Raw genomic sequence first — 57,671 nt, 5'->3', positions numbered from 1 at the left:
TCATATTCCAGAATTTCAATTTTATTTTCATTCAGTACCCTTGTTATATCAGAAGGTATCTTGTTCCTGTTTATAAATAAAACTGCCCCGGTCATTGATATCAAGGCGTAGCAAATAGTAACAGATACATACGGAACATCATCGCCTCTGATATTGAAAAGCCATGCGATATCATCAAGACTGCTTATTACATAATAACCTGCCCCTGCTTTCTTCATTTCTTCACGCACTTTATCGATTTTTTCCCCTGCCGATAAACCGGTAAAACAAATTTCATGCGTAAAAATTTTTGCAGAAGGAATTTCCGGCCGGTCCTGCCAGATTTCATCAATTAAATCATGATGGGAATTGATTGTTATTCCTTTTTTTGAAAAGGTTTCTTCCATTTCCCTGTATGTAAGCTGTGAAATCATTTTTCCTGAAAAACCCACACATTCCCCCTTCTCCAGAACACTTCCGAGCCATTCGGTATAAGTGGGCACACCTGTATTTCCCATTTTAAACAGCTTGATCTCCGAACCTTCCAGCTGCTTTTCAGCCTGTATAAAATATCTTCCGTCTGTCCACAACCCGCTTTCATTCCTTGTTGCGACGAAAGTGCCGGCCGAGCCTGTAAAGCCTGATATCCAGCTCCTTGCCTTCCAGTGGTCGGCCACATATTCACTCATATGCGGATCGGGACTTGGAATAATATATGCATCCAAACCATAGCGGTCCATATGTTTTCGCAGTTCAAATAATTTTTCATTTACATTCATTGTACACATCCAGTACACATCCCTTCGGAAAATAATATTAGAAATAATCAGTATTTATTTAATATTACTAAATATAATTTTAGCATACATAATATTGCAGTCAATGTTATCTTTCATGGTAAGTATTCATTTATATTAAAATTTGATATAATATATGTTAAAATGCATCCAGCATAAAAACGGAGGATAATTATGTTTTCTGAAATTGGTTCAAAAATAAACAGACTGCGTTTGGATAAAAAACTTACTTTAAAAGAGTTAAGCCAGCTTACCAATCTATCTGTAGGATTTCTGTCCCAACTGGAAAGAGGTCTGACCACAGTTGCAATCGATTCTCTTGATAATATTTCAAAGGCTCTGGGTGTGGACATCAATTATTTTTTCACTCTTGCAAAGGAACAGAGCAGATTTATCCAGAAAAGTTATGAGCGCGAAATAGTTTTTATGGATAAGGATAATTTTATACAATTTCATTTATCAAACAGCCTGGGCGACAAAAACATGTTTCCCCGCCTGGTAGAGGTTTATCCCAAGAGAGATAATGAGACCGTATTGACATACACTCATGAAGGAGAAGAATTTATTTATATCCTCGAAGGTATATTGACCTATTATTATGACGGCGAAAAAACCGAACTGTATCCCGGTGATTCGGTCCATATCCGCTCAACCCTGTCCCACAACTGGGAAAATAATACCAATAAAATAGTGAAGCTGCTGATGGTAAGCACGCCTAACCGGTTCCACGAAAGCCAGCAGGATGCTCCGGCCCAAAAAATATGAATTTTTTAACCAAATCAGATGGATACATGTGTTCATCCTCCGATCTCATCTGATGCCGCTCCCTGCTTTACAGATAGATAGTATGTATAAATGCATCTGGCAGCGACAACAAGCAATACAAAACCTCCGCCTATCATGGAATAAATCCCCGGAAATTCATGTACCACCAGGGCTACCCAAATAGGGTTTAAAACCGGCTCAATAAAAGGAATCAGGACGGCCTCAAGAGCAGTTACATTTTTTATTGCTATTGAGAACAATATATAGGAAAGGCCAAGCTGAAAAATACCCAGCAGGCTTATGCCCAATAAACTTCTGGTATCAGGCATGGACTGAAACATGAATGGCAGGGCAACCACAGCGGTCATAATATTTCCCCAGAAAATTCTATCCAGCGGAGAATCATCCTTTTGAAGCCTCAGAAGCAATGCAAGAAATGCAAATGCAATTCCGCTGATTATGGCTAAAATATTTCCCAGCAATCCTCCGGGGGATAATTTATCAATAAAAAAGAGCAGCATCCCGCCAAATACCGCTGCAATAGTGATGATATCGTACCATCTCACCTTTTCCTTGAGAAAAAGTGCTCCGAATACTGCAACATATATTGGAGCCGTATACTGAAGAGTTATTGCATTTGCAGCTGTGGTAAGTTTTGTGGCGTATACGAACAAAATTACCTGGGCGGCATACACAAATGCTGATGCAAACTTCAAAAATGAAAATTTAAAACTGGGTTTCTTAATAAAAAACAAAATCAGCAATGCGGCTATTAAACTGCGGGCACCTGCAATAGCTATGGGATTCCAGTCCACCAGTTTTACAAGAAGTCCTCCGAGACTCCAGAAAACAGCTGTTACCGCAAGTAAGGACAATGCCAGGCTTTTCCTTGGTGTTATGTCTGTTATATTCATATCATATATCACCCTTCAACTTAACCTTTGTAATTTTTAATAAATAATCATAAGCTTTAATTTTGCCGGACACGCCGGTATACTTGCCGCGATTTCACTCCTATGAATTTATAATCTTTAGAACTTAATTTAAATCACTGAATAATTCGTATACATCATCACTCAAATTCTTTATTCCAGGTAACTGTCAAACGTTTTGAAATTGCAATCCAAATTTAAGCAAGCAGCATTAAGTTTACTATTACTTAAATCAATTTTATCACAGCAAGATTACAAGTCAATACAATATAAGAATGTTCCACTAATTCTACGTTTTTTTACACTGGTGTTTTGTATGAAACTTGATAATATAGAATAATACAAATGCCAAGGAGGTATTTTTTGATGGTTGAAAGAATTCTTGAGTATCTTCAAAAGAAGGGATATCCTGCCCGCAGCATATCAGTAGAGCATTTGAAAGAGCTTCAAAAGGAAATTGAAAAACTCAATGAAGCCAAATATCTGGATGCAGGCATTTATAAACTACTTAATGATTTTCATAATTACAATATTCCGGCTTCCGCAAATCCGGTAAAATCAATTTTTATAGTTGCTTCACCCAGCCCTATTGTAAAAATTAATTTCAACTATAATGGAATAAGATTCCCGGCATTGATACCGCCCACCTACACAGAGTACTATAAAAAGCCGGAGGAAATCAAGCAGCACTTAAATAAAATGTGGAAAGCTGCGGGTATAATGCCGTAAGAGTGGCAAGACTGCCTGAAAAGCTTATTGCCGTAAGAAGCGGCCTGGCAAAATATGGTGCCAACAACATCACATATATACCTGAATTCGGAAGCTTTTTTCTGTTGTCAGCCTTTTATTCCGATCTTCCCTGCACCGGTACAGATGAAACCTGGAGTGATATCCGGGTTATGGATATGTGTAAAAACTGTCATGCTTGTATATCCAAATGTCCCACAGCTGCCATTACCGGAGATAGGTTTCTTATTAAAGCCGAACGCTGCCTTACTTATTACAATGAATTTAAAGGTACGCCGGAATTTCCCGATTGGATTGCACCTGATTCCCACAATTGCCTGGTGGGCTGCCTCAGATGCCAGCTGCAGTGTCCGCTTAACAGGGAACAGTTGGAAAAGGTTGAAGTGCTTGCAGAAATGGATGAAGCCGAAACTTCATTAATTCTTGAAAACAGGGGATTTGAGGAACTCCCTCCAGCTCTTGCAGCTAAACTGGAAGAGCTGAATATATCCATGTATTATCACCACCTTTCAAGTAACCTGAAAGCTCTTATAAACCCAAAATACAGGCTGCCTTAAAATAATACAATGTGAAGAAATACACGTGAAAAATCAACAGTGCTTCATTAAACATTGGATGCTCTCTTTTTTATATCTCTAATAAAGGACAGTTTTGTTTCTGAAATTATAACTGCAGCAAATATGAGTACAAAGCCTATGAGCAGCCTTAAAGTGAGCTGCTCACCATAGAACATCACTGAGAACATTACCCCGAATACCGACTCCAGACTGAGAATTATTGCTGCGGCCGAAGGGTGGGTCCACTTCTGGCCTATGTTCTGAAACAGCAATGCAACTGCAGTTGCAAATACGGCAAGATAAAGCAGCCCTATAATGTTACCTGTTTCCCACCGGGTTGGGAATTTCTCAAAAGTCAGGCCCATTCCCCAGGAGAGCAGGGCTGCAAAGCCAAATTGCAGTATAGTGATGATTATGGGGTCCTTTCCCTTGCCCAATTTTGCAACTGCCACCAAATGTCCTGCGTACAGAAAGCCTCCCAGCAATGTGAAGGCATCTCCAAAGCCTATGGAAAAATCCCCCTTCAGGGACACAAGGCCTATTCCCGAGATGCATACTATGGCAGCCATAAAGTTGTAGATATCCGGCCTTGACCTGTCCACCGCCCAGAATAAAAAAGGCACGATTACACAATAAATTGCTGTCAGAAATGCATTCTTACCCGGAGTAGTCTCGGTAATTCCTATGGTTTGAGTGCTGTAGCCAAGAAATAAAAAAAGACCAATAACTCCGCTTTTCCAGATATAGTCAAGGTTTATCTGTCTCAGTTTTTTAAAAAACACTACACTTAACAGAATACTTGCGATGGTGAATCTGAAACCCAGTAATATGTAAGGCGGAAATACATCCACAGTATCTTTCATAATAAAAAAGGAGCTTCCCCATATAAACGCAGCCATAAACAGTGCCAGTTTGGGAAGCACTTTTCCGGAATACAATGCTTTAATCTTTGATCAATCCTTTCAATAATATATTTATATTTTAAATCCATTCTCCTGTATATCCAGATATTTTAAATTTTCCAGAGTGCCTACGGTGATGTCGGCTAAAGTCAGATCCTGATTACCCGAGTTTGGATTTTTAAATGCAATACATTTCATACCTGCTGCTTTAGCCGCTTTTACCCCATTTCCCGAATCCTCCAGCACAATGCACTCTGCCGGAGCAACTTTTAAAACTTCGGCAGCTTTTAAGAATATATCAGGTGCAGGCTTGCTGTTTTCAACCTCTTCACCGCTGATAACAACATCAAAATTATGATATATATGTAAACCCTTTAAAACCATTTCGATAAATTCCCTTGAGGATGAGGAAGCAAGTCCAATATAAATACCCCTGCCTTTTAAATCGTCAATCAGTTCCGGTATACCGCTTATCGCCTGTAATTCCCCCTGACCGAACAGCTCGTTTTTATATTTGGATTGAAGCTCCAGAAGTTCTTCCACTGTTGAATCAAGTTTATACCTTTTTATGAGTTCGGCCCACATATTAGGATTTGTGACCCCGACGAAACTGGACAGCTCACCGTCTGCAATATCATGTCCCAAATCCCTTAAGACCATTTTGTCTGTTTGAAAATGCAATGGCTCACTGTCAATAATTACACCGTCCATATCAAAAATAAATGCTTTTATCATGCCATCCTCCTACAAAATTTATAAATCCCCCGTCATATAAATGCTGAACCGAGTTGTATTTCAGCCGGGTATGATGCATATAAAGTACATTATACTATATTTATCAAGAAATGATAGCTATTTTAAACAACACAAATATAAAAAGTGTATACCGGGTTTGCACGGTATACACTTAAGTAAATTACCAAAATTATTTTTCTGAATATTATATAAATGTTTTTAACGCAATTACATTTGCATCATGAACAATGACGGATCCAGCATACCGAATATCATGGCTATATGTGCTACTACAAGGAATATACCGATAAAGGTTGCATGCAGCTTGAGTCTTGCCAATTCCGTTCTTTTCCTCCCTATTACGCCCATGTCCAGCAGGGCCATCCCAAGAAGAGGAACTATCCCCGAGAGATAGAAACCAACAGCAACAACATCTGCAAAGCCCCTCCACTCACCGTTCATGGTTAAGGGTATAACGGCATTAATGAACAAATAAACAAATACTCCCGAAAAATAAAGTCCGACGATTATACTTGCAATCTTGTTAAGCTTTCTTAACCCGCCTGTTAAATTTCTTGTAAATAGTATTGCCAGTTCGGTTATTGCTATAGTCTCTGCCAGTATAACCGGAATAGCCATGAATAAAATCAGATTCCAGGGCTGATTTGTAGCTAACAGCTCCATGTAATGGGTCATCATTTTTTCCATAATCTTATCTCCCTATTTTGAGTTTTACAGAATAATTTTCAGATATCACTCATTTATATTACTAAAAAGTTATGAAGATTTTATGGAGAATTTCCACGATGACAAAGTATTTTTTAAATTTAAAGGAACTCTGCTCTTGGCAGCATTGGTTCTATTATTTATAATATTCCGGGGCACCCTGAAGCCAAGCCGGGAAAGCAGTTCATTTGTCAGAGTCCCGGCTTGGGCAGCAACACCTTCGGCGCTGATAAATTCGTTCCCGTCATGGCCGATAAGTGTTGCGATGTCACCCTGCTTTGTTCCGTGAATATCCGTTATATCCACCATGAGCTGATCCATGCATATCCTTCCAACAATCCCCGCTTTCCTCCCGTTGATAATAACCTGCCCTTTTCCGCAGGAGAGATTCGACGGTATACCGTCCGCATATCCGACAGATATGACTGCCAGTCTGGTTTTTTTACCGGAAATGAACTGGTGTCCATACCCTATCCGTTCATTTTCACCTATATCTTTTGTCAAAATAACTCTGGCCTTCATGGAAAGTACCGGCTGAAGCGAAACAGGCACTCTGGTTTCATGCTCCCGGCTGCTCAGTACGCCGTACATTGCTATACCTATTCTGGCATAGTCGCATTTGAGGTATGGGTAGTTAAGTACGCCATAACTGCTTTGAAGGTGTATTTTCCCCGGATTAAAACCGGCTTCCTTCAGTCTGTCCAGCGTTTTATAAAACCTTTCTATCTGAAAATGTGTAAATTCCACATCCTCGGTTGCAAGGCTGTCGGCAGCACTCAAATGTGAAAAAGTACCTCTAATAAGGAGATTCCCGCATTGGAAAATACCGGCCAAGTTGTCCATATTATCAAAGCTCTCACCCAGTCTGTGCATTCCCGTATCTATTTTTACATGAACCTTTATTTTCTTGTTCCGGGAGTTTAACATCCTTGCATAGCTGAGATCAACCACAGTCTGGGTCAAATCATATTGCCTGAGCAGTGAGACTTCATCGGGCAGTGTATATCCCAGAATAAGAATTTCTCCCCTTATACCGTTTTTTCTAAGCCTTATACCCTCTTTGACGGTTGCAACCGCAAAGGCATTCACTCCCATATTGTTCAGTTCCCGGGAGACTTCAACATCCCCGTGTCCATAGGCGTTTGCCTTGACAACAGCCATGATGCCGCAGTTTTCAGGCAATATCCTTCTGAACTGACCGATATTATTCTCAAGGCCTTCTAGGTCGATTTCAGCCCATGCCCTGTCCGCCTTCCGGCCTTTATCCTTCTTTTCCAAAAAGGTCATGACAATAACCGAGCACAAAATTGACATTGACAGGACGGCGATAAAATGAAGCATACTGTTGTCAATAAGTAATGATGTCAGGTTAACAGCTTTTGCAAAGCCCCTCACGACTATAATACACATGGGATGTACTATATATATAAGCATTGACAGTGTTCTTAACTTTTTTTCGGCTTTGCCCCTACAGTTCAGCAGCAGGTGAAACAGAAAAAACATGACCGGCAGGAGCATTATATACATGCTGTCATGACGCTGCATTCCCTGCCGGTTCAGGAAGCTTCCCTCTGCAAGCAGGAGCACTGTGGCAACTGACAGTCCCGTCAGGCATATTTTATTCGAATACTGCCTGCCTGCAGCGGCTATAGCTCCTCCCAAAGCTATAAAAACAGGTGTCATCAGCAGTCCGTTACGGGTATGGTCAAAAAACATGAAAAGCACATTATAAAATCTATTTAAAAAAGCAAACTGTTCCGAAATGCCGTAGTAGCTGTCTCCTAACAGGGCGAGCAGGTAAAGGAGCATTGTAACACCCAGTACCGCCCTTGGATTTAATTTGCTGTATAGTCCGCAAACAACTATCACTCCCAGTATACTCGCCGGTAAATACCACAGATGATAAAATGTACCCTCAAAAACAAGTCCTTTGAATATTCCCGCCGGTGAGAGCTGCTCTTTTATTGCTCCTGTATATATATTTACAGGCAGATATAACAAGATAGCTGCTCCATAAAGGAGAGCCGTCTTTTTTATAAAACCGTTCAATGTAGTTTTTCCCGGCACTAGAAAGAATCCTGTCGTCATTAGAAAAAAGGGAACTGCAACCCTGGCCAGAACATGGGTCAGAAAGAAGTTTGCCCCGGGGCTTATGGAAAGCAGCGGAAAAGTATGGATTGAAACTATCAGCAGTGCGGCTATTAATCTAAAATAATCCAGACCGGCATATCTCTTTTCATCCATTTCCATTCCTCCATACTGTTATAATAAAACCGTCCACATTGTTCCCCGAGATCTGGTAAGGAGTAAAATCCTCAATGCAGATCCCGGTTTGCTGTGTCGAAGCTTCCAGATAATATATCTCTATGATTTGCTCTCCATTCCTAAAAATCAGATGTTCTCCTTCACAGGGATACCCCTTCAGAAAATCAATATATTCTTCCAGGGTAAAACCTTTTGTGTGGATTATCAGGGAGTGTGGGTAACCGACATAGCGGAAATGCCAGGGTTCATGTGAAATACCCGTTATGCCTTCCCTCCCTTTCTGGTAACGTTCGATAAATCCGTATTTGGGAGCCAGCTCTCTGAAACTCTGACAGATACCTTCATAGGGAAAGGACGGGCATATAAAATCGATGTTTTCCTTATTTTCTGCCATATCTATTGCCAAGCCTGTCTGGTGCTCACTGTGATTGGGAAAAGCAACATACTTGAAAGTGAATTCCTCACCGTTTTCCCCGAGAGAGTCCATAAACAGCTTTTGCTGTTCCACTGTGGAGCGGAAGCCGCTTACAGGTATTATACCGTCTCCGGCCCTGCAGGCCGTCATTAGCCGGCTTAGCATATTAGCCGCCGTTTTTTTAAGCAAAATGCCCTCATACCTGTCATCGGCCGGAATCAGCCGGGTATTGTATTCATCCGGCTGTATATCCTGAAGGGGATTCTGCCTGTTTACCAGAATGAGGTCACCTTTATAGATCTCCCGGCGTTCCAGAACCAATTTTTTTAAATTGTTATCTATATCTGTTTTCATTTTTTCTCCAAACCGCCCGGAGATCATTAAATTATCTCCTGTTGACTATGATTACTTTTAATTATGATTACTTTTTAATCCTTTTGGGCCAATGAAATAAGCCTCTCCAGAATTTCACCGAAGGACATGCCTATGCCGCCCAGCATTTTGGGATATCTGCTGTGAGCCGTAAAGCCCGGGATGGTATTAATTTCATTAAATACTATATTGCCGGCGGGTGTCAGGAACATGTCAACTCTTGCAAAACCCCTGCAGCATAATGCCTTATAGAGTTTCAGTGCCGTTTCCCTGATTCTTTCTGCAGTCCTTAAGTCTATTCGTGCAGGCATATGAATTTTGGAGGAAGCAAGGGTATATTTTTCATTATAATCAAAGAAACCCTGCTGGAGCTCTATTTCATCAACTTCGCCTATTATAAGCTCATCATTTCCCAGTATCGCACAGCCCACTTCAAAGCCTTCAATCCCTTCTTCTATTACAATTTTCGAATCATGTTTGAATGCTTCCCTTACCGCCTCATACAGTTCTTCCTGCCTACCTGCCCTGGTAATCCCAAAGGAGGAGCCTGCTCTGGCAGGTTTTACAAACAATGGATATCTCAGAGTTTCTGTTTTTTTAATAATTTCTTCAATACCTGCGTATTTCATTGCAGTTATTGAGGGAGGGACCCTGACACCGGCAATTTGGGCTATTTTGTGAGCGATGTCCTTATCCATGCACAAGGAAGAACTTAGTGTATCGCAGCCGACAAAGGGAATGCCTGCAAGCTCAAGTAAACCTTGAACCGTTCCATCTTCACCGTTCTTTCCGTGCAAGACAGGAAAAACCACATCAATTTGCGTTGTTACAAATCTGTCCTCACAAAATTCAATAAGTGCAGAACTGTTTCTGTCAGGAGAAAAGACAGCAGGTCTGCAATCCTTATCCAAATGCCATGTGTCATTTTTAATACCTTCGGTCCCTCCGAAATATCTGAACCAATTCCCTTCTCTGGTAATACCCACCAATACAACTTCATATAAATCCCTGTTAAGGTTTTCCACAACTGAAACTGCTGAATTTAAAGAAACTTCATATTCCGGGGAACATCCTCCGAAAATAACAGCTATTTTTTTCTTTAACATATATTTATCTCCCTGTTTATTGTCCTGAAAAGCTTTAATAAAAAAACAACCTGTCCAACTGACAACTTTATTGTAGTCAATTTTAACAGGTTGTTTTTTAATTTCGGCTTATCAAATCCTTAAGATTTTATTACAATATTATTTAGATTTATTGAACGCCTACGTTTTTTTGACAGGCAGAGATACTGTAAATTGAGTATAAACTTCATTGCTCTCGGCAGAAATGGTTCCGCCGTGCAAAACCACGATTTCTTTTGCAATTGCCAGGCCCAGCCCTGTACCCCCGGTATTGCTGGATCTTGCCGAATCCAGGCGGTAGAATTTTTCAAAAATAGAATCCAGCTTATCAGGAGGTATCATTTTTCCTTTATTCCTGAATCTGATTATAATATTTTCTCCCTCTGAAATTGCAGATATGTTTATTGAACTGTCATCATAGCTGTAGGCGGCGGCATTCTTAAGTATATTGTTAAAAACACGTCCCAGCTTGTCGGAATCCGCATAAATCATAATATTCTCTCCTGCCTCAACCACTGCCTCCTTATTCCGGGGAGCAAGGATGGGATAGAATTCATCGGCCATCTGTTCCAGCATCATTGTAAGATTTACATCTTCTTTTATAAGATTTATAGTCTGGAGATTGAATCTTGTTATTTCAAAGAATTCATTGATCAGCTGCTCAAGACGGTATGCCTTTTCAAGTGTTATTCCGGTATACTTTATCCTCTGTTCCAGGGGCATATCCGGAGCTTCGTTCAGGAGGCTCAGATACCCGATAACAGATGTAAGAGGTGTTTTTATATCATGCGCCAGATAAACCACAAGATCATTCTTCCTTCTTTCACTCTCAAGAGCGGCGTCTCTTCTTTTTTCCAGGGTACTTTTAACCGTGTTGAGCTTTGTCTCGATAAATTCCAGCTCAGACGGCAAAGTAATAGGTTCCTCTGATTCATTTACAAGCTGGTCAATGCCTCCGCTTATTTTTTTGAAATAACGTGTAAACCCTGACATGGCTACATATATAAAGATCAATAATAAAAAGACAAAACCGATTCCAAGAAGCAGTCCCTTGTTGTTTCTGAATATGATTGCATAAACACCGGCCGCATTCCAATAGTCTATGTGAAAAAGTCTTTGCAGCAGGGATACAAAGCCTTCTGCAAAAGGTTTCTGCAAGGCGTCATCTATTAAAAAGTGAAGAATGAATAAACCAACAACAACTGTAATCAAGCCCGTCAGGAGAATTTGAAGCATTATTTTGGTTTTAACACGTCTAAAATCACTTTTCAATTTTGTATCCAACTCCCCATACGGTTTTTATAAACCTTGGATTTCCCGGAGGTTCCTTCATTTTTTCCCGGAGATGCCTGATATGTACCATCACAGTATTATTGCTGCCGGCGAAGTATTTCTCCCCCCAAACCTCCTGGAACAATTTTTCCGAATTGATAACCTGTCCCCTGTTTTCACAAAGCAGCCAGAGAATCGAGAACTCAATGGGAGTAAGCATGAGAGGTGTTTCGTTTAAAGTGCAGTGATGGGTTGTCCTGTTCATAACCAGTCCCGAAACCTCAAGAATATCATTACTCTGCTGGGCACCCTCATTATACCTTGTAAATCTTCTGAGCTGTGCCTTTACCCTGGCAACCATCTCCAGAGGACTGAAAGGTTTTGTGATATAATCATCGGCGCCAAGTGTAAGACCTGTTATCTTGTCCAATTCCTCAACCTTTGCAGTCAGCATGATAACCGGAAAATTATACTTCTCCCTTATTTTCTTGCAAAGGGTAAACCCGTCCATTTCAGGCATCATAACATCAAGCAGTGCCAGATCATATTTGTTGTTATCAATGCTGTGCATAGCTTCTGAAGGACTGTAAAACTTATCCACACTGTAATTTTCATTTCTCAGATACAGTTCTACCAGGTCGGCTATTTCTTTTTCATCGTCAACAACAAGTATACTAATACCCATTTTTCTACCACCTTATATTCATGATTGAAAATTTTTTGACTAATACGCTATAAAAATTATAGCATATTATTTTCTTCAATTATTCAATCCAAATATTAAGATTTGCTTAATTTTTTAAGGCTCTTAATTTAACACGTTGTGCTTTCCAGGTTAATCAACGGAATAATTTAAGCCTTCTGCTTTGGCAGAGTAACGGTAAATTCAGTCCCTGTATCCGGACTGCTTTGAACCCCGATGGATCCCCCGTGTGCTGCCACAATGGCCTTACTTATTGTCAAACCTATTCCCGAGCCCCCTGTAAGCCTGTTTCTGGATTTGTCCGCCCTGTAAAACCTTTCGAATATATAGGGCAGGTCCTCTCCCGGTATACCGGGGCCATTATCCTTTATTGCAAGTATAACAGCATTTGGATCGGATTTGATTACAACCTGTACCAGCCCTCCCTCGGGCGTATATTTCAGTGCATTGGAAAGAAGGTTTATGATCACCTGGCTTATTTTATCCCTGTCTGCATTTATTTCGGTGCTGTCTCCTATAAATTCAATATTTAACCCCTTATTTAAAAACTGACTTTCAAAATTTTGAATCAGCCTTTTAGCAAGCTCTGCAATATCAAACAATTCTTTATCCAGAACCGGCTTATCACCTTCATATTTTGTCAGTTTCTCCAGGTCCCCCACCATTTTGCTTATTCGTACGATTTCTTCATGGCAGCTCTTTAACCTTTCGGCATCGGCTTCCCAGATGCCGTCAATCATTGCTTCCATGTGACTTTGAAGGGTTGCAAGCGGAGTCCGGAGCTCATGAGCGACATCTCCCGTCAGTCTTTTGCGTAAAGCCTCCTGTTTTTCCAGTGATTCGGCAAGCTGGTTGACTGTAGAGGTCAATTCGTTTATCTCAGTAGTATTTGATCTCCGGCTGATTCTTTCCGAGTAATAACCCTTTGAAATTGATTTTGCAGCCGAAATGACCCTGGAAATAGGTGAACTCAGCCACCGTGACATAATCCAGCCCAAAATCAGGGCAAATACCAGGGAAAACAGTCCAACACCTATGAGTACATTGTTAAAGGCATCTATAAATGCCTTATCATGTTCATTGAGGTAATTGGGGCCATAAGTGCCTATTTCCACAACTCCGACTTTATTCAGATTGTTGTACAGGGAATAAGGAACCTCTGTGTATTTTGCTTCCTTTGATCCGGCAATTCCATTGGAATTGGCAGCCATATGCTCGATTATCTGCTGGCACATTCCATTGTTATGCTCTTTTGCATCCCAGAGTGTCTTCCCGTTTATGTCTTTTACTTTAATAATGATGCCGTTTATTAGATAACTTTCACCTATTGAGGCAACCGAATCGATATTCCAGTTGTCATTACCTTTATACTGGGCCGCAAGAGTTGCAACTATTTCTTTATTCCTGAGCTGCTGATTCTCATTGACATACTCTCTGAAATGTTCCACAACAAATAAATTTGTCAGTGCGTTAATCAGAAATACAATTATGACGGCAGCAATAACATAGGACATGGATAGCTTTGTCCGCAAGCTGTTTACCATTTCATACCAACCTTCTTTAATATTAATCTTCCCTGAACAACCTGTACCCTATACCGTGTACGGTTTGCAGATACCTGGGGTCCCTGGGGTCGTCTTCTATTTTTTGTCTCAAATTCTTTATATGTGTGTCAACAGTTCTGTCAAATCCTTCAAAATCATCACCCAGGGCCATGGTGATCAATTCTTCGCGGGTAAAGGTTTTATTAGGATACTTTAACATTGTAAAGAAGATTTTATATTCATTAGGTGTAAGATTTATAATCTCTTCCTTCTTTTTTACCTCATGTTTCATATCATCTACCACAATATCTTCAAGTTCAATGACATTCACAACAGGGGCAGGGATTTCATGAGCTCTCCGTAATACGGCTGCCACTCTTGCCACAAGCTGCCTTGGGCTGAAAGGTTTTAATATATAATCATCGGCACCTATTTCAAGGCCCTTTAATATATCCTCCTCATCTGCCCTGGCTGTGAGCATTATAATTGGAACCCCGGACTTTTTCCTGATATTTTTGCAGATTTCCTCACCTGAGATATCGGGAAGCATCAGGTCCAAAATAATCAGGGCAGGCTCTGTTTTTTCAAATACCGCCATGGCCTGATTCCCGTTAAGAGCTGTATATACTTCATATCCGCTGTGTTCAAGATAGGATTTTACAACGTCTACTATTTTCTGCTCGTCATCAACTACAAGTATTTTTTTTGGTAAACTCATAATAGAAACTCCTGTTAAACTGTTGTTATGCAAAGATACCCCGCTTCATTCCATGAAGCGAGGTGTCTTCTGAATAAATTATGTTTTATTTGATCACGTCATAGCCCTGGTCTTCAATTGCATCCATTATTGCTTTTCCGGATACCTTTTCAGGGTCAAATTCAACGGTAACCTTTTTATTGGCCAGATCGACCGAAACCTTGTCGACTCCGTCAAGAGCTCCAACGGCTTTTTTTACGCTGTTTTCACAATGGCTGCAGGACATTCCTTCAACAGCTATATCAGTAATTTCTTTTGCCATATAAAATCCCTCCAAATATATTATTATCTAATTAAATCAACCGGTTTACAGCTGACTAATTTCTACTTTTTAAACGGTTTAAAGCGTTTCAGGCTGAGCGAATTTGTTACAACGGATACTGAACTGAAGGCCATTGCTCCGCCTGCTATGATCGGACTCAATAAACCAGAAGCCGCGAAAGGTATTCCGATTATATTATATATAAATGCCCAAAACAGGTTCTGCTTAATCTTGTTCATGGTCCGCTTGGACAATTTGATTGCAGTAGGTATTGAACGTAAATCCCCGCTCATAAGGGTAATATCGGCAGCCTCAATGGCAACATCCGTACCTGTTCCTATTGCCATGCCTATATCTGCCGTTGCAAGCGCGGGAGCGTCATTTATTCCGTCTCCCACCATTCCTACTATCCTGCCCTGCTTTTTAAGTTTCTCCACCTCTTCTGCCTTGTTCTCGGGGAGAACTTCAGCCAGAACGTTTTCAATGCCCACTTGTTTTGCAATTGCAGCAGCGGTTCTTTTATTGTCGCCTGTAATCATATAGACTGCAATTCCCATATCCAGCAGTTCCCGGATTGCTTCCCTGGAGTTTTCCTTTACGGTATCGGCAACTGCCAGTATAGCTTCGATTCTGGTGTTTACAGACATGAGCATGGCAGTTTTACCTTCATCCTCCAGACCTGTAATTGTATTTTCTATAGCATCAATATCAATGCCTTTTTCCTTCAACAGTTTTCTTGTACCAAGGAAAATTTCACTGTCACCCACAACTGCTCTGATACCTCTGCCGGGTATGGCTTCAAACTCATCAGGATCAGGTATGCTGCCAAAATCCGCCTTGCCTTTTTCATAAATGGCAGCGCCTAAAGGATGTTCCGAGCTTTTTTCCGAAATTGCAGCCAGCTTGAGAAGTTCGGAGTTCTCATACCCGTTCAGGGAAATTATATCTGTAACCTCAGGCCTGCCTTTGGTAATTGTTCCGGTTTTGTCCAGAACAATGCTGTTCAGCTTATAGGCTCTTTCCAGATGTTCACCGCCCTTGATAAGGATACCGTTTTCGGCACCTTTTCCGGTGCCCACCATAATGGCGGTAGGAGTGGCCAGGCCCAGTGCACAGGGACACGCAATAACAAGAACCGATACAGCACTGACTATTGCTCCCGTAAGGTCACCTGCCGCCAGGTACCGGATGAGGAACGTAACCAGAGCTATTCCAATGACAACAGGTACAAAAATACCCGATACCCTGTCGGCTATTTTCTGAATAGGGGCTTTTGAGCCCTGGGCATCTTCAACCATCTTTATTATTTGTGACAAAGCCGTATCTTTCCCGATCTTTGTAGCTTCAAATTTAAAAGTACCGAACTTGTTGATGGTGGCACCGATGACCATATCACCGGGCTTCTTTTCAACCGGAAGGCTTTCACCGGTCAACATGGATTCATCAATTGATGAATTGCCTTCAATGATTTTTCCGTCCACGGGTATCTTCTCTCCGGGTCTGACAACAACAGTATAACCAACCTCAACCTCTTCAACAGGGATATCCTTTTCAACCCCGTCCAGTATGACCCTGGCCGTCTTTGCCTGAAGTCCCATGAGCTTCTTAATGGCTTCCGAGGTCTTTCCCTTTGCAACAGCTTCAAAGTACTTTCCAAGAAGTATCAGTGTAATAATTACAGCAGAGGCTTCAAAATAAAGTTCCTTCATCATTACTCCGGGTTGGGCAGGTACAAAAAATGCATTGTAAATACTGAAAAAATATGCCGCCGATGTGCCCATGGCTATGAGCACATCCATATTTGCGCTTTTTGCCTTCAGTGCATGGTATGCATTTTTGTAGAATCTGAAACCTATTATAAACTGCACCGGTGTGGCTATAATAAGCTGAAAATACTCATTGTGAAGAAAAGCCACATCTATTTTAATCAGTGAGAGCAGCATTGCCAGTATTAACGGCGAACTCAAAACCGCAGAAGTTATCAGTTCGATTTTCAGTTTCCTGATTTCCTTTTCACGTTGGGCTTTTTCACTGTCCTGTGAGACATCTTCAACCTTTTCGGCCTTATAGCCAAGATTTCCAATGACATTTATTATATCGGAAACTTTTATGACAGCGGGATCAAACTCAACAGCAGCTTTTTCTGTTGCCAGGTTAACGGCGGCAGTTGAAATCCCCTCCATTTTTCCAAGTTTTCTCTCAATTTTGGCTGAACATGCGGCACAGCTCATGCCTGTTATTTTCAGTTCCACCTTGTTATTACTTTCCGGAGTGTTCTGTAAAACATCATAACCGAGTTTTCTGACAGCTTCACTTATTTTATCTGAATCCACCTGAGTATCATCATACTCCACTGTCGCTCTTTCTATTGCAAAGTTAACATTTGCCTGTTTCACACCCTCCAGTTTGTTCAGTCCCTTTTCAATTCTTGCAGCACAGGCGGCACACGACATTCCCGTTATATTAAAATTTTCCTTCTTATCCATTAAAAATTATTCCTTTCTGCTGCAAGTATAAAGAATCCGGAGCAATTATGAAAATTTCCTTATCCAAACAGCTGCTATTTTAAAAAGCCGATTATACCTGATATATGATTATGGAAAGCTCAGGCAGATGTCAATCTCCGCAGCAGCTTCCGTCCTCTTCCCCGATCCCGCCGTTTTCATCCTTTTCACCATCTTCACCGTTTCCTCCGTAACCAGAAGCCGGATCGATATTTTCAACTTCTTTTTTTACTGAATCAAGATCGAAATTGTTTATATCATCCACTACCTTTATATACCCATTTATCATACCCATCCAACAACCAAAACTAAAATCTTCTTCAGGAACAAACTCAATTTTGTTTTCTCCTTCTGTCAAATCAATACCGGCCCCATAATTGGAGAGAATAATTCTGTTATTACAGCTGTTTATTTTCTCACCATTAAAATTTACAACTGTTTCCACACCTTTCTGGACAACAGCAACTGCCGGTGAAATCCCATAATCATTTACATTTATTGTCACAGTCTGAGTGCCGTTAACAATGGTTCCAACAGCCACCTCGTCAGTGGGAATACTGCCGTTGTGAAATTTAGCCGCTTTTGAGCCTGCGGCACCGGAGTCTCCCGGTATAGCTGCAGCCCCTGCCTGGCCATTGCTGCCATTGTCACCGGCACTTGTGTCCGGTAAATCTTCGGCAGAAAGATTTGATATATCGGATACCACCTTTATATTACTGCTTATCATACCCATCCAGCAAGTATAAACAAAATTTCCCTCTTTTTCAGGGGTGAATTCAATAATATTATCACCAACAGACAGCTTTTTCTGCAGCCTGTACTCAGGAATGGTCACAGAGTTATTGCAGCCGTTCAGTTCTCCGGCTTCAACCCTGATATTCCACTTTACAGGGATTCCTTTCCGGACAGTTATCGGCGCATATCTGCCGGATTCCAACTTTGTAGTTACAAGCTGTATACCGTTTTCTATTTTGGCCCCATCCGGGTTATCAGTTGACGCGTTTGCAATTGAACCCATAAAAGCTGAGAAATTGAAACCTCTGATCATCATTATAATAACAAGTGCTATTACAAGTACCGCACTTGCTTTTATAATTTTTTTTGTGATTCTTCCGATTCCATTCATTCTTTCATCTGCCTCCTGTCAGTCCCGTAACAATTTTAACCGAATTCTACGAGGCTGAATGTAAAGCTGTATTATTTTGTCTTCCAGTTATCTGTGAAGAGTTCCTTATTCTGCTCTATAAAGTCCTTGGAAATAGTAATGTTTGTACCGTCATCGGTTTTATCCTCTTTAAGTATCGGTATGGGATTACACCCGCCTCTTTGCTGTTCTACCATATCCATGGAAAACCTGTTTCCGCAGTTCTGGCAGACAAGCGTATCACCTTCCTGCTTGTAATAGGCTCTGGGCGAACCATTGCACACCTGACAGGTATTAAAGGCCGTTCTTATTGTTCCGTCACTTGCTTTTACGGCCAGTATCTCCATGTTTTTATTACCTATTTTTACAGGATAAAATTTAACTGTTTCTGAAACGTCACTTTTATTGATAACAAGGTCTGTTCCTTCAGCGGCAGGACTATCCGAATTTCCGCCTGCCGCCAGTTTTGAAACAAAAATTACCGCAACAAGTATAACAGCTATTCCGATAATAATTGCAATATGTTTATTTTTAAAGTTCATACGCTCCTCCGTATTCTGTATTTTATGCCAGCATTTTAACAAATAAATATGTAGATTTTATGAAGATTATAATACAGACCCTGCCATATCATTCTAAAATATCAATTTATCCTAGCATATATTTACATTCAGCAAAATCTAAAGTAATATTGTTTTATGTATTAAATATTTTACCAGGGGTGCGAATATGAAATCTGTAAAAATTACCTGTTTAGCCTGCTTGATATGCGGAATAATCCTTTTTGCCTCAGGGATTACTCTTCTCTTTAATATAAAGACTGCCCCGCCCAGTCCTGTTGTTACAGAAAACAGTACACCTTCCACCGAAACAAAGTCATTTGATATAATAAATAACTATACAGGAAATATGAATCCTATAAATTTTCTCGTATTAATAAAAGAAGCTTCCGGAAGTAATACCGATACCATAATCATAGCCAATTATTCTCCGCAAACCAAGCAAATCAACCTTTTGACTGTTCCCAGAGATACAAAGGGAACCAACAGGTCCGACATTAAAATAAATTCTTTTTATGACATGGGCTACAGGCAAAAAATGCCCAAAGGCACATCTGAGTTGGAACGCAAGCATAATGCATTAAAATATACAGCCCAGACAATAAGTAACCTTACAAATATAAAAATCAATTATTATATTTACCTGGAAATTGACACAATAAAGTCAATAGTGGACAAGCTCGGAGGAATTTACTTTGATGTCCCTGCCAAACTGAAATATAACGATCCGGTACAGAATCTCCATATAGATCTGCAAAAAGGCTATCAGCTCCTGGACGGGGACAAAACGGAACAGCTGCTGCGCTTCAGGAAACCTCAGACCCGTTATTATACACGTGAGGAATTAAAAGAGGTTAACAAATACTATAATGGTTCCGATTTAAAAAGAACAGAGATGCAGATAAACTTTGTCAATGCCATTATCCAGCAAAAGGTCAGTTTACTTGAACTCCCCAGACTTATTCCCATAGTTAACTACGCTTTTGACAATGTAATTACAAATACCGAGCTCAATGACGTTCTTTCACTGTTAGGTGCATTTACCCAGGGCTCCAGGCCTGAAATGAATACCTTCAAATTATACGGTATTGATAAAAGAATTGCAGGTGCCGACTTCTTTATATACAACGAAACTGTGGAAGACACAAAAAGCAGAGAACTGCTGAGGGCCGATAAAGTCATTGAACAGTACTTTACCATTCCCTCCGGAAATTTTATTCCCGACCCGGCTTCCATATATGATTTTAAAATAGCCAACAGGGATAATCCCTCAAACAGCGATACCGATTCTGTGGGCGATAATAAAGACAAACCGTAAAAGGCGATCAAAAAGGCCTGGTTCACAGAACCAGGCCTTCGAATTATTTCAGAGTAAAGGACTGCCAAACATCATTTAATATCTTACTGTTTTTGGTCCCATAGAATAAATTATCGGCTATCAAATCTATTGTCATAATTTTATTTCCCTTTTGGAATATGTATACTTCATCTCTATATTCAATATCATTTCTTGTATAATAGACAATGTATTTTTTGCATGTAACACCTTTTTCGCTGACTGTTGTATTGGTATTGACCTTATAACCCAAATCCGTCATATTCTCCTCAAGAAATTTAATAAATTCAGTAAATGAATTATCTCCTTTATCAATTACCGTAACTGTCACTGACAATGAATCATTGCCATAATTTTTTAACATATCGGTATCTATATTCTTTTTCCAATTAATAGGGACATCCATGGAAAATATATCACCCGAAACAGTTCTTTTTTTATCCGACAGAACAACTTTATCCGGATCCAATAGTTTACCGACAGTTTTTGCATCAATTTCCCTGATGGTAAAAGAATTGACCATTCCTTCAATTTTCTTCATCAGGTTTGCATTTCTGTAATCCTCCTCGGATACTTCATACCATAACAGATATTTATAATTTTTATCTACAAGAAATATGTCACATCCGTAATGGGTTTCATTCTTATATTTCATTGAATAATAAACTTTATTGCACTTTACTCCATTAATTACCACATTTTCTTTTTTCAGTATTTTATATAATTCAGGATTAAAATAATCGGAATCTTCCTTTTCATAATTTTCTGTTAATGACTCCAGGGTCTCACCCTTATCAAGTGAATATATCTTAACAGAAAAGGAAAAGTCATTTTTACCATAGAAATAAACCCTGTTTTGAATATTATTATCCTTTGATTCTCTCAAATCAGGCAAAAGATCAATTGACCAGTTTAATCCGGTCTCCTGGTATTTTCTGAAACCATCTGCATTAACATCTGATAAGTCCTCGGTGCTTCCATCCTTGCTGAATGTAAGTTTAAAAGACTCAAGGATATTCCCGTACTTTTCATCCGAATAGGATACATTATTTTTGGTTCCGATAACCATGTCATAAATTTTTGTATTGGTAAGGAATACTCTCTCCTGATATGTGTTATAACTGTTCCTATACACAAAATCAAGAAACTCTGTGCCGTTCTTTCTCTTAATCTCATAATCTATAAGAGTGTAATCATACATTTCGTCTAAAATATCATTGGCGATGCTATCCATATCATTTTCTTTATTACGGTCATATATGGAAATTGAAATGAAATATGATTCGTCGGCAGCCACAAATTCATTAGTTGTTCCGTTAAAATTCCGGTATTCCAGTCTCAGGTCATCCGGCAGCTGCATTGACCATTTGTAATAGCTGTCTCCGACTTTGGACTTGTTGGTATCCTTAATAAGTGCACTAAAATCCTTGATACTGTTCGGGTTGGCTATTTCCTTCAGAAAAGTGATTTTTCCGTCTGAGGTTTTTACATCAGCGCCCAAAATATCTGCCAAAGAAGAAATGGATGCCATAAAAGAATTATTTTTTATGTAGGGAGCTGCATCGATAGTTACCTTTTTTCCGGAAATTATGGCTTCCTTTTTCTTTTCAGTAAGTGTAATATCAACGCTGTTATAGGTGATTACTGCGATTTTGGTCTTTAGATCCACTTTAAGAGAGGCTCCAAGAGCATCTGTTATTACCTTTACAGGCAAAAAGGTCTTACCGCCTGTCTGAGTACTGGGTTCGGCTTTAACATTTTTGCCGTTTACCAGATAAGTATCCGAACCGGCTTTGAATGAAACCGATATTTCTGTGGAGCTCTTATCCTCACTTGGCGTATCCGAAGCAAATGCACCAAACTGTGCTAACAAAAAACACAAAATAAAGCTGAAAATTGCAACTGACTTTTTCATTGTGACCTCCCGTAGTTATAAAACTTAGATTATTAACTTAGATTATTAGATTTGGAGTTCATCCAAAACAACAATGATACTTTGTTCGTTTCCATCTCTGCGGATATTGATATTTACCTTGTTACCCGGAAGCAGTCCTTTTAAGGCCTCATTCAAATCCACTGTGGTATTTACCGCTTTGCCGTTCACATTATAAATATAGTCATTTTTTTTCAGCCCGTATTTTTCGGCACATGAGCCGGCTTTAATACTGATGACCTTCAAACCCTTTTTACTGGGCAATCCGTACAAGGCAACATTATCCTCATCATATTCGGCGCCAAGTGTGACCCTTTTTACCATGCCGTATTTATAAAAATGATCGAGTACAAATTGAATTGTATCTATTGGAATTGCATAATTCAAACCCTGGGCATTCAGCGTGGTAATTGAATTAATTCCTATCACCTCTCCCGCCATGTTGACCAGCGGACCACCGCTGTTGCCCGGATTTATGGCAACATCTGTCTGAATGAGCTTATATTCGTAAAAACCGTCGATACTTCTGTTGAGTCCGCTGATTACGCCAACCGAAGCACTGTTCCTATTCTGGAAGGACAAAGGTGTACCGATTGCAATTGCCGTTTTCCCTATAATAATATCCGAAGCCTCTCCGAACTTTGCCGGAAACAGACCGATTTTATCAATCTTGATCACAGCAAGGTCAGCTTTCTTATCAATATACTTGATCCTGGCATCATAACCGCTGCCGTCGGACAATACAACGACAATCCTTGTCATGTCCACTACAACATGAGCATTGGTCAGTATTTCGCCACCTGACTTTATGACGACACCCGTACCCAGGGCAAGACCTTCTGCAGAGCCTTCCTTTGCTTTTGTATTACCTATGATTCCAACAACAGAAGGACTGATTTCCTTAATAATCTCAGGAATAACATCTTCATTTTTATTGGAAATATTAATTGAATTATTGTTTTGAGTTACATTCAGATTCAGGATTTGAGACAGGGCGGCTATATCAACATAAACCGTTTTGCCGACAGTAGCTGTTCCGATATCCTCCGCTTTACCATTGACAGTTACTTTCAGGCTTGATGCACCCGAAACAGTCAAATTTGAAAGTACAAATAAAATCAGAAAAGCAGTAAAAACAATTGATTTAGTTATGGACTTTTTCATATTTACCCCTGTGAAATGTTTTTATCCTAATATATTAACATTTATTCACAGATATTACAATAAGTTTCGCTAAAATGTGTTAAAAAACTGCATTTTTTGTATATTTAGCCAAAAACGCAGTTTCATTTTCAAAATATTTTTATAAAATTCCTTATGACAAAATATATGATGAAGAAGGCTGTTATAGCTGCCCAGAACCGCTTGCTCCTTGGCACAAGCTTCACATGTTTTTTAAAGGTTCCGCACAACAGTTCAATATATGCCAGCAATAAGAGAATAATACCGAATATCGGTACAGGATTATATCTTATAGATCCGGTTATATCCCCCGTCAGAAGATGCTGGACACTCCTGGTGTTCCCGCAGCCGGGACAGTATACATGGAGATAGGTATAGCTGGGACATGCCGGAAATTTTGTTCCCAAAAAAATCAAAGAATCTCTGAAAAAGTATATGAGAAAAACAGCTATAACCGGTAAAAGAATAACCATTATTTTAAAGAATGTGGAATTAAGCTTATTCAGTCTGTTTAGCAAGTTTGCCTCCAATATTACAAAATCCAGATAATTAACGCGTTGTGCCAATTTGTTTAAATTTCGCTTTACCTGTATGATTTTTTTATAACAAATGGTAACTTCCGTACTAACTTCATGAAATAAGAAGCCACCCAAAACAATTGCGAAAATTGCATCGCCTCATTTAAAGCGCTTTTGCCGTCGCTCAAACTCGACATCCTGTCTCGATTTGAAGCTCAAAGCAGCGTCCTGCTGCTTTGCCGGCAAAATCGCTTTACCTTTGGCGAAAATTTTTTGCAATTGTTTTTAACCGTGCTTCTTATTTCATGAAGTTGTCCTCGCGTACCATTTGATTTCAATTAAATCTACCTGTAAAGCTAAACAAAATTTTAACTAGCCCAACGGGTTAATTTACGCTGCCTATGTAATATTATACTTATACAAAATCAAAATGACTGATAATTTTGCTATTCTATTGACATAGTACTGGTTTTTATCAAAAAATTTATACTTTCCCGGACAATAAAAAAGCCGCGCAACCTTTTGACTGTTACCCGGCCTTTTGCCGTCTAGTTTTTCAAGCTGTGCAGCGGAGCAGGAATCCTTCCTCCCCTGTTGATAAACTCACTGCTGCTGAAGGAATTCACCTTCATAACAGGACCCGAGCCAAGCAGACCTCCAAATTCCACCCTGTCACCGATTTTTCTACCCGGGGCGGGAATGATTCTTACCGCCGTGGTTTTCTGGTTCACAACGCCAATTGCAGCCTCATCTGCAATTATAGCAGCAATTGTTTCGGCCGAAGTGTCGCCGGGAACGACAATCATGTCAAGACCCACCGAGCAGACACAAGTCATGGCCTCAAGCTTTTCAAGGGAAAGAGCACCTGAAATCACAGCATCAATCATTCCGGCGTCTTCACTGACAGGAATAAATGCGCCGCTGAGGCCTCCAACATAAGAGGATGCCATCACTCCGCCCTTTTTGACCGCGTCATTTAGCAGTGCCAGCGCAGCAGTAGTACCATGGGTTCCGCACTTTTCGAGCCCCATTTCCTCGAGTATGTGTGCAACGCTGTCACCAATTGCAGGTGTAGGAGCAAGTGACAGGTCAACAATTCCAAAGGGCACATTCAGTCTTCGTGAGGCCTCCTGTGCAACCAGCTGACCCATTCTGGTTATTTTGAAAGCAGTCTTTTTAATTGTCTCTGCCACAACACCAAAATCCTCTCCCTTAACTTTTTCAAGAGCACATTTGACAACGCCGGGACCGCTTACTCCAACATTTATAACACATTCCGGCTCACCAATTCCATGGAAGGCTCCCGCCATGAACGGGTTATCTTCAACTGCGTTGGCAAAAACTACCAGCTTGGCACAGGCCAGAGCTCCGCTGTCGGCGGTGAGCTGTGCCGCATTCTTCACAACCCTTCCCATCTCTGCAACAGCATCCATGTTAATGCCTGCTTTTGTTGAAGCTACATTAACCGACGAACATACCAGTTTTGTTTCGCTCAGAGCTTCAGGTATGGAGGCTATCAGCCTCTTGTCCCCGGTTGTATAACCTTTGTGCACCAGTGAGGAGTAACCTCCTATAAAGTTTACGCCAACAGTCTGGGCAGCTCTGTCCATTGCTTTTGCAAACTTTGTATAATCGGCACTTTCACAGCTTTCGGCTATCAGTGCTATTGGAGTCACCGAGATTCTTTTGTTAATAATGGGAATGCCGTACTCCCTCTCAATATTCTCTCCGGTAATTACAAGCTTTTCCGCATACCTTGTAATTTTGTCATAAACCTTCCTGCAGGAAATATCTATATCGGGATGCGAACAATCTCTGAGTGAAATACCCATGGTTATTGTTCTGATATCCAGATTTTCTTTTTGTATCATTTTTATTGTTTCAAATACTTCAAAAGGACCTAACATAAGCATTCACCTCATATTCTATGCATGGAGTTAAAAATATCTTCGTGCTGTATCTGGATTTTCAATCCAAGTTCGATTCCCTTATTTTCCAGCTTCTCGGAAAGCTCATGGAAGTGAATATTACATTTTGATATATCTACAAGCATAATCATGGTAAATACATCCTGTAAAATTGTCTGAGTGATATCGAGTATATTGACATTGCTGTCTGCTAAAATATTGCTGACTCCCGCAATTATTCCTACCCTGTCCTTCCCAATAACAGTTATAACTGCTCTCATACCTTATCTCCTTTTCCGGCAATTCAAGATACACTAAATTATACTGCTGATATTTTTGCAAAAGTAAATGTACTTATCCCTGCCATTTATAAATTAATTTAAATTAATATTAACCGAAACAACTGTGAGTAAGCTCTGAAAAAAGCCTAATAAATTGTATTATATATCTTTGTTATATAAATATCAATTCCGAACATATGTTTGATTTTTTCTTTTAACTGTGTTATAATTTAATTGAATGGTAAAACTGTTAAGAAACGTTTATTTCTTTTTTTAATGACGTATTAACAGCAAATATTAAAATACACGGAAGAGAATTTTTTATGGATTTACTGGAAAAACTCGGTGTTTTGGCCGATGCGGCCAAGTACGACGTCTCCTGCTCCTCCAGCGGAGGGACAAGGAATAATAAAAATGGAGTTGGGAACAGCCATGCTGCCGGTATTTGTCATACCTGGTCCGATGACGGCAGGTGTGTTTCACTGCTGAAAATTCTTTTATCAAATGAATGCATGTATGACTGCGTATACTGCGTGAACAGAGCCTCGAATGACATTCCGAGAGCCAGCTTTACCGCTGATGAAGTAATAGATCTCACCATGAATTTCTACAGGAGAAATTACATCGAAGGTCTTTTTCTCAGTTCTGCTGTGCTTAAAAATCCCAGCCACACCATGGAACTAATGCTTGAAATTGTCCGCAGGCTCCGGAACGAGCAAGGTTTTTTCGGTTATATCCATATAAAGGCAATACCGGGAGCCGATGAACGGCTTATTCATGAAGCAGGTACGTATGTTGACCGCATGAGTGTGAATATAGAACTGCCTTCCGACAGAGGTCTCGAGGTGCTTGCGCCTCAGAAACCCGTCAAGGCACTGCTGAAACCCATGCAGCAGATCAGCCGGGGTATCATGGAACACAGGGAACCCGGGTTGGGCCGTCAAAAAAATGCTATGGAAAAATCTTCTGATCTTTTTTCCGGTTTCAAAGGTAATTTTCCCGATGACCTTCCCGACAGGGACTTCTCACCAAACAAGCTTTCACGCAGAAATTCCGGCAAGTACTTTGTACCGGCCGGCCAGAGCACTCAGCTTATAGTGGGTGCAACCCCCGACAGGGATTTGAGTATCCTCAAGCTCTCTGAAGCCCTGTACAATAAATTTTCTCTCAAAAGGGTGTATTACTCCGCCTATGTGCCCACTCTGGCAGATCCCAGGCTGCCGGCCATAATCAGGCCTCCCCTGCTCCGTGAGCACAGGTTGTACCAGGCCGACTGGCTGCTGCGATATTACGGTTTCGGAGCCGATGAATTGCTCAGCAAGGCAAATCCGGATTTTGACGTGGAGCTTGATCCAAAAGCAAACTGGGCATTGCACAATCTTCACATGTTTCCCATGGAAGTAAACACAGTTGATTACGAGATGCTTCTGAGAGTCCCGGGCATCGGAGTAAAATCGGCCCAGAGGATTATCACCGCCAGGAGGGTCGGAAGACTTAATTTTGACAACCTGAAAAAAATGGGTGTTGTGCTTAAGCGGGCAGCTCATTTTATCACCTGCCAGGGTAAAACCTATGAAAGCTTCAGCCAAAATGAATATATTGTCAAGGAAGCTCTTGTGTCGGCCAGGCTCCTGCCCCAGGGCAAAAAGGCGGTACCTGGACAGATGTCGCTGTTTTCGACTTTAAACGAAAGCGGGCTGGGAGAAAATATGTCGGACCTGTATTTGTTCAGTTCACCGGAAAATACCAGGGAGTGGCTCAGCTATTACGATCAGCCGCAGGATGGGAGGCTGCTTTTAAGTGATATACATTTATGACGGGACCTGGGATTGTTTTCTTACTGCAATCCATCACTATTATTACGACAGGCAGGCTGTGACAAATATTGAGTCGGCTCTGAGCTACAATCAAAACCTGATTGATGAATATAGGATTATACCGGCCGACAAAACAAAGGCCAAGGCTGTTGAACAGGCAATCTACAATAAAATATCCCTGGAGAGTCTTGATAATATTCAGCGGTGCTTTTTTTCCGAGTTGCAAGGCCGTGAAATGTGGATTTTGAAATATATCAGGCTGGGCTTCAAAATCGGTTTGAAAATTGATTCCATGCTGGGTGACCAGACTGTACTGAATGTACTGGTGCCTGCCAGAAAAGTCGGGATTGAATGCCACAGGCTGTTAGGCCTGCTGCGTTTTGAACTGCTTGAAAACAATATTTATTATGCAAAAATCCATCCCGACCATAACATCATCACCTTTATCTCTCCCCATTTCAAGGAGCGTTTTGCAGACCAGAACTGGATTATTCACGACACTAAAAGGAACCTGGCATCCCTTTACAACACCAAAAGAATGATTATTTCATATATGGATCTGACCAGTATTCCGGAGCTTCATTCAGAAGAAATGAGGTTTCAGGACCTGTGGAAGAATTACTTCAAGCATATTGCCATTAAAAGCAGATATAATCCCAAACTTCAAAAGTCCTTCATACCCAAACGCTACTGGAAAAACCTTACCGAGAAAAAACCGGATAACTGATATTACTTAAATATCATGGCTTTCAAAGGACAGCACTGTAAAAGTGCTTACTGAAATTTGCATCAAAAATCCTTGTTGTAAACCGCACTATTTCAAGTAAGCGCTTTGTGTGCAATCCAGTGATTGTCAAATTTATTTCAGCCTGCTGACCAGTTCCTTGAACACATTTCCCCGCTGCTCAAAGTTCTTGAACATATCAAAACTGGTACTTGCAGGAGATAGGATTACACAATCTCCCGGCACGGCTTCGCTGTATGCTCTGGATACGATTTCCTCATAAGTGCCGCAGTGAATTATCTTCACTTCGCTCTCAATGTCGGTCTGGTGGACATAATTGTTATATGCTTCTTCTATTCTTGGAGCAGTAGCACCTATAAGCAGCAGAACCTTCACCTTTTCGGCTATAATCTGTCCAATCGGATCATAAGGTATTCCCTTATCCTTTCCTCCCGCAATCAATATAACCCTGTTTTTGAAGGTACTGAGGGCAGCTATTGTTCTTGATGGGCTGCTGTCTATTGAGCTGTTGTAGAACTTGACACCGTTTATTTCTCTCACCAGCTCTATTCTATGCTCTACACCTGCAAAACCAGCCGCCACCTTTGCAATGGTTTCAGGCTTTACATAATCAATTGCTGCCGCGGTTGCAGCCATATAGTTTTCAATGTTGTGGACTCCGGGTATTACTATGTCATCGGCATCAACTATTTCAACCTCCCTGCCCTGATCCTTAAAAATTATCTTGTTGTCTCTGAATATTACACCTTTTTCGAGGCCCGCCGCCCTTGAAAAATAAACACATTCTCCTATGGCTTCATCTGAAAAGGACTTTGTTATATCATTGTCGTAATTCAGCACAAGTTTGTCTCCCGCCTGTTGATACAGAAAAATGTTTTTCTTGGCATCTATATACTCCTGCAGTGATTTATGCACGTCCAGATGATTTGGGGATAAATTTGTTATGACAGCGACCGAGGGACTCTCCTTTATGGTCATAAGCTGAAAACTGCTCAATTCAAGGATGACTTTATCGCTTTCCCTGACTTCGTCTATTTTGCTTAACAGAGGAGTTCCGATATTACCTCCCAGCCAGCAGTTATATCCCTCTGCAGATAATATTTTATATATCAGTGTGGTAGTAGTTGTTTTCCCGTCGCTGCCTGTTACTGCAAAAACCTGTGCAGGACACAAATTGAGGAATACTTCCATTTCTGATGTAAGCTCTGCACCTTTGGCAATGGCTTCGGCCAGTTCAGGTACATCCGGCCTCATACCCGGAGTTCTGAAGATCAGGTCAAAACCCTCCAATCTTGATAAATATTCGTTACCCAGGCTATACTTGACAGGAAGCCCCTGGAGTTCAGCGTATGCGTCTTTTAGATTTTCCGAAGTATTTTTATCGAAAGCCGTCACATCCACACCCAAATTTACGAGATATTTAATTAAAGGAATATTGCTGATTCCAATACCCAGCACAGCTACCTTTTTGTCTTTTATGCCATGCTTAAACTGCTCAAGTTTGCCATTCATAAAATTCCTCCTTAAAAAATATTTATTTTCCTATTGATTTACGTAAACATTTATAGTAAAATACATATGCGGTTCAAGTTCACGCGGATATGGCGGAATTGGCAGACGCGCATGATTCAGGTTCATGTGAGAGAAATTTCATGCAGGTTCAACTCCTGTTATCCGCACCAAAAGAGTTTGAAAATTATATTTTCAAACTCTTTTTATTTTAGTAATATAACTAAATCAAAAGTAATTTGACTTTGATACTTTATAATAATTTTATTTTACGTCTGTCAGCCAAAATTAAAGCTGTCGGCGTCCTTTACATAGAAAAACGTCTTTACCGACTTGAAATTGTATTTATTGGCCATAATCATCTGTTCTGTACTGCCAACAAACAGAATTCCCTGTGGGTTCAGAGACATGTTAAATTTCTTGTAGATATCGTTTTTGGCTTCTTCAGTGAAGTATATTAAAACATTCCTGCAAACGATCAGATCCATACCTGTTGGATATGGGTCCCTTAACAGGTTAAACTGCCTGAATTCCACACAATTTTTTACTTCATCCTTAACCCTGTAATTGTCACCCACCATGGTAAAATATTTTTCCTTCATTTCCTTTGGAAGGTTTTCAAGGCTTTTAGAGGTATATATTCCGGTTTTTGCTTTTTCCAGGGCACCCATGTCTATATCGGTGGCAAGTATTTTTATTGAGCTGAGGGGTAACATTTTATTTAAAACCATGACCAGCGTGTATGGTTCATCTCCGGTGGAACACGCCGAACTCCATATGTTTAGCTTTTTATTCCTGCCCAGCAGCAGCGGGAATATTTCCTTTTCAAGCACAGCCCACTGGTCCGGGTTACGGTAAAATTCCGATACATTTATTGTCAGATAATTTATAAACTCTTTAAATAAATCCTTGTTGTCCTTTAATGCCTGAACGTATTCTTTATATGTATCGAAGTTATTTTTCTTTATCAAGGCATCTATTCTTCTCTTCATCTGTTTTTCTTTATAAAGAGTAAGATTTATTTTGGTCATTTTAAGGATTTCCTCTTTAAAACCCTCATAATCCATAATATATCCTCCTAATATTAGTATATTATAAGTATGTATCCATTCATGTTTTTAATGCTGCACTCATTACAATAATAGAACAATATATATTACATTTATTTCCAATACTTAAATAAAAGGATGTACCGAGGTACATCCTTTTATTATGAACAGATTAATAATTATTTATTATCTTCATCTGTTAAGCTTTCACCGATGGTATTGGTCATTTCCTCTTTATGCTCGGTTGGAATTTCTTCACCGGGCTCAACAGCTGCTTCTTCCTTTTTTGCACCAACAGGATCGATAGGATTCACTTCTTTAATGCTTAGGCTGATTTTTTTAGCTTCTATGTCAAGCTCGGTAATTTTTGCTTCAACCATTTGTCCAACCTTCAGAACATCTCCCGGTTTGCCCAAACGTACATTGGAAATTTGTGATATGTGAACCAAACCGTCAACGCCCTGTTCTATTTCCACAAAAGCACCGAATGGTACAAGTCTTACAACTTTTCCGGTTATAACATTACCAACCTCGTATTTTTCAGCAGCCTTGTTCCATGGATTGTCAGCCTGTTTCTTGTAGCCGAGGGAAATTCTCTTCTTATCCCTGTCAAATTCAAGAACCGAAACCACTACCTCGTCTCCAACCTTTACAACTTCTGACGGATGCTTTATTTTATTCCAGGAAAGCTCTGACAAATGGACAAGTCCGTCAACTCCTCCTATATCAACAAAGGCACCAAAATCCATGAGGCTCTTTACAACACCGTTATAGGTCTTTCCTACTTCAATGCTGTTCCAGATTTCGTTTGAAGCCGCTTCCTTGTTCTTTTCAATCAATACCCTTGAAGAACCAACTACTTTTCTCTTCTGCTTGTTTACTTCAATGATCTGTACCTGTAATACCTGTTTTACAAATTCGGAAAGGTCCTTAACAAATCTGTCGCTGATTTGCGATGCAGGAATGAATATCTTCACTCCGCTGGAAATGCCTATTACTCCGCCGTTTACCTTCTCGGTAATTTTAACGGCAACAGGTTTCTTGGTTTCAAATGCACTTTCTATTGTATCCCAGCCTTTGACAGCGTCAACCTTGGTTTTGCTTAAAACAACATTACCTTCTCCGTCGTTAACTCTTACAACAAAAACGTCAATTTCATCGCCAACCTTAAGTGATTTTTCAGGATTAAAGTCCGGATCGTTTGAAAATTCCTGAATCGGAATTATTCCATCTGATTTGAAGCCCAAATCAACAAATACTTCACTTTGATTATATCCGATAATTTTTCCTTTAGTAATCTGACCTGTTGTCAAAGTCACAAGTGAGCTCTCGAACGCATCCGCGAAACTCATTTCAAAATCCTGTTTATCTAATTCACTCATTTTATGAATAACCTCCTTGATTACCCAGTCAGGTGTTGACGCCCCTGCAGTAATACCAATTTTTTTAAATTTTTTTATATCAACCGGTGGAATGTCACTGGCTGTTTGTATTTTGTAAGTTCTTTCACAATTTGATCTGCAGATTTCATAAAGTTTATTGGTATTTGAACTGTTCAGGCCTCCTATGACCAACATCATATCAACTTCTTTTGAAATTTTCTCTGCTTCAACTTGTCTTTTGTCTGTCGCATTACATATTGTATCAAATTTTATAACATTTTCAAACCTTTTATTTAAACTCTTTATAATTTTTTCCCATTTTTCTCGAATAAATGTAGTCTGAGCCACAACACAAATATTTTTTTCCATGTGGGGCAGGCTGTTAACCTGTTCCTCTGTCTCTATTATATACGCAGTATTATCACACCATCCGTTAATGCCAATTATTTCAGGATGTTTTTTATCCCCTATTATTATGATCTGATAACCGTCTTTATATTTCTCACTTACAAGTTTTTGAATCTTTACAACATAGGGACATGATGCATTAACTACTTCCAGGCCTCTTTCCTGCAGTTGTTTTATCGTACCGGGACCTACGCCGTGTGCTCTGATTATTACCTTGGCAGGTCCTTCTGCTTCACCGGGGTTATCTATTGCAACAACCCCATGCTCAGCCAGTTTGTCCACCACCTGTTCATTATGAATTATTGGCCCCAGGGTGTATATTCTCTCATTTGTCTCAGCTGCCAGATCAAAAACAATTTTAACCGCATTATTGACACCAAAGCAAAAACCTGCGGAATCCGCTATAATCAACTCCATAAACTCAACCTCTAAATAATTTATTCCCTTAGTAGTCTGTAACATCTAAATTCATATATTGCCGACGGCTAAATTTCCCCAGGACTGCGTTGTCGAAAAGCACTGCTTCGCAGTACTTCGTTGTAATAAAGCGATTATTCCGCCCTCCTCCGCCTTGTCCTGAAAAAATTTTTCACGCCGGACAATATAAGTTTTAGATGTTACAGACTGCTATTTATATTGGCATAATTCTTATAAAAATATAAGATTTTTTCTACTACTTCATCTATTGTAAGTATGGTAGAATCAATTTCAATTGCATCAGCCGCTTTTACAAGGGGAGCCAATGCCCTGGAACTGTCATTTTTATCCCTGAATATAATGTCATCCCTGACGGCCTCCAGATTTGCCGGCTGACCTTTTTGTACAAGCTCTTCATACCTTCTTCTGGCTCTTTCATCAACCGATGCCGTCAGAAATATTTTAAGCTCGGCAGCAGGCAGCACGTATGAGCCTATATCCCTTCCGTCCATGACCACGTCAATACCCGAGGCTATTTTACGCTGCAAATCAACCATCTTCAGCCTTACCTCCGGAAATACGGCAACATTGGATGCCCCTACCGACACCTGGGGTGTTCTGATTGCCTCGGATACATCTTCTCCATCCAGAAAAATTTTTTGCAGGTTGTTTTCATGGGAAATGGATATGTCCAGTTTATCCATCATAATTGCCAGCTCCTGGTGATTTTTTGTATCTATTCCGGTTTTTATTGCCTTTAAAGCAACTGTCCTGTACATTGCGCCGGTATCAAGATAAATAAACCCCAATTTTTGTGAAACCTTTTTTGCTATGGTACTTTTGCCGGCACCTGCCGGACCGTCTATTGCTATACTTCTTGGCATCAATTTCTCCTCGTGAATATCATTTATATACATCCCCTGATATATGGCACAGTATTATTTTGCCAAATCCGGCCTTAATACGGCCGCACCTTTTAAATAGATGTGTTTTATTTCACTGCCCGCTTTATCAGTATTAATGTGTATCAAAACCCGCACACAGCTTCTCAGGCTTCCCGGAACATCAATTTCATTGGAGCACATAAGCGGGACATCGTTCAAGCCCATTTCCCTTGCTGCCACAGCTGGGAAAACAGCATTTAAGTCGCTGGTCATTGTAAATATTATACTTATTAAATCAGATGTTTTTATTTCATTGTTATTTATTATCTCAGCCAACAGATCCCTGGTCCCTTCCAAAATTGCCTCTTTTGTGTTTTCAGGAACAGTTATTGCCCCCCTGATTGCGCGTACAAGCATTACATTGTCCTCCAGTATTAACAAGTAAAATAAAAGATAAAATCAAATTTATTAAATTTTTTAGAATTATACTACCCTGTGGCCAAGACCTATGGCAACCTCGTTGAGGTTCAGCAAACCTATTCCGAAGAAAACAGCTACACTGATATGATCCTTGTAACGTGCTATGCCGATTTTTCCGCCTACATTCAACCCGATGGCCTTTGGCATTATCTGCGATATTGCTTCCCTGGTAGCGCCTGCAACAGCACCCTGTTCTGCATGGCTTTCGGTTATTACACCTTCCCTTTTTGAAGAGACAACAGCACGTTCAACAATCTTCATTACCGAAGAAATGAATTCCCCGCCGTAGTCGACCGCTGCCGATTGTATCCCTATCTGCATGAATTCAGCCTGCAATTTCTTTTCAGATGCCCTGTCATTTGTCAGAGCGATTTTAATCGCAGCACTTGCTATATCTTTACTTCCATATTCCGTCATATTAGCCTCCATGAGCCGCATTGCGGCCACAAAATGTAATGAAAACCTATATCCTTTATCGCAATGTGGCGAATAAAGGAGGTTAATTGGCCATGTGCGCTTTCAAAGTATTGCAAATACTTTGAATATTTCGCACGGCCATAAATTCACAGGTTAGTTTGGAAGACGAACGCAAGTGAAGTCTTTCAAGCTAACCTCCATGAGCCACAATAACGGCCACAAAACTGTAATGAAATCTCTTGACTCCTCATCCGCTATAAGGCGAATAAAGGAGGTCCGTTGCGCCATACAGTTGCAGATATGGTACCGCCAAGGAAAAAACCTATACAAAATATTATATAGGTTTTTAATTTATAAAACAATCAATACTTTTTTATTATATTAACTTGTTGAGTTTATTTTATCCGTACCTTTACCAGCGTTTTTATATTTTTTTCAATGTTTACCAGCGCATTTTTACACTTGCCGTCTATATTTGTAGTTGTGGATTCCACTCTGACAATATGTCCGGCAAAACTCTGACTCCCGTCAATCTCCACAACGTCTCCATCTCTGACGTTCAGTGTCATTTCGGTATTATCAAACTGGGTAACATTATCACCATTTATAAGAACACGCACAGATGGATCAGGTTCCTCTCCCATCATTTTAATTGTTATTTGTCCCTGATCGTACAGATATTCATCTCCGTTCAAAGGCAGTCCTATACTCTTGTCTGTTATATTTAAAGCACTCCTGAACGAGGGAACCACTAAAACCACCTGTACGATTATCAGTACTACAAAACATAAAATGCAGGTACTGAACAATATATTTTCAAAAACCGTATTCTTGTCACTGTTCTCAGAAGCATTTTTAAACCTGAAAACCTTAATTTTCATATTCATCCCCCAATCGAGCAATTCAATTCCCATATAACCATAGTTATTGATAATATGCTCAATTTTGGAGCGAAATAGTCATCATTTCCTGAAGAAGAATATGGTTTGGCTGCTAATTTAATGCGGGATGCCGGTTAATTTAAATATGCTTTCCAGCTCAAAAATGTTACCAACCTTTGTAAGAAATTCAGTTTTGCTTTACAAAATGGCTTATTTGAATCAACTGGTGCGCCAGGACAACTTCATGAAATGGCTGCACGGTTAAAAACAATTGCGATAAATTGTCGACGAAGGTAAAGCGGTTTTGCCGGCAAAGCAGCAGGAGGCTGCTTTGAGCTTCAAATCGAGACAGGATGTCGAGTTTGAGCGACGGAAAAAACGTTTTAAATGAGGCGATACAATTACCGCAATTGTTTTGGGTGCAGCTTCATTTTATGAAGTTAGTGCGGGAGTTACCAGTTGGTCCCCAATCTATCCGTAAATCAAACAAGATTTTAATTAGCACGATAAATTAATTTAGCCTCAAACATTAATATTGCACTAGGCTGATATCCATCAATGGGAAGCCCGATTAGAAGAACTTGCTTGAAATTTGTAGGTTTACCCCAAGTACATCCTGCCGGCAAATTGACAGGATGTCAATTTGATGCAACATACCGAGCCCACGATGGGCGAGTTGTTGCGACGGCTGAGATGTGCTTGAGGTAAACCATACTGTTTCAGGCAAGCACTTCGGGGGCACTCCATTGATGGATACCGGCCGGGAGCAATATTGGTTAATTTAGCTGCAAATTCTGTTAACAGTTCATGCCTGCCAGATATCCCGTCGAAAAGGCAATGGTAAGGTTAAAGCCTCCGGTATAAGCATCTACATCAATAATCTCTCCTGCAAAATAAAGACCTTTGATCTTCCTGGATTCCATTGTAGACGGGTTTATTTCATTAGTCTTTATGCCTCCTGCCGTTACAATAGCTTCTTTTATGGGTCTGGCAGCCGCTATTGTGACTTCCAGGCGCTTTAAAAGCGCAACCAGCCTTTTGCGCTCCTCCTTCGTTATCTGATGTACCGGCTTATACGGGTCTATTGCCGAAAGCTCTATTACAACCGGAATAAGTTTCTGGGGCAGCAATTCATCAAGTGAATTCTTGTATTGTTTCCTGCTGTACTTTTCAAAATCCCGCTGTACACGTTCATCCAGCTTTTCTTCTGAAAGGGCAGGCTTTAAATCAACCGACAGTGTTATGTCCTTGAAATCATATGCGAGCAGATGCCTGCTGGCACTGAGGATAACCGGTCCCGAAACACCGAAATGGGTAAATATCATTTCGCCGAAATCACTATAAATTTCTTTTCCTCTGTTATTTTTAAAGCTTACGGATATATTCTTAAGGGACAAGCCCTGTAAATCTTTGACCCATTCCTCCCCTGTAACCAGAGGTACAAGAGATGGTTTTAAGGGCGTAACGGTATGTCCCAGTTTTTTTGCTATTTCATAGCCGTCACCTGTGGAACCTGTGCCGGGATAGGACATGCCGCCCACCGCAAGCACCACACTGTCGGCTTCCAGCACGGTGCCGTCCGTGAGCACCACACCGCTGACTTTATCATTTTGGTAAATTATATTTCTTACCGGAGAACCGGTCATTATTTTTACATTATTTTTATTTAAAAACCGCATCAGTGCCGAAACAACATCCCTGGCCGAATCCGAGACCGGAAACACTCTTCCTCCCCGTTCAACCTTTGTTTCAAGCCCCAGTTCATTTATAAAGCTTATAAGATCCTGATTGGAAAATGTATAAAAAGCGGAATATAAAAAATTCCCGTTGCCGGGAGTGTTTTCTATGAGTCCCTCAATATCGGTATCATTTGTGATATTGCAGCGGCCTTTTCCCGATATCAGCAGTTTCTTTCCCAGACGGTCGTTTTTTTCCAGCAGTACGACCTTATTTCCTCTATGCGCAGCAATGCCTGCAGCCATTATGCCTGCAGGCCCTCCTCCGACAACAATCACGTTTTTGGTATTCATATTATTCCTTCCGGTTGGTTAATTAAAGCTTTTCGCCATTATAGCCGTCATCTTTTTCATATACCTGATATTCGTCCCATATTTTTTCAAGCTTTTCAAATGTATTATATACTTCATTTTTACGTCTCATCCCTATTGCTACGATAAGAGCGTTAATAAGACTGAGGGGCGCGACAAGAGAGTCTACGAATGATGCCATATCACTTCTTGCCAGAAGGGACATATCAGCCGACTTTGCCACCGGCGATTCGGCGCTGTCAGTCAGTGCAATGGTCTTGACTCCCTGCTTTTTGGCAAACTGCATGGCATTAATTGTTCTTTTGGAGTAACGCGGGAAGCTGACGCCTATAACAACATCGCCTGCCCGGGCCCTGATGATCTGCTCAAACATTTCACTGACACTTGTTGTATGAACAAGCCTTACATTGTCGAAAATCAAATTGAAATAAAAACCCAAAAAACTTGCAAGAGGCGCTGAACTTCTGACTCCCAGTATGAATATGCGTTTTGCACCGAGAATGGTTTCGACTATATTATTAAAGTCGGAATTATCAATCTGTTCAAGTGTTATTTTTATTTTGTCCATATCTGACTGCATCACACTCTTTAAGATGTTATCCTCATTTATTCTGTTTGAAGATACCTCTATCCTTTGAACTGCGGTCAGCTTGCTTTTAATAAGCTCCTGGAGCACCTTCTGGAGTTTTGGATAGCCGTCGAAGCCTAATTCTATTGCAAACCTCACAACGGTTGATTCGCTGACGCCAACTATCTCACCAAGCTTTGCCGCCGTCACATAGGCTGCCTTGTCATAATGGTTTACAATATAGTTTGCAATGAGCTTCTGGCCTTTACTGAAATCATCATATTTTTGCTGAATGATATTAATGAGATCATTGTTTTTCTGAATACTGTTCATATTTCCTCCAAGTCATAGTCGTTAAATCCCTATGTATAAATTGTAAAGCTTTTCTGTAAATTTCATACTATAATATTACCTTCTTACAGTTTAAAAATCAAGTAACCGCATTCTCCCGCAAACCGGCCGGACAACCGCCAAAAACTCTTAAATATCCCGCTTTTTTTGTACCGTAACTTATTTTTTCTCCGGTAAACATATTAATCTGAAACTTACCAATACTATAATAACAATAGAAACTTACAAACATGGGGTACTTATGATCCAGATCGATGACGCAGGCAGCGGAAGTTTTGTGGGAGGAACCTGTATCGGGTTTTACCGTCCTGAAACCAATGAATATTATTTTGACATTATACCTGTTGAATTATATGCCATAGACAACTTTAAAAAAAAGCTTTACCTGGATAATGTTGTTGAAATAGCCAAAAAGGCTTTTAATGCACTGAAGGTCAATCAGCATGAAACAATTGAGATCTGCCGCGGCTATATGTTTGAAAAGCTGAAGCCCTGGCTTACGGATAATGGTTTTTGCTGGTATGTTACCCAGATAACCGGAAGGATTCAGGAGGTGGTTGAAAAAAATTTTGAGCTCTACACCATTAAGCTTGGATTGCCCGAAGAATATATCAAATACACCCGCTATCCCTTCCATTTCCACAAGCTGCTCAGATGGGTGCTGTCCGATTACAGCAACAGGATACCTTTGTGCAAGGTTGGCTGGAAGAGCTGGCAGAAGCTTAAGGACATAACTCCTTCCATTTCATACGCCAAAATGGAGCATGTAAATTATTACTGTCTGAAATGCGGCAAACGTATCAGGAAGGGTTCAAACGTAGCAGTTCTGAAATTTTACAGCAATCAGCTGAACTATATTTATTTGCACAAAGGCTGTGAGATTCAGCATCTGAAAGCCGGCGACGCGGATACGCCGGCCACAACCCTGCGGTAATTGTTCTTCCGGGTATACAATCCCATATATTATACCTGTCCGGCCGAACACCAAAACCGCCGTCATGCTTTTTTGCAATGACGGCAGTTTTGGTGTTTGGGATATATTTGTTTGGGATATATTTATGAAATAATATTGCAAATTTTTCGTTTTATAGTTTGGTTCTGAATCTTTCCAGCATACCGTACAGGCCCCACCTGTTCTGATTATCCAGTCTGGAAATATTTCCTACTGCATACTGTCTCCCGTCTCTGGCACCCATATCGGCCACAACTGCGGATATGGCGGCAGCAACCACCTCAGGGTTTATTCCTTCAGCCTTTTGAGCAGGAGCAGCAGCCGTCTGACGGTCCTCTAGCCTCTGTTTGAAGAACTTCTCGGCAACCTGCGGCAGCATTGCGTATGAGAGAATATCCTCTTCCTGCTCCATATATTCATGAGCGGTATCCTTTATCTTTTCCAGCTCGGGCTCAATAAGATCGGCAGGTCTGCAGGTTATGGGCTGTTCATCCCCAAGGATTTTTTTACGGATTTCTTCACTGACAGGCGCGGGCGTTTTGCCGTATTCGCCTTTAACAATACCTTTTGATTCCTTTGGAACCATCTTGTATCTTTCACCGGTTATAACATTGAGCACAGCCTGTGTTCCAACGATCTGGCTGGTTGGAGTTACAAGGGGAGGATACCCGAAGTCCTCTCTCACCCGCGGTACTTCCTTGAGCACCTCTTCATATTTATCAAGCGCATTTGACTGCTTCAGCTGTGAAACCAGGTTTGAAAGCATTCCGCCCGGAACCTGATAAATAAGCGCATTGACATCAACTCCCATAACTTTAACGTCAAGGAGTCCGCTTTCAATATATTTCTCCTTCAAAGGTCTGAAGTAATCTGCTATTTCACTTAATTTGGCAAGATCCAACCCGGTGTCGAAAGGTGTGTCCTTAAGGGTTGCTACCAAAGGTTCGGTGGGTGGCTGTGAAGTTCCCATAGCCATAGGCGATATGGCACAATCCACAATATCCACCCCTGCTTCAATTGCCTTAATACAGGTCATTGAAGCCACACCGCTGGTATAGTGCGTGTGCAGCTGAATAGGAATTTTCACATTGTCCTTTAAAGCCTTAACCAGCTCATATGCCTGATATGGAACCAAAAGTCCGGCCATGTCCTTTATACATATTGAGTCGGCTCCCATGCCTTCTATCCTCTTTGCATCCTTTACAAAGAGTTCCAGACTGTGCACAGGGCTTACGGTATAGCATATACATCCCTGGGCATGGCCGCCTTCCTTTTTGCATGCCTTTATGGCTGTTTCTATGTTTCTGGGATCGTTCAGGGCATCAAATATTCTCATTATATCCATGCCGTTGGCAATGGCCTTTTGTATGAAATATTCAACGACATCATCTGCATAATGCTTGTATCCGAGAAGGTTCTGACCTCTCAGCAGCATCTGCAGCGGTGTTTTCCTCGCTACTGCTTTTATTCTTCTGAGTCTCTCCCATGGATCTTCATTCAAGAATCTCATAGATGCATCAAAAGTAGCTCCGCCCCATGCTTCCAGTGAATGATAGCCGATATCATCAAGTTTTTCGACAATGGGAAGCATATCTTCGGTTCTCATCCTGGTAGCTATAAGTGACTGATGTGCATCTCTTAATACTGTTTCAGTAATTCTTACTCCCATACCTATCTCCTCTTCTATTATTCAAGTTGGCCCCGGTCAAGCTATAGTTACCATTATTTCACCGGCAGTGACAGACTTGCCTGCTTCAACATTCAGCGCAGCAACCTTGCCGTCGGCAGGGGAAACTATTTCATTTTCCATTTTCATAGCTTCCAGTATCAATAATACCTGGCCCTTTTTAACAGTATCTCCGGCAGCAACTTTTACTTTAAGCACAGTTCCGGGCATTGGAGCAGCCACATCTCCCGCGCTTGCCACGGCAGGTTGTGCTGTCTTTACAGCTTGACGTCCTGCTGTTCCCTTGGCCCTGGGCTTTACGGCTGCCGGAGCCATGGGAGCGCTTGGACCGCCTATCTCCTGTACTTCCACTTCATATGGGTTTCCGTTTACCTTGATTATATATTTACTCATAGTAGTAAATCCCTCCATACAGATTTCATAATTTACACATATTTATTGTCAAACTGTCGTTGCAGTTAAAAGCTTATTTTAAAGAGGAATATTCCCGTGCTTCTTTGCAGGCCTGTTTTCCCTCTTTGTATTCAACATTTCCAGAGCCATTACAATCTTTGCTCTGGTTTCAGACGGTTCTATAACATCATCAATATAGCCTCTTGCAGCAGCAACATATGGATTTGAGAATTTATCCCTGTACTCGGCAATTTTTTCCTTCCTTGTTTCGGCAGGGTTTTCAGATGCGGTTATATCCTTTTTGAATATGATATTTGCAGCACCGTCAGGTCCCATAACGGCTATTTCTGCCGAAGGCCATGCAAATACCATGTCGGCGCCGATTGTTTTGCTGTTCATTGCTATATATGCACCGCCGTATGCTTTTCTCAATATTACATTTACCTTTGGAACAGTTGCCTCCGAGAAAGCATAAAGCAGCTTTGCACCATGCCTTATGATACCGTTGTGCTCCTGAGCCACACCAGGCAGGAAGGCCGGTACGTCGGTTAAAGTTACCAGCGGAATATTGAAGGCATCACAGAAGCGCACAAATCTGGCCGCCTTATCGGCTGCATTCATGTCCAGCGAACCTGCCATGATCTTTGGCTGGTTTGCAATAATGCCGACGGATTTTCCGTTCAATCTTCCGAAACCTATTATTATATTCTGTGCAAAAGCACCGTGAATTTCCATGAAATCGCCGTCATCAACTATTTCTTCAATAATTCCGTACATATCATAGGGCTTGTTGGATTCTTCCGGAATTATTTCATTCAGACTTTCAATTATTCTGCCGGCGCTGTCGGCAGTACCGTAGTACAGAGTGTCTGAAACATTATTGTCGGGAATAAAGCTCAGCAGCCTCTTGATATCTTCAATGCATTCTTCCTCATTTGCAGACTTGAAGTGAGCCACACCGCTTACAGCAGTGTGAACATCGGCGCCGCCCAGCTTTTCCACAGATACGTCTTCTCCTGTAACGGATTTGATTACCTGCGGGCCTGTGATGAACATCTGGCTTGTGTTTTCAACCATGAATATGAAGTCGGTAATTGCGGGCGAATATACGGCACCGCCGGCACAGGGTCCCATTATAACCGATATTTGCGGGATTACACCTGATGCAAGAGTATTTCTATAGAAAATATCACCATAACCTGAAAGAGCATCCAGACCTTCCTCAATCCTGGCTCCGCCCGAATCGTTTATTGCGATGAATGGAGCTCCCATTTTTACAGCCATATCCATTACTTTTGTTATTTTCCTTGCATGCATTTCACCCAGTGAACCCCCGATTACGGTAAAATCCTGGGATGCGGCAAATACCTTTCTTCCATTTACAGTACCGTAGCCTGTAACAACTCCGTCGCCGGCAAGTTTTTTCTTTTGCATTCCGAAATCAAAGCACCTTGATTCAATAAAAGCATCTATTTCAACAAAGCTGCCTTCATCGAACAACATGTCAATTCTCTCTCTTGCAGAGTATTTACCTTCGGTATGTCTTTTTTCGATCTTATCCTGTCCACCACCCAAAGCGATAGATGTTTTCATACTTTTCAAGCTTTCAATCTTTTCTTTCTGTGACATATAAACCTCCTTTATGATGTCCATCATAAGAATAAAACGAAATTATTTCATCAACCGGACGGTCGATTTATTACCTTAAAATATTATTAGTTATTATTACCTAGTAATAATTATATATTACCAAAAAAAGTGTGTCAATAGAATTGCTTCTTATTACCCGCTTTTTACCAATTTGAAATGACTTTATTATTATAAATAAACGGTCTATACTTTATGTATACCAGATGCAGATTTTTCTTTAACGCAATCTTTTTTTACCCACTTAAAATTGCTGCAGGGCTACGAATATTATTACAAGGAGTGAAGTGTTGTTGACTATTTTACATATATTTAATAAATCACGACAAAAACCCGAACCCCTTGGAGAAATTATTAAAACTATCAAAAATGGTGATCAGGAATTAAGGAACAAGTTTATTAATGATTACAACCCTTTCATTATAAAGGTAGTTTCCAAGAACCTCGGCAAGTATGTAGATCTGGAGAATAGTGAAGAATACAGCGTCGGACTTCTTGCTTTCAACGAGGCAATAGATTGCTTTGACGAGAGCAAAAATGCCGGCTTCTTAAGTTTTGCCGAAACAGTCATTAAGAGGCGTCTTATAGATTATCAAAGAAAAAATTCAAAGTATGGCAAAACCTTTCCACTTTCATATTTTGAGAGATATGACGAAGAAGAAAACGTGTTTTACGAAAACAAGTTTTTTACCGTTGATGCTTCCTCCCAGTTTAATAATATTGAAACAAAAGAAGAACTTGCAGCATTCGCCAAACGGCTTGCATCCTTTAACATCGAACTTAAGGAGCTTGTCAGGCTTGCTCCCAAGCACATGGATTCCAAACGGCTGGCCATTAAGATAGCAAGAATACTTGCTCAGAGCAGGGAGCTTTCGGATAAACTTGAAAGAAAAAAAACAATTCCAATGGTGGAGCTTATGAAATTACTGGATGTAAATCATAAAACCGTAGAACGGAACAGAAAATTTATAATTTCGGTTTATATTATTCTTTGCAGCAGGCTTGAAACCCTGCAAGGCTATATTGAGAACGTTGAGAGAGGAGGTAAGTGATATGGCGGAATTCAAGGGCTCCATTCTGGAGCTGAATAATAAAAAAGTCATTGTAATGACTGATAAATGCGACTTCATAACAATAAAAAGAACTCCCGACATGTATTTGGGTCAGCAGCTGACGTTCTCTGAAGCAAAGTCTTCAATGAGAACGGGAGGTTACATACGCAATAACATAACTTTTGCCGCAGGTATCCTGGTTCTGGCCCTCCTCTCCGTTTTGTACCTGCTGGTTTTTAACCCCGGTAATGCCTTTGCCTACATAGACCTTGATATAAACCCAAGTATGGAATTTGCCGTGGATGATGCTTCCAGGGTATTAAGTGTCAAAGCTTTAAATTCTGAGGCCGTGCCTTTACTCAAAGAGCTTGAACTTAAGGATATGCCTGTTAAGGCGGCAATAGCCAAAGTGCTTGACTCCTCAACAACCTCGGGCTATATAAGTCCTGGTAAAATAAATGAGGTATTGATTTCCGCTGCCCTGGAGTCGGCAAAGAATTCTTCCGCCGCCGATAAGGAAAAGACCTTGTCGGTCATATTATCCGATATAGAAAGCCTTTCAATTAAAGTAGGCACTGAGGATCTGCATCCAAAAGTGCTGAAGGTCGCTCCCCAGGTGAGAAAAGAAGCAGCTGAGAATAACATCTCCATGGGCAGATATGAATTATATAAGGAAATAACTAAAACCGATAAGGATATAACTATCGAAAAAGCAAAAACCGAGCATATTTCTAAAATGCTTGATAAAGCAGTACCTAAAAACACAGAGAAAAAGGATAATACTGAAAATGTAAACAATTCAAATAATAATAATAAGGAATACGGCGAAACCAGCATGGAATATACCAAAGTCGGTAAAGCTCATAACCTGAACGGGGAAAATAAGACATACAAATCATATAAACATGAAACCGGACCTGAGAACAGCAAAGATAAGGATAATGTTAAAGATAAAACCAGTAAAAACAAGGATAAAACAAGGGATAAGGATGCAATCAGCAGGACAAAGCCTGACCGGCACGGCAGTCAGGGCCATTCCCGGAAATCCGTCAAGCCTGGAGCTAAACACTCTGGTAAGCCTGCCAGGCAAGGAAACGGCAAAGTTGTTAAATCAGGCAGCGCCAAAAAGCTCAACACTGTTCAAAAGGATAATTCAAATAAAACAAGCAGTAAAAATTATAAATAATTTTACAGAACTGTTACATATTTTTACGGTTATATTACGAAATTTACAAGTTAATTACACTTACCTTAAAATTCCTGCATTTTTGCATCTGAAAGTAGATTATTTAATATAATTTAACCAAAGGCAACCATGAAAGGGGATTTTTATGAAAATCAGCAATAAAAAAATCTTTGTGTTTATATTGTCTATAATAATGGTACTTCAACTTACAATGGCAATTACTGCAAAACTGAATTGAGCCTGTCGATAATCAAATTATATTTATGGATTACGGCCGGAATATGCTCTAACTCTGCGTATTCCTTTAGATAAATTCTCCGTGTGCAATAAAAGTGGCTATGCCACTTTTATTGCGTGATGTGACTGTTCTGTTTCAATTGTCAAAAAGTGTTGGGACCTTTTTTCTCCTATTTGTTCTTTTCGATGCATATCAATATGGGAGGACAGTTTATCTGATTTACGAAGTCCGTCCTCATTACAGTAAACTGTTTGCAGTCAATTGTCCTGATAAACTCCATTACCTGGTTTTTTTCATCAAAACCGCTGTCTCCTCCGTAATAGACTACTATACTTACTATACCGTGAACGGTTATCAGCTCCATGGAGTTCTTAATTGCTTCTATTGTGGTATTCCCTTTTGTTCCGATAGAGTGGTCTCCTCCGGGAAGATATCCCAGATTGAACATGACAGCCTTTACAGGCTCGCTTATATAATTTTTCATATTTTGATGACCGTCGTTAATAAGCTGGACTCTATCTCTCAGCTGCCTGTCTATAAGCTTTTTTTCTGTGGAGTTCAAAGCATTTTCCTGAATGTCAAAGGAAAATACTCTCCCCCGTTCACCTACCAATCCGGCCAGAAAGACGGTATCGTTTCCGTTTCCGGCAGTTGCATCGACTACAAGGTCCCCCTTTTCAACAATACTTTCTACAATCTGGTGTGATTGAGTCAATGAGTTTTTTATTACGCACATGTATGTATGTCCTCCAGCTAGTAGTCTGTAACATCTAAAACAATTGTCAATTTATTGCGGCTTACAGGCCAGTTATGATATAATCAAAGCACTTAATTATTTTCTTATAAGGAGAGATAGAATGGATAATCAGACAGATATAAACAACCATAACTATAACCCAAACAACTATAATCATCAGAACAGTTTCATGCTGCAGCCTGTTAATTTGGACAGTCTCTCAGTCTGGATGAAGTTTTTCGGTATTTTTACAATAGTTGTAGGTGCACTGACCTGTATTGGAATTATCACGGCAGCAATAGGGGTACCCATGATTCTGGCAGGCATAGGCCTGGTAAATGCCTCAAAAAGTCTGAAGGAATATAAGAATTTCAATAATCAGTTCACACTTAATGATTTTTTCACTCACTTAAATAAGTTTTTCAAAATAAATGGTATTTTAGCTATTATATACATTGTAATTATGGTAATGTATATTGCTTTTTTGCTGATATTTATATTATTGAGCGTTTATTCCTTCGGTTATTAATAAAGACTTTTTACCTCTTCAGGAGTGAGCTTTCTCCACTTGCCTTCGGGCAGATCCTTCAGAGCTATGGGCCCGATTGAAACCCTTTTAAGGGTTAAGACCTGATGGCCTATAGCTTTGCACATTTTACGGATCTGTCTGTTTTTGCCCTCATGTACGGTAACCCTTACAACTGCATTTTCTCCCTTTACCTCAAGTATTTCAAGCCTGGCCGGTGAAGTGACATAGTCCTCGATTTCCAGGCCTGCTTCAAACCGTTCCGCCTCGGCTCTGTTTGGCACTCCTGAAATCATAGCCTCATAAACCTTATTAATTTCATGCTTCGGATGAGTAAGCCTGTATGTAAATTCTCCGTCGTTTGTGAGTATGATAAGTCCGGAGGTATCATAATCCAGCCTCCCCACCGGATAAAGGCGGCTTTGTATGTCTTTTACCAGATCTGTAACCGCAGGTCTTCCGAATTGGTCCTTTACAGTTGATACATAACCCACAGGCTTGTTTAAAATAATATAAATTTTGTCGTCGGTTTCCTTATTTGTGACAAGCCTGCCATCCAAAGCCACGGTATCATTTTCACCGACACTTACACCCATGTCTGTAACCGTCTTACCGTTAACAGCTATTCTCCCCTGTCTGATCAGTTCCTCCGAAGCTCTCCTTGAAGCAACCCCGGCATAAGCTAAAAATTTCTGCAATCTCATCTGTGTCATGATATTCCTCAAAATCTGGATTTTTCCCATATGAATTATTTTATTATTCAGGCATAATAACGTCAAGCAAAAAAGCGGGAAAAACTCCCGCTTTTAAAGTTACTCTTCTTTTTTTACATCCTGTCCCTGGCCTTGGTGTTCTTTTTTCTTACCGCACTCAGCCTTCCTGGACATTTTTTCTTTCAGAAGTTCATTTGCTCTTTCGACCAAATCCGGAACCATATCCAGAATCTTTTCAACAGATGAGTTCACATTAACGGGAAGCAGCTTAATGTGGTTTTGTCCGCAAACCATAAAGGCAACAGGATTGATTGAGACTCCTGCACCGCTGCCGCCTGCAAACGGAAGCTTTTTCCCACCCTCTTCTCCCGAAAAACCGCTGTCTGTGGAATAATCTCCTCCTCCTGCTGCAAAGCCGAAGCTTACTTTGGATATGGGTATTATTACAGTACCGTCAGGAGCCTGGACTGCATCTCCTACAATGGTGTTCACATCCACCATTTCCTTAATACTTTGCATGGCTGTAGTCATTAGACCTTCTATTGGATGATCTGACACCAGCGTCACCACCTTTTCTATTTTTTAAATAAATTTTAATTATTTCTCTCACTATGGATATAATATTTACAATTTTTAGGCTAAATATGCAATCAAAATCTACCTTCCAGACTTTTTCCTTAAAGTCGGCTTCAATTTTGATCTCCTTATCCTCAACGGAAAAATTATTAAACAGCCGGCCGGGTATTAAAGCTGTCAAATTCCATAACAACCCGTATAAAAGTGCAGTTTGACAGGCATCACCCGTACCTTCCCTTACCTTTAGCCTGAATTTTTTGAGGATGACACTTCTGTAAAAGAGCTTCAACAAAAGCCAGGCGCCCTTTCGAAGCTGATTGATATCTGTTCTTTTCCGAATTTTTTTCGGCTTATCCCTTTTCTTTTTGTTTTTATTGGCCGGATAAATTGTAATTTTTTTAGTCGGAATTTTTCCAAACAGGTAAATGATAACATAGACATAACACGTCAGGTTGTCCATTTTGAAAATAAAACCTACCGTTAATTTGCACTGCCATATTATTAATATAAGTAATAATATAATTCCCAAAACTAAAAAAATAACCAAGAGATATATCACCTCCTGGTTATTTTTGACATATATTTTTTATTTAAATCATTTTACCGTATTTTATTAACTATTTAATATCTTCCTCAATAAGTTCCTCCAGGTTTAATTCACTTAAATCCTGTATATCAAGCATTGGCAAATCCCTTATGGATTTGAAGCCGAAGCATTTCAAAAACTCATCGGTGGTTTCATACAACCTGGGTCTTCCGGGTGCTTCAAGTTTTCCTGCTTCCTTTACCAAATTTCTCTCAAGCAGCCTTGTTACGGCACTGTCGGAATTTACTCCTCTTATCTGTTCAATCTTTGCTTTTGTTATAGGCTGATTATAAGCTATTATTGACAGAACTTCGTAGGCTGCCTGCGATAATGCCTGTTTCTGCCTTATCTGATAGAGCTTTGATACGTAATCGAAATATTGCGGATTTGAACACATTTGATATTTATCATTTATCTCACGTATGATAATGCCCTTATTTGCCCTGTTATAGCTGTCCATGAAGTTCTTCATCAAGCTTCTTACAGTTTTCTTGTCCAGTTCCAGTATTTCACATATCTTGTCAAGGGACAAAGCATCTCCATAAGAGAAAATCAGACTCTCTATAATGCTTTCAATTGTACTTATATCCATTTAAAACTCCCTCACATTTTCATCAATTTCATTATATAATTCATAATTGCCTTCTTCACTGCTGACATCAGAATTACCGACAATGTGTATATCTGAAAACTGCTGTGTTTGGACGATATTTACCTTTCTCATCTTTGCCAGCTCCAGTACTGCCATAAAACCCGTTACAACTTCTGTCTTCGATTTTGTCTTCAGCGAAAACAACTCCGAAAACTTAAAGGATACCTTGTTCAGAAGCTGTTTAATAACCTCCCTCATTTTACTTCTAAGAGATACCTTCTCATGTTCTATAAGCTTGGTTATGTTCCTGGCGCCTGCATTTATCTTTTTCTTATTCCTGTCAAGTATGGCCAGATACTGCTGCCGGAGTATCTGGGGATCTATTTCAAGTATCTCTTCCCTTACCGGCAGATCAAGTGTTTCAGGAAGCCTGAATACAACTGTTTCCCACTTCTTCTCCAGTTCTTTCAGATCCCTGGTAAATTCCTTGTAACGCTTGTATTCGATAAGGCGTCTGACAAGTTCTTCCCTGGGGTCATGCTCTTCTTCCTTCTGTTCCTTTTTATCCGGCAAAAGCATTTTTGACTTGATATGCAGAAGTGTCGACGCCATGACAAGAAACTCACTTGCCACCTCCAGGTCAAGCTGCTGCATGGTATACAAATAATCCAGATATTGATCGGTAATAGTATTTATAGGTATATCATAAATATCTACCTGATTTTTTTCAAATAGATGAAATAACAAATCAAAAGGGCCTTCGAAGTTGTCCAATTTTAAAGTACATGCTTTTGTAAGAGCGCTTTCCATTTCCTCTCCATATGCGTTACCGGCACATGGCCGGCAAATAATAAATACTTGTATTTTCCCAACCAATTAATCTTATCATAAAAGAGGCAATAATTACAATAATATTCAGCCGGTAGACTTTTTTGCCAACATCACGTAAAATATAGTATCAAGACACTGATATTGTGTTGGCAGGCTTTTATAAACTATGGAGGTTATCTATGTTAAGAAATTTAGATCCTATATATATGCTGTTATCCATTCCCGGACTGTTATTGGGCTTTGTCCTGCATGAATTTGCTCATGCAAAAATGTCCGATGCACTGGGTGATCCAACGCCGAGATCCCAGGGAAGAATTACTCTGGATCCCAGATCACATATTGATATTATCGGTTTTATTGTTATGCTTATTGCAGGTTTTGGCTGGGCAAAACCCGTTATGACAAATCCGAGATTTTATAAAAAACCCAGAAGAGATGATATACTTGTCTCAATTGCCGGTCCGTTGATGAACCTGCTAATTGCAGTTGTTTTCTATGGTTTGACAAAAATACTTTTGCTTTCGAATATTCTGAATAACAACATTGGCAAAAATGTGGCATCCCTGTTCGTGATAACTGCAGGTATAAACGTTGTTCTTTTTGTTCTGAACATGATTCCATTCCCTATGTTTGACGGGTATCATGTCATCTCCAATCTGTTCAATACCTGGAGATACCGTTTTTTCAACCTTCTGGAGCAGTACGGAATGTTTATTTTTATTCTGCTTGCAGTAAGCGGTATGCTGGGAAAAATCATATCCCCGGTTGTTAATGTTGTTAATAACTTCTTAATAAATTTAATTCTATATTAAAAAAGGAGAGCTATTAAGCTCTCCCTATACTGAACCACCTGACCATCAATCTTGTGAAAAGTTTGGAAAATGTTATTTTGTTCACACTTTCATAGGCTACCAGGTCATATCTTCCTACTTCGATGCCATCAATTTTATAAATGATTTCACCAACTTTTTGATCCTTTGTTATTGGTGCTGTCAATTCAGGAACCAGCTTAACTTCCTTTTCAATCTTACCCTTTTCACCCTTGGCTACCAATACGCTTGTATCGCTTCCGTAAGCGGCAGTTGTCTGAAGCTTTGTACCCTTTTTGACTGTTATATTTCCCACCAGTTCACCTTTTTTATCCAGTCCTATCCTTTCATAATTTGCGAAACCGTAATCAAGAAGCTTTCTGGCCTCTGCAAATCTTGTATTGGAATCAGGCTCTCCCAGTACTACCGATATGAGCCTTAAGTTGTTGCGGTTGGTTGTTGCCGCCAGATTGAAGCCTGCCTTGTTTGTAAAACCCGTTTTCAAGCCGTCGGTATTGGCATAAAATCTTATAAGTTTATTTGTATTATCGAGCTTAAAGGTTCCGTTCCTGAAGGTATCCTGCCAGGTTCCGGTAAATTTCAGAACCGTCGGATGCTTCATTACCAGTTCCCGGGACATAAGAGCAACATCATGTGCAGAACTGTAGCCTTCATCATTAAGACCGGTGCAGTCAAGGAACTGTGTGTCTTTCATTCCCAGCTCGGCAGCTTTCCTGTTCATATCTGCAACGAAGGTTTCTTCACTTCCGCTGACCTTTTCTGCAAGAGCAACTGTAACATCATTGGAGGAGTGAATAGCAAGAGCCTTCATCATTTCTGTAACCGTAAATTCTTCTCCGGCCTCAAGGTATGCCTGTGAACCTCCCATACCGGCAGCATAATCGGAAACACTGACCCTGTCATCAAATGAAAGCTTTCCCGAGTCCACCGCCTCCATGACCAGAAGCATTGACATAACTTTTGTCACACTGGCAATAGGGAGCTTTTCATGGCTGTTTTTTTCATTCAGGATTTTACCTGAGGCTGCATCCATCAAAACAGAGGATTTGGCCTTCAGGTCCAATACATTCGTTTTTGTAATAAGTTTGTTTACCGCAACATCATCATACTTTGCGGATGCTTCAACAGCGGCTTCGTCCGCATCAGCAAATACTGCAGCCGGCATCAGCATAAGAGCTATTATTAATATGTATCCCACTAACGACATTCTTCTCACTAGGGTCCCTCCAATTATTAACTATTCCACAATGGTATATCTGTCCTAGTTAATTGTTATGCAGGACGGTTAGTGTATATTCTGTTATTGGTCAAAATTTTTTTACCAGGCAGACTGAAATAAATATATTTGAAATTTATGTAAAGTAGAATAAGCCCCAATAAAATGGGGCAATTGTAATATATGTTAAAAAGTATTGTATTCTACACCGGTGCTGTCTATATAGGCCAGTATAAGCGGCTTTTTCTCAGGCTGGACATCACTCAGGCCTATGGCCTGCTTCAATAAACTGCAGGCCTGGGGAATTTTTTCCTCCCTGTTTGTATAAAGGGTAGCTATAACCTCTCCCTTTTCAACTCTGTCGCCCGTCTTCTTATTAAAATATATACCGGCCGCATAATCGATTGTACTTTCCTTGGTTTCCCTGCCCGCTCCAAGCTCCAGAGATGCTACACCGACTGTGTCTGTTTTCATGGTACTGATATAGCCGGCTGTATCAGCCTTATACTCAAATACATGCTTGACCTGCGGAAACAGGCTGTAGTCGTCTATGACTTCTTTTCTTCCACCCTGTCTGGCTATCAATTCTTCAAACTTCTTTATTGCCCTTCCGCTTTCCACTGCTTCGCGGATCAGCTTCCGGCAGTGTTCAAAGCTGCCTTTTCCGCTCAGCTCCAGCATTCGTGCCGCCAGTTCAAAGGATACTTCCGCCAGATCCTGCGGGCCTCTGTTCTTAAGTGTTTCCACCGCCTCAATTATCTCCAGGGAATTGCCGACTGCTTTTCCGAGCGGTATATCCATTTCAGTAACAACAGCAACTGTATGCCGTCCTGTGTTCTCACCAATTTTCACCATGGCCTGAGCCAGCTTCACAGAGTCCTCAAGAGTTTTCATAAACGCACCGCTGCCCGTCTTGACATCCAATACAATCCTGTCGGCACCCGATGCCAGCTTCTTGCTCATAATGCTGCTGGCAATCAAAGATATGTTGTTTACTGTTGCGGTCACATCCCGCAGGGCGTAAATTTTTTTATCGGCAGGAGCTAAGTTTCCTGTCTGACCTGCAATTGCAATACCTATATCCTTTACATTTTGAATAAAAGTCTCCCTGGAAATGCCGGTATTGAATCCGGGGATTGCTTCCAGCTTGTCGATTGTACCGCCTGTATGGCCAAGTCCCCTCCCTGACATTTTTGCAACAGGTATGCCGCAGGCAGCAACAATGGGGCCCAGAATCAGGGTTGTCTTGTCTCCGACCCCTCCTGTACTGTGCTTATCCACCTTTATCCCCGGGATTTCCGACAGGTCTATCATATCTCCCGAATGGGCCATAGCGTCTGTCAGCTGGGCAGTCTCCCGTTCATTCATACCTTTTAAAAAAATTGCCATTAAAAATGCCGCTGCCTGATAATCCGGAATTTTGTTATTGCAGTATTCGGAAATAAAAAATTTTATTTCTTCCTGTGACAGTTCAAAGCCATCCCGTTTTTTCTCAATTATGTCATACATTCTCATAATTAAATCCCTCCGAATCCCCGGAAAAAGTAAGAAGTACATTTCTCCCATGGTTAAATTATAATATTTCCAACAAGTGAAGCAATTATTAAAAAGGCAAGCCGGTATGATGACTTATATGATACTTCCACTTTATACCTCTGTCAATTGTTATATTTATTTATATAAGGATTTTTCATCGGACCATTATTAAAAGTTAAAATTCCCATACACTAAAAAAAGCCGCGCGGGTTATTTTTCAATAACTATTGCGGCGGCTCTCCGGTTAAGTTTAAATTCATGCTCTGGGATGAGTCTTTTTGTAAATCTCCTTGATTTTGTTTTTTGCTATCTGGGCATAAATCTGTGTTGAGGATATATCCGAGTGACCCAGCATCTCCTGAATGGACCTGAGATCAGCTCCATTCTCCAAAAGGTGTGCGGCAAAGGAGTGTCTTAAAGTATGCGGAGTGATGTCTTTATTTATGTTTGCCTGATTTTTGTAATGCTTGATTATCTTCCAGAAACCCTGCCTTGTTAATCTCTTACCATTTACATTTACAAACAGGGCTTCTTCATTTGCATCCTGAATGAGGAAATTCCTGGATTTCAGGAGATACTCATTAACTGCTGCTACCGAAATGGAACCTATGGGTATACTTCTTTCCCTCGTTCCTTTATTGCATTTTATAAATCCAAGGTCCAGATTTATATCTATCAGGTTAAGTGAAATGAGTTCAGAAACTCTTATGCCTGTTGCATAAAGCAATTCCAGCATGGCCTTATCCCTGATACCTTTTAAATCAAGGCATTTGGGCTGATCAAGCAATAATTCCACTTCCTGGGTAGACAGTATCTGGGGCAGCTTCTTTTCGACCTTCGGAGATTCAAGCTCAGAAGTTGGATCAATATCTATTATTTTGTTCTTATGCAAAAATTGATAAAAAGACCGTATTGAAGCCAGATTTCTTGAAATAGTTGAGGTTGCCCTTCCTTTCTTTTGAAGATGCAGAAGATATGCTATTACTGTCGTTTTATTTGTTGCAGAAATATTTGCAGCATTTATCTCCCTCAGATATGTAGTGTACTGCTCAATATCCCTTCTGTAGGACTGAAGGGTGTTTAGAGACAATCTCTTATCTCTTTCAAGAAAATTGATAAAATTTTCAACCTGAACTTCCATTAAAAACGACTCCTTTATTTTTAGTTAAGCACGTGTTTACCACTTTTTAAATCGACTTAATCTTTAACCTATATTCTATAACAAATATTTCTATATTTAAAGAACATTTTGTATTTTTTATCTATATTTAACATAATTATTCCATATAATTGTGGATATTTCCAATTTTAGTATTAAATTTTAATCAGTTTTAACGCTCCTGAAGATAAAAATGCCTCTACAAGTGTAGCAATTAAAATAAAAAATGAAAAAAATGCGGCTACAAAACTATATGGCATTATCTTTTGCTTAACTCCCGTATCCTGAGGTCCGTTTTTTTTGAGCCAGGTTTTAAAAAAATTACCTGACAGTTTCATACCATTAACGCCAAGTGCAAGCAGGCATGGAACCAATATTATTTCTTTTGGAACAAAGCAGATGGAAGATATCAGAACACCTTTTGTCCCCAAAACCCCCATTATGATACCCGAGCTGAAACCGGTGCTGAACCCTCTCATGCCAATTACAACGTAATACATCGGTACTCCGATGACCGTCAGCCCAAGCAGCCAAAATAAACCAACCAGCTTTAAATTATCCAGCAATGATGTCTTAAATAAGTTTATCTGACTGAAATTGTCATTGTCCAAAAGTTTTAAAAATCCGTTAAAAAATGTGACCATTTCATCCTTTTGCTGAAAATCCAGATCATTTACCGAGGCCGCTCCCAGAACAATACCAATTATATAAAACAGAAACAAGCTCAAATACATTATTTTATTGTTCTTGATATAGTCCTTGATAACATTGCCCGTATTCTTTAACATCGTGTGTTCCTCCGGCATCTTTTATCTTTTTTGATGTAAAAAGTCTTTTACATTAAAATATATGCCGGATAAACATAAGATATTACTATAACCGTTTTTCTTCTCTCAATTTTCTTTCAGCCAGCAGTACGCCAATGATGGTTTTAGCATCGGTTATCCTGTGTTCAAGTATCATGTTGACCAGTTCGGAAACATGAATTTTCTCAACATCCAAAAACTCATCCTCATCTGTACAGGACTCACCTTGTGTTAACCCTGTGGCTGTGTACATATGGATGACCTCATTACAAAAACCGGGTGTAGTGTGGATGCTGATTAAATGCTCCACCTTCTCAGCTCTTAACCCTGTTTCCTCCATCAGTTCCCTTTCGGCACACACCTTTGGATCTTCTCCCACAGAATCCAGCTTTCCGGCAGGCAGCTCAAGCGTTGTCAGGTCAAGCGGCTTTCTGAACTGCTTTACCATGTAGAGTTCCCCATTTTCATTAATGGGTACAACAACTGATGCACCTGGATGCAAAACTATATCCCTGGTAGCTTCCTTCCCATTTGACAGAGTTACTGTAAGATTTTGAACCTTAATAATATTTCCTTTATAAATATCCTCTGTTTTAATTGTCTTTTCAAAGTATTCCATGTTTTAAACCTCCATCTTTTGATATATCAGCTAGTAACCATTATTTTATTTTGCGCCCTGTTGGCCGATATTTACTGCCTTACCGCCGCTTTCTTGATTTCATCGGTGGCAAGCTTGTCACACCGGTTGTTCATTTCATTATCTGCATGCCCTTTTACCTTTATCCAATTTATTTTGTGATAATCGGATAAACGTACAAGTTCTTTCCAGAGCTCAATATTTTTTACTTCTTCATTTTTATTCCGCTTCCAGCCTGTTTTAATCCATTTGTCAATCCAGCCCTGTGTAAAGGCATTTATCAGATAAGCGCTGTCACTGTATAAATTAACACTGCAAGGTTCCTTCAGCCTTTTCAGCGCCTCAAGAGCGGCTGTAAGCTCCATCTTGTTATTTGTTGTCGATTCTTCATAACCTGACATCTCTATTTTATGTTCTCCATATATCAGCACCGCACCCCAGCCACCTGCGCCCGGATTACCTGAGCATGCTCCATCTGTGTATATTTCGACCTGCTTCATATTAACCTCCATGAGCCGCATAGCGGCCACAAAACTGTAATGAAAACCTATATCCTTTATCGCAATGTGGCGAATAAAGGAGGTTAATTGGCCATGT

The 57,671-nt window shown here is 40.2% G+C and carries 56 protein-coding genes and 1 tRNA gene (1 of these 57 running past the window's edge); 12 read left to right on the top strand and 45 right to left on the bottom strand.

Features of this window, described 5'->3' with window-relative positions; translation table 11 throughout:
* Positions 1-758, bottom strand: partial view of an aminopeptidase P family protein gene (locus tag T344_RS0123930; protein ID WP_027630792.1) — the start only. 1,030 nt of this gene lie to the left of the window's left edge; 758 of the gene's 1,788 nt are visible here — the first part of the coding sequence; it begins with the start codon at positions 756-758; the stop codon falls past the left edge of the window.
* 192 nt (positions 759-950) lie between these two features.
* Here T344_RS0123930 and T344_RS0123925 point away from each other — a divergent pair, with 192 nt between their 5' ends.
* Positions 951-1,541 carry a helix-turn-helix domain-containing protein gene (locus tag T344_RS0123925; protein ID WP_027630791.1) on the top strand — a complete coding sequence of 197 codons (591 nt, stop codon included), beginning with the start codon at positions 951-953 and terminating at the stop codon, positions 1,539-1,541.
* Between the two features lie 32 nt (positions 1,542-1,573).
* On the opposite strand, the gene T344_RS0123920 is transcribed toward T344_RS0123925, so the two are convergent.
* A complete protein-coding gene (locus tag T344_RS0123920) occupies positions 1,574-2,455 on the bottom strand; it encodes a DMT family transporter (protein ID WP_034863016.1) in 882 nt (293 codons plus the stop codon).
* A 384-nt stretch (positions 2,456-2,839) separates the two neighbouring features.
* On the opposite strand from T344_RS0123920, the gene T344_RS0123915 reads away from it, so the two are divergent.
* Together T344_RS0123915 and T344_RS0123910 are read left to right on the top strand one after the other, a co-directional pair.
* On the top strand, positions 2,840-3,202 hold the full coding sequence (locus tag T344_RS0123915; protein ID WP_027630789.1) for a hypothetical protein: 363 nt from the start codon (positions 2,840-2,842) through the stop codon (positions 3,200-3,202).
* Positions 3,175-3,777: a 4Fe-4S double cluster binding domain-containing protein gene (locus tag T344_RS0123910; protein ID WP_027630788.1), complete on the top strand. Its 603-nt coding sequence runs from the start codon at positions 3,175-3,177 to the stop codon at positions 3,775-3,777. The genes T344_RS0123915 and T344_RS0123910 overlap by 28 nt, the downstream gene beginning before the upstream one ends.
* A gap of 47 nt (positions 3,778-3,824) precedes the next feature.
* Here the strand turns inward: T344_RS0123910 and T344_RS0123905 are convergent, their stop codons facing one another.
* From T344_RS0123905 to T344_RS0123840, 14 genes are all read right to left on the bottom strand, one after another.
* Positions 3,825-4,676, bottom strand: coding sequence for a DMT family transporter (locus tag T344_RS0123905; RefSeq protein ID WP_051572241.1), 852 nt, complete (start codon positions 4,674-4,676; stop codon positions 3,825-3,827).
* Between the two features lie 75 nt (positions 4,677-4,751).
* Positions 4,752-5,414: an HAD family hydrolase gene (locus tag T344_RS0123900; RefSeq protein ID WP_027630786.1), complete on the bottom strand. Its 663-nt coding sequence runs from the start codon at positions 5,412-5,414 to the stop codon at positions 4,752-4,754.
* 228 nt (positions 5,415-5,642) lie between these two features.
* On the bottom strand, positions 5,643-6,122 hold the full coding sequence (locus T344_RS0123895) for a DUF6803 family protein (RefSeq protein ID WP_027630785.1): 480 nt from the start codon (positions 6,120-6,122) through the stop codon (positions 5,643-5,645).
* Between the two features lie 69 nt (positions 6,123-6,191).
* On the bottom strand, positions 6,192-8,384 hold the full coding sequence (gene vanT / locus T344_RS29230) for a serine racemase VanT catalytic subunit (protein WP_051572228.1): 2,193 nt from the start codon (positions 8,382-8,384) through the stop codon (positions 6,192-6,194).
* Positions 8,377-9,174, bottom strand: a complete 798-nt coding sequence (locus tag T344_RS0123885; RefSeq protein ID WP_034863062.1) for a M15 family metallopeptidase — start codon at positions 9,172-9,174, stop codon at positions 8,377-8,379. Before T344_RS0123885 ends, vanT begins: the two co-directional genes overlap by 8 nt.
* A 74-nt stretch (positions 9,175-9,248) precedes the next feature.
* Positions 9,249-10,298, bottom strand: a complete 1,050-nt coding sequence (vanG, locus tag T344_RS0123880) for a D-alanine--D-serine ligase VanG (protein WP_027630783.1) — start codon at positions 10,296-10,298, stop codon at positions 9,249-9,251.
* A 159-nt stretch (positions 10,299-10,457) separates the two neighbouring features.
* Positions 10,458-11,552, bottom strand: a complete 1,095-nt coding sequence (gene vanS / locus T344_RS0123875; protein WP_376785752.1) for a vancomycin resistance histidine kinase VanS — start codon at positions 11,550-11,552, stop codon at positions 10,458-10,460.
* 25 nt (positions 11,553-11,577) lie between these two features.
* Positions 11,578-12,273: a VanR-ABDEGLN family response regulator transcription factor gene (vanR, locus tag T344_RS0123870; protein WP_004624111.1), complete on the bottom strand. Its 696-nt coding sequence runs from the start codon at positions 12,271-12,273 to the stop codon at positions 11,578-11,580.
* Between the two features lie 167 nt (positions 12,274-12,440).
* Positions 12,441-13,835, bottom strand: coding sequence for a sensor histidine kinase (locus tag T344_RS0123865; protein ID WP_027630782.1), 1,395 nt, complete (start codon positions 13,833-13,835; stop codon positions 12,441-12,443).
* Between the two features lie 22 nt (positions 13,836-13,857).
* On the bottom strand, positions 13,858-14,553 hold the full coding sequence (locus T344_RS0123860) for a response regulator transcription factor (RefSeq protein WP_034863005.1): 696 nt from the start codon (positions 14,551-14,553) through the stop codon (positions 13,858-13,860).
* A gap of 85 nt (positions 14,554-14,638) precedes the next feature.
* Positions 14,639-14,854: a copper chaperone CopZ gene (gene copZ, locus T344_RS0123855; protein WP_027630780.1), complete on the bottom strand. Its 216-nt coding sequence runs from the start codon at positions 14,852-14,854 to the stop codon at positions 14,639-14,641.
* A 62-nt stretch (positions 14,855-14,916) separates the two neighbouring features.
* The gene (locus T344_RS0123850) at positions 14,917-17,340 is read right to left on the bottom strand and encodes a heavy metal translocating P-type ATPase (protein ID WP_027630779.1); all 2,424 of its coding nucleotides are present in this window, start codon (positions 17,338-17,340) and stop codon (positions 14,917-14,919) included.
* Between the two features lie 130 nt (positions 17,341-17,470).
* A complete protein-coding gene (locus T344_RS29225) occupies positions 17,471-18,484 on the bottom strand; it encodes a hypothetical protein (RefSeq protein WP_051572222.1) in 1,014 nt (337 codons plus the stop codon).
* A 71-nt stretch (positions 18,485-18,555) separates the two neighbouring features.
* Positions 18,556-19,044 carry a DUF2318 domain-containing protein gene (locus T344_RS0123840; protein WP_027630778.1) on the bottom strand — a complete coding sequence of 163 codons (489 nt, stop codon included), beginning with the start codon at positions 19,042-19,044 and terminating at the stop codon, positions 18,556-18,558.
* Positions 19,045-19,231: 187 nt separating this feature from the next.
* Between T344_RS0123840 and T344_RS0123835 the strand changes: the two genes are divergently transcribed.
* A complete protein-coding gene (locus T344_RS0123835; RefSeq protein ID WP_027630777.1) occupies positions 19,232-20,380 on the top strand; it encodes an LCP family protein in 1,149 nt (382 codons plus the stop codon).
* A 43-nt stretch (positions 20,381-20,423) separates the two neighbouring features.
* Here T344_RS0123835 and T344_RS0123830 read toward each other — a convergent pair whose 3' ends face one another.
* The 5 genes from T344_RS0123830 to T344_RS0123810 all read right to left on the bottom strand — a co-directional run bounded on the left by T344_RS0123830 (position 20,424) and on the right by T344_RS0123810 (position 26,219).
* On the bottom strand, positions 20,424-22,313 hold the full coding sequence (locus T344_RS0123830) for a copper amine oxidase N-terminal domain-containing protein (protein WP_027630776.1): 1,890 nt from the start codon (positions 22,311-22,313) through the stop codon (positions 20,424-20,426).
* 45 nt (positions 22,314-22,358) lie between these two features.
* A complete protein-coding gene (locus T344_RS0123825) occupies positions 22,359-23,495 on the bottom strand; it encodes a S1C family serine protease (protein ID WP_027630775.1) in 1,137 nt (378 codons plus the stop codon).
* Positions 23,496-23,623: 128 nt separating this feature from the next.
* On the bottom strand, positions 23,624-24,031 hold the full coding sequence (locus T344_RS0123820; RefSeq protein WP_027630774.1) for a DUF2752 domain-containing protein: 408 nt from the start codon (positions 24,029-24,031) through the stop codon (positions 23,624-23,626).
* Between the two features lie 548 nt (positions 24,032-24,579).
* Positions 24,580-25,938 (bottom strand): PFL family protein, encoded by a 1,359-nt coding sequence (locus tag T344_RS0123815; RefSeq protein WP_027630773.1) that lies wholly within the window; start codon positions 25,936-25,938, stop codon positions 24,580-24,582.
* An 11-nt stretch (positions 25,939-25,949) separates the two neighbouring features.
* Entirely contained in the window at positions 25,950-26,219 is a 270-nt protein-coding gene (locus T344_RS0123810; RefSeq protein ID WP_004624039.1) for an ACT domain-containing protein, read from the bottom strand.
* 323 nt (positions 26,220-26,542) lie between these two features.
* Between T344_RS0123810 and T344_RS29220 the strand changes: the two genes are divergently transcribed.
* Together T344_RS29220 and T344_RS0123800 are read left to right on the top strand one after the other, a co-directional pair.
* Complete coding sequence (locus tag T344_RS29220; protein ID WP_051572220.1) at positions 26,543-28,036, top strand: putative DNA modification/repair radical SAM protein; 1,494 nt, start codon at positions 26,543-26,545, stop codon at positions 28,034-28,036.
* Positions 28,020-28,763, top strand: coding sequence for a TIGR03915 family putative DNA repair protein (locus T344_RS0123800; RefSeq protein ID WP_027630772.1), 744 nt, complete (start codon positions 28,020-28,022; stop codon positions 28,761-28,763). The genes T344_RS29220 and T344_RS0123800 overlap by 17 nt, the downstream gene beginning before the upstream one ends.
* A 132-nt stretch (positions 28,764-28,895) precedes the next feature.
* Here the strand turns inward: T344_RS0123800 and murD are convergent, their stop codons facing one another.
* Positions 28,896-30,293 (bottom strand): UDP-N-acetylmuramoyl-L-alanine--D-glutamate ligase, encoded by a 1,398-nt coding sequence (gene murD, locus T344_RS0123795; protein WP_027630771.1) that lies wholly within the window; start codon positions 30,291-30,293, stop codon positions 28,896-28,898.
* Positions 30,294-30,376: 83 nt separating this feature from the next.
* On the opposite strand from murD, the gene T344_RS0123790 reads away from it, so the two are divergent.
* A tRNA-Leu gene (locus T344_RS0123790) sits at positions 30,377-30,463 on the top strand.
* A gap of 105 nt (positions 30,464-30,568) precedes the next feature.
* On the opposite strand, the gene T344_RS0123785 is transcribed toward T344_RS0123790, so the two are convergent.
* The 8 genes from T344_RS0123785 to T344_RS0123745 form a co-directional block, all read right to left on the bottom strand.
* Positions 30,569-31,357 carry a CheR family methyltransferase gene (locus tag T344_RS0123785; protein ID WP_027630770.1) on the bottom strand — a complete coding sequence of 263 codons (789 nt, stop codon included), beginning with the start codon at positions 31,355-31,357 and terminating at the stop codon, positions 30,569-30,571.
* Between the two features lie 161 nt (positions 31,358-31,518).
* On the bottom strand, positions 31,519-33,546 hold the full coding sequence (locus T344_RS0123780; protein ID WP_027630769.1) for a bifunctional 4-hydroxy-3-methylbut-2-enyl diphosphate reductase/30S ribosomal protein S1: 2,028 nt from the start codon (positions 33,544-33,546) through the stop codon (positions 31,519-31,521).
* A gap of 200 nt (positions 33,547-33,746) precedes the next feature.
* Positions 33,747-34,430, bottom strand: a complete 684-nt coding sequence (cmk, locus tag T344_RS0123775; RefSeq protein WP_027630768.1) for a (d)CMP kinase — start codon at positions 34,428-34,430, stop codon at positions 33,747-33,749.
* Positions 34,431-34,484: 54 nt separating this feature from the next.
* Positions 34,485-34,847, bottom strand: a complete 363-nt coding sequence (gene aroH, locus T344_RS0123770) for a chorismate mutase (protein ID WP_027630767.1) — start codon at positions 34,845-34,847, stop codon at positions 34,485-34,487.
* A gap of 66 nt (positions 34,848-34,913) precedes the next feature.
* Positions 34,914-35,327, bottom strand: coding sequence for a HutP family protein (locus tag T344_RS0123765; protein WP_004624089.1), 414 nt, complete (start codon positions 35,325-35,327; stop codon positions 34,914-34,916).
* Between the two features lie 395 nt (positions 35,328-35,722).
* The gene (locus tag T344_RS0123760) at positions 35,723-36,208 is read right to left on the bottom strand and encodes a hypothetical protein (RefSeq protein ID WP_004624106.1); all 486 of its coding nucleotides are present in this window, start codon (positions 36,206-36,208) and stop codon (positions 35,723-35,725) included.
* A 797-nt stretch (positions 36,209-37,005) separates the two neighbouring features.
* On the bottom strand, positions 37,006-38,238 hold the full coding sequence (locus T344_RS0123750; protein ID WP_027630766.1) for a BaiN/RdsA family NAD(P)/FAD-dependent oxidoreductase: 1,233 nt from the start codon (positions 38,236-38,238) through the stop codon (positions 37,006-37,008).
* A 22-nt stretch (positions 38,239-38,260) separates the two neighbouring features.
* Positions 38,261-39,157 (bottom strand): MurR/RpiR family transcriptional regulator, encoded by an 897-nt coding sequence (locus tag T344_RS0123745; RefSeq protein ID WP_027630765.1) that lies wholly within the window; start codon positions 39,155-39,157, stop codon positions 38,261-38,263.
* Between the two features lie 259 nt (positions 39,158-39,416).
* On the opposite strand from T344_RS0123745, the gene T344_RS0123735 reads away from it, so the two are divergent.
* Positions 39,417-40,109: a hypothetical protein gene (locus tag T344_RS0123735; protein WP_027630764.1), complete on the top strand. Its 693-nt coding sequence runs from the start codon at positions 39,417-39,419 to the stop codon at positions 40,107-40,109.
* Between the two features lie 151 nt (positions 40,110-40,260).
* Here the strand turns inward: T344_RS0123735 and T344_RS0123730 are convergent, their stop codons facing one another.
* The 3 genes from T344_RS0123730 to T344_RS0123720 all read right to left on the bottom strand — a co-directional run bounded on the left by T344_RS0123730 (position 40,261) and on the right by T344_RS0123720 (position 43,836).
* Positions 40,261-41,796: an oxaloacetate decarboxylase subunit alpha gene (locus tag T344_RS0123730; RefSeq protein ID WP_027630763.1), complete on the bottom strand. Its 1,536-nt coding sequence runs from the start codon at positions 41,794-41,796 to the stop codon at positions 40,261-40,263.
* Positions 41,797-41,832: 36 nt separating this feature from the next.
* Positions 41,833-42,207 (bottom strand): biotin/lipoyl-containing protein, encoded by a 375-nt coding sequence (locus T344_RS0123725; RefSeq protein ID WP_027630762.1) that lies wholly within the window; start codon positions 42,205-42,207, stop codon positions 41,833-41,835.
* A gap of 78 nt (positions 42,208-42,285) precedes the next feature.
* Positions 42,286-43,836, bottom strand: coding sequence for an acyl-CoA carboxylase subunit beta (locus T344_RS0123720; protein WP_027630761.1), 1,551 nt, complete (start codon positions 43,834-43,836; stop codon positions 42,286-42,288).
* 308 nt (positions 43,837-44,144) lie between these two features.
* Here T344_RS0123720 and sigI point away from each other — a divergent pair, with 308 nt between their 5' ends.
* Together sigI and T344_RS30090 are read left to right on the top strand one after the other, a co-directional pair.
* Positions 44,145-44,906 (top strand): RNA polymerase sigma-I factor, encoded by a 762-nt coding sequence (sigI, locus tag T344_RS0123715; protein ID WP_242842136.1) that lies wholly within the window; start codon positions 44,145-44,147, stop codon positions 44,904-44,906.
* Between the two features lies 1 nt (position 44,907).
* Positions 44,908-46,092 carry an anti-sigma factor domain-containing protein gene (locus tag T344_RS30090; protein WP_051572218.1) on the top strand — a complete coding sequence of 395 codons (1,185 nt, stop codon included), beginning with the start codon at positions 44,908-44,910 and terminating at the stop codon, positions 46,090-46,092.
* A gap of 407 nt (positions 46,093-46,499) precedes the next feature.
* Here T344_RS30090 and mnmM read toward each other — a convergent pair whose 3' ends face one another.
* Positions 46,500-47,066: a tRNA 5-(aminomethyl)-2-thiouridylate-methyltransferase MnmM gene (gene mnmM, locus T344_RS0123700; RefSeq protein ID WP_027630759.1), complete on the bottom strand. Its 567-nt coding sequence runs from the start codon at positions 47,064-47,066 to the stop codon at positions 46,500-46,502.
* A gap of 121 nt (positions 47,067-47,187) precedes the next feature.
* On the opposite strand from mnmM, the gene T344_RS29210 reads away from it, so the two are divergent.
* The gene (locus T344_RS29210; protein WP_051572216.1) at positions 47,188-47,595 is read left to right on the top strand and encodes a DUF5362 family protein; all 408 of its coding nucleotides are present in this window, start codon (positions 47,188-47,190) and stop codon (positions 47,593-47,595) included.
* Here T344_RS29210 and T344_RS0123690 read toward each other — a convergent pair.
* From T344_RS0123690 to T344_RS0123670, 5 genes are all read right to left on the bottom strand, one after another.
* Complete coding sequence (locus T344_RS0123690) at positions 47,592-48,305, bottom strand: pseudouridine synthase (protein WP_027630758.1); 714 nt, start codon at positions 48,303-48,305, stop codon at positions 47,592-47,594. The genes T344_RS29210 and T344_RS0123690 overlap by 4 nt on opposite strands.
* A gap of 99 nt (positions 48,306-48,404) precedes the next feature.
* Complete coding sequence (gene ytfJ, locus T344_RS0123685; protein WP_027630757.1) at positions 48,405-48,863, bottom strand: GerW family sporulation protein; 459 nt, start codon at positions 48,861-48,863, stop codon at positions 48,405-48,407.
* Complete coding sequence (locus T344_RS0123680; protein ID WP_027630756.1) at positions 48,811-49,428, bottom strand: DUF2953 domain-containing protein; 618 nt, start codon at positions 49,426-49,428, stop codon at positions 48,811-48,813. The genes ytfJ and T344_RS0123680 overlap by 53 nt, the downstream gene beginning before the upstream one ends.
* Positions 49,429-49,498: 70 nt before the next feature.
* The gene (scpB, locus tag T344_RS0123675; RefSeq protein ID WP_027630755.1) at positions 49,499-50,059 is read right to left on the bottom strand and encodes an SMC-Scp complex subunit ScpB; all 561 of its coding nucleotides are present in this window, start codon (positions 50,057-50,059) and stop codon (positions 49,499-49,501) included.
* Positions 50,060-50,869, bottom strand: a complete 810-nt coding sequence (locus T344_RS0123670; RefSeq protein ID WP_027630754.1) for a segregation and condensation protein A — start codon at positions 50,867-50,869, stop codon at positions 50,060-50,062.
* Between the two features lie 200 nt (positions 50,870-51,069).
* On the opposite strand from T344_RS0123670, the gene T344_RS0123665 reads away from it, so the two are divergent.
* Positions 51,070-51,702, top strand: coding sequence for a site-2 protease family protein (locus T344_RS0123665; RefSeq protein ID WP_027630753.1), 633 nt, complete (start codon positions 51,070-51,072; stop codon positions 51,700-51,702).
* A gap of 13 nt (positions 51,703-51,715) precedes the next feature.
* Here the strand turns inward: T344_RS0123665 and T344_RS0123660 are convergent, their stop codons facing one another.
* From T344_RS0123660 to rnhA, 6 genes are all read right to left on the bottom strand, one after another.
* Positions 51,716-52,927 carry a D-alanyl-D-alanine carboxypeptidase family protein gene (locus T344_RS0123660; RefSeq protein WP_242842141.1) on the bottom strand — a complete coding sequence of 404 codons (1,212 nt, stop codon included), beginning with the start codon at positions 52,925-52,927 and terminating at the stop codon, positions 51,716-51,718.
* Between the two features lie 195 nt (positions 52,928-53,122).
* On the bottom strand, positions 53,123-54,451 hold the full coding sequence (locus T344_RS0123655; protein WP_027630751.1) for a pyrimidine-nucleoside phosphorylase: 1,329 nt from the start codon (positions 54,449-54,451) through the stop codon (positions 53,123-53,125).
* A 277-nt stretch (positions 54,452-54,728) separates the two neighbouring features.
* Positions 54,729-55,613 carry a site-specific tyrosine recombinase XerD gene (gene xerD / locus T344_RS0123650; protein WP_004624103.1) on the bottom strand — a complete coding sequence of 295 codons (885 nt, stop codon included), beginning with the start codon at positions 55,611-55,613 and terminating at the stop codon, positions 54,729-54,731.
* Positions 55,614-55,786: 173 nt separating this feature from the next.
* Positions 55,787-56,419, bottom strand: coding sequence for a stage II sporulation protein M (gene spoIIM / locus T344_RS0123645; protein WP_004624008.1), 633 nt, complete (start codon positions 56,417-56,419; stop codon positions 55,787-55,789).
* Between the two features lie 85 nt (positions 56,420-56,504).
* Positions 56,505-57,056 carry an NUDIX domain-containing protein gene (locus T344_RS0123640; protein ID WP_027630750.1) on the bottom strand — a complete coding sequence of 184 codons (552 nt, stop codon included), beginning with the start codon at positions 57,054-57,056 and terminating at the stop codon, positions 56,505-56,507.
* A gap of 71 nt (positions 57,057-57,127) precedes the next feature.
* Positions 57,128-57,574, bottom strand: coding sequence for a ribonuclease HI (rnhA, locus tag T344_RS0123635; RefSeq protein WP_027630749.1), 447 nt, complete (start codon positions 57,572-57,574; stop codon positions 57,128-57,130).
* Positions 57,575-57,671 lie beyond the last annotated feature (97 nt).

The sequence above is a fragment of the Ruminiclostridium cellobioparum DSM 1351 = ATCC 15832 genome, assembly GCF_000621505.1.
Lineage (GTDB): Bacteria > Bacillota > Clostridia > Acetivibrionales > DSM-1351 > Ruminiclostridium > Ruminiclostridium cellobioparum.
This window is presented reverse-complemented; position numbering and strand designations above follow the sequence as displayed.

Coding starts and splice junctions, on each gene's coding strand:
- T344_RS0123925 (WP_027630791.1), top strand. CDS start 951: ATGTTTTCTGAAATTGGTTCAAAAATAAACAGACTGCGTTTGGATAAA.
- T344_RS0123920 (WP_034863016.1), bottom strand. CDS start 2,455: ATGAATATAACAGACATAACACCAAGGAAAAGCCTGGCATTGTCCTTA.
- T344_RS0123915 (WP_027630789.1), top strand. CDS start 2,840: ATGGTTGAAAGAATTCTTGAGTATCTTCAAAAGAAGGGATATCCTGCC.
- T344_RS0123905 (WP_051572241.1), bottom strand. CDS start 4,676: ATGGCTGCGTTTATATGGGGAAGCTCCTTTTTTATTATGAAAGATACT.
- T344_RS0123900 (WP_027630786.1), bottom strand. CDS start 5,414: ATGATAAAAGCATTTATTTTTGATATGGACGGTGTAATTATTGACAGT.
- T344_RS0123895 (WP_027630785.1), bottom strand. CDS start 6,122: ATGGAAAAAATGATGACCCATTACATGGAGCTGTTAGCTACAAATCAG.
- vanT (WP_051572228.1), bottom strand. CDS start 8,384: ATGGATGAAAAGAGATATGCCGGTCTGGATTATTTTAGATTAATAGCC.
- T344_RS0123885 (WP_034863062.1), bottom strand. CDS start 9,174: ATGAAAACAGATATAGATAACAATTTAAAAAAATTGGTTCTGGAACGC.
- vanG (WP_027630783.1), bottom strand. CDS start 10,298: ATGTTAAAGAAAAAAATAGCTGTTATTTTCGGAGGATGTTCCCCGGAA.
- vanS (WP_376785752.1), bottom strand. CDS start 11,552: ATGCTTCAAATTCTCCTGACGGGCTTGATTACAGTTGTTGTTGGTTTA.
- vanR (WP_004624111.1), bottom strand. CDS start 12,273: ATGGGTATTAGTATACTTGTTGTTGACGATGAAAAAGAAATAGCCGAC.
- T344_RS0123865 (WP_027630782.1), bottom strand. CDS start 13,835: ATGGTAAACAGCTTGCGGACAAAGCTATCCATGTCCTATGTTATTGCT.
- T344_RS0123860 (WP_034863005.1), bottom strand. CDS start 14,553: ATGAGTTTACCAAAAAAAATACTTGTAGTTGATGACGAGCAGAAAATA.
- copZ (WP_027630780.1), bottom strand. CDS start 14,854: ATGGCAAAAGAAATTACTGATATAGCTGTTGAAGGAATGTCCTGCAGC.
- T344_RS0123850 (WP_027630779.1), bottom strand. CDS start 17,340: ATGGATAAGAAGGAAAATTTTAATATAACGGGAATGTCGTGTGCCGCC.
- T344_RS29225 (WP_051572222.1), bottom strand. CDS start 18,484: ATGAATGGAATCGGAAGAATCACAAAAAAAATTATAAAAGCAAGTGCG.
- T344_RS0123840 (WP_027630778.1), bottom strand. CDS start 19,044: ATGAACTTTAAAAATAAACATATTGCAATTATTATCGGAATAGCTGTT.
- T344_RS0123835 (WP_027630777.1), top strand. CDS start 19,232: ATGAAATCTGTAAAAATTACCTGTTTAGCCTGCTTGATATGCGGAATA.
- T344_RS0123830 (WP_027630776.1), bottom strand. CDS start 22,313: ATGAAAAAGTCAGTTGCAATTTTCAGCTTTATTTTGTGTTTTTTGTTA.
- T344_RS0123825 (WP_027630775.1), bottom strand. CDS start 23,495: ATGAAAAAGTCCATAACTAAATCAATTGTTTTTACTGCTTTTCTGATT.
- T344_RS0123815 (WP_027630773.1), bottom strand. CDS start 25,938: ATGTTAGGTCCTTTTGAAGTATTTGAAACAATAAAAATGATACAAAAA.
- T344_RS0123810 (WP_004624039.1), bottom strand. CDS start 26,219: ATGAGAGCAGTTATAACTGTTATTGGGAAGGACAGGGTAGGAATAATT.
- T344_RS29220 (WP_051572220.1), top strand. CDS start 26,543: ATGGATTTACTGGAAAAACTCGGTGTTTTGGCCGATGCGGCCAAGTAC.
- murD (WP_027630771.1), bottom strand. CDS start 30,293: ATGAATGGCAAACTTGAGCAGTTTAAGCATGGCATAAAAGACAAAAAG.
- T344_RS0123785 (WP_027630770.1), bottom strand. CDS start 31,357: ATGGATTATGAGGGTTTTAAAGAGGAAATCCTTAAAATGACCAAAATA.
- T344_RS0123780 (WP_027630769.1), bottom strand. CDS start 33,546: ATGGAGTTGATTATAGCGGATTCCGCAGGTTTTTGCTTTGGTGTCAAT.
- cmk (WP_027630768.1), bottom strand. CDS start 34,430: ATGCCAAGAAGTATAGCAATAGACGGTCCGGCAGGTGCCGGCAAAAGT.
- aroH (WP_027630767.1), bottom strand. CDS start 34,847: ATGCTTGTACGCGCAATCAGGGGGGCAATAACTGTTCCTGAAAACACA.
- T344_RS0123765 (WP_004624089.1), bottom strand. CDS start 35,327: ATGACGGAATATGGAAGTAAAGATATAGCAAGTGCTGCGATTAAAATC.
- T344_RS0123760 (WP_004624106.1), bottom strand. CDS start 36,208: ATGAAAATTAAGGTTTTCAGGTTTAAAAATGCTTCTGAGAACAGTGAC.
- T344_RS0123750 (WP_027630766.1), bottom strand. CDS start 38,238: ATGAATACCAAAAACGTGATTGTTGTCGGAGGAGGGCCTGCAGGCATA.
- T344_RS0123745 (WP_027630765.1), bottom strand. CDS start 39,157: ATGAACAGTATTCAGAAAAACAATGATCTCATTAATATCATTCAGCAA.
- T344_RS0123735 (WP_027630764.1), top strand. CDS start 39,417: ATGATCCAGATCGATGACGCAGGCAGCGGAAGTTTTGTGGGAGGAACC.
- T344_RS0123730 (WP_027630763.1), bottom strand. CDS start 41,796: ATGGGAGTAAGAATTACTGAAACAGTATTAAGAGATGCACATCAGTCA.
- T344_RS0123725 (WP_027630762.1), bottom strand. CDS start 42,207: ATGAGTAAATATATAATCAAGGTAAACGGAAACCCATATGAAGTGGAA.
- T344_RS0123720 (WP_027630761.1), bottom strand. CDS start 43,836: ATGTCACAGAAAGAAAAGATTGAAAGCTTGAAAAGTATGAAAACATCT.
- T344_RS30090 (WP_051572218.1), top strand. CDS start 44,908: ATGGCGGAATTCAAGGGCTCCATTCTGGAGCTGAATAATAAAAAAGTC.
- mnmM (WP_027630759.1), bottom strand. CDS start 47,066: ATGTGCGTAATAAAAAACTCATTGACTCAATCACACCAGATTGTAGAA.
- T344_RS29210 (WP_051572216.1), top strand. CDS start 47,188: ATGGATAATCAGACAGATATAAACAACCATAACTATAACCCAAACAAC.
- T344_RS0123690 (WP_027630758.1), bottom strand. CDS start 48,305: ATGACACAGATGAGATTGCAGAAATTTTTAGCTTATGCCGGGGTTGCT.
- scpB (WP_027630755.1), bottom strand. CDS start 50,059: ATGGATATAAGTACAATTGAAAGCATTATAGAGAGTCTGATTTTCTCT.
- T344_RS0123670 (WP_027630754.1), bottom strand. CDS start 50,869: ATGGAAAGCGCTCTTACAAAAGCATGTACTTTAAAATTGGACAACTTC.
- T344_RS0123665 (WP_027630753.1), top strand. CDS start 51,070: ATGTTAAGAAATTTAGATCCTATATATATGCTGTTATCCATTCCCGGA.
- T344_RS0123660 (WP_242842141.1), bottom strand. CDS start 52,927: ATGTCGTTAGTGGGATACATATTAATAATAGCTCTTATGCTGATGCCG.
- T344_RS0123655 (WP_027630751.1), bottom strand. CDS start 54,451: ATGAGAATGTATGACATAATTGAGAAAAAACGGGATGGCTTTGAACTG.
- xerD (WP_004624103.1), bottom strand. CDS start 55,613: ATGGAAGTTCAGGTTGAAAATTTTATCAATTTTCTTGAAAGAGATAAG.
- spoIIM (WP_004624008.1), bottom strand. CDS start 56,419: ATGTTAAAGAATACGGGCAATGTTATCAAGGACTATATCAAGAACAAT.
- T344_RS0123640 (WP_027630750.1), bottom strand. CDS start 57,056: ATGGAATACTTTGAAAAGACAATTAAAACAGAGGATATTTATAAAGGA.
- rnhA (WP_027630749.1), bottom strand. CDS start 57,574: ATGAAGCAGGTCGAAATATACACAGATGGAGCATGCTCAGGTAATCCG.